Annotated in this window: 33 protein-coding genes (1 of these 33 running past the window's edge); 1 reads left to right on the forward strand and 32 read right to left on the reverse strand. The window is 50.6% G+C overall.

Annotated elements, in window-relative coordinates; all coding sequences use genetic code 11:
* The 31 genes from ASF12_RS13495 to ASF12_RS13645 form a co-directional block, all read right to left on the reverse strand.
* Positions 1-153, reverse strand: the start of a protein-coding gene (locus ASF12_RS13495) for an LLM class flavin-dependent oxidoreductase (RefSeq protein WP_056035360.1). It extends 906 nt beyond the left edge of the window; the window shows 153 of its 1,059 coding nt (coding positions 1-153); its start codon is at positions 151-153; the stop codon falls past the left edge of the window.
* 5 nt (positions 154-158) lie between these two features.
* Positions 159-425, reverse strand: a complete 267-nt coding sequence (locus ASF12_RS13500; RefSeq protein WP_056035362.1) for a phosphopantetheine-binding protein — start codon at positions 423-425, stop codon at positions 159-161.
* Complete coding sequence (locus ASF12_RS13505) at positions 412-1,707, reverse strand: UDP-glucose dehydrogenase family protein (protein WP_056035365.1); 1,296 nt, start codon at positions 1,705-1,707, stop codon at positions 412-414. Before ASF12_RS13505 ends, ASF12_RS13500 begins: the two co-directional genes overlap by 14 nt.
* Positions 1,704-2,798 (reverse strand): NAD-dependent epimerase/dehydratase family protein, encoded by a 1,095-nt coding sequence (locus ASF12_RS13510; protein ID WP_200931619.1) that lies wholly within the window; start codon positions 2,796-2,798, stop codon positions 1,704-1,706. Before ASF12_RS13510 ends, ASF12_RS13505 begins: the two co-directional genes overlap by 4 nt.
* Before the next feature lie 19 nt (positions 2,799-2,817).
* Positions 2,818-3,600 carry a glucose-1-phosphate cytidylyltransferase gene (gene rfbF / locus ASF12_RS13515; RefSeq protein WP_056035368.1) on the reverse strand — a complete coding sequence of 261 codons (783 nt, stop codon included), beginning with the start codon at positions 3,598-3,600 and terminating at the stop codon, positions 2,818-2,820.
* Between the two features lie 146 nt (positions 3,601-3,746).
* Complete coding sequence (locus ASF12_RS13520; RefSeq protein ID WP_056035370.1) at positions 3,747-4,550, reverse strand: ABC transporter permease; 804 nt, start codon at positions 4,548-4,550, stop codon at positions 3,747-3,749.
* Between the two features lie 5 nt (positions 4,551-4,555).
* Positions 4,556-5,365, reverse strand: a complete 810-nt coding sequence (locus ASF12_RS13525) for an ABC transporter permease (RefSeq protein WP_063892559.1) — start codon at positions 5,363-5,365, stop codon at positions 4,556-4,558.
* Entirely contained in the window at positions 5,352-6,344 is a 993-nt protein-coding gene (locus ASF12_RS13530) for an ABC transporter ATP-binding protein (RefSeq protein ID WP_056035376.1), read from the reverse strand. The genes ASF12_RS13525 and ASF12_RS13530 overlap by 14 nt, the downstream gene beginning before the upstream one ends.
* Positions 6,345-6,358: 14 nt before the next feature.
* Entirely contained in the window at positions 6,359-7,399 is a 1,041-nt protein-coding gene (locus ASF12_RS13535) for a Gfo/Idh/MocA family protein (RefSeq protein ID WP_056035381.1), read from the reverse strand.
* Positions 7,400-7,413: 14 nt separating this feature from the next.
* The gene (locus tag ASF12_RS13540) at positions 7,414-8,604 is read right to left on the reverse strand and encodes a radical SAM/SPASM domain-containing protein (RefSeq protein ID WP_056035384.1); all 1,191 of its coding nucleotides are present in this window, start codon (positions 8,602-8,604) and stop codon (positions 7,414-7,416) included.
* 79 nt (positions 8,605-8,683) lie between these two features.
* Positions 8,684-9,793 carry a radical SAM protein gene (locus ASF12_RS13545; RefSeq protein ID WP_235533156.1) on the reverse strand — a complete coding sequence of 370 codons (1,110 nt, stop codon included), beginning with the start codon at positions 9,791-9,793 and terminating at the stop codon, positions 8,684-8,686.
* Positions 9,794-9,828: 35 nt separating this feature from the next.
* Positions 9,829-10,959, reverse strand: coding sequence for a hypothetical protein (locus tag ASF12_RS13550; protein WP_056035387.1), 1,131 nt, complete (start codon positions 10,957-10,959; stop codon positions 9,829-9,831).
* A 30-nt stretch (positions 10,960-10,989) separates the two neighbouring features.
* Positions 10,990-12,324 carry a hypothetical protein gene (locus tag ASF12_RS13555; protein ID WP_056035390.1) on the reverse strand — a complete coding sequence of 445 codons (1,335 nt, stop codon included), beginning with the start codon at positions 12,322-12,324 and terminating at the stop codon, positions 10,990-10,992.
* Entirely contained in the window at positions 12,321-12,560 is a 240-nt protein-coding gene (locus ASF12_RS13560; protein WP_056035458.1) for an acyl carrier protein, read from the reverse strand. Before ASF12_RS13560 ends, ASF12_RS13555 begins: the two co-directional genes overlap by 4 nt.
* 2 nt (positions 12,561-12,562) lie before the next feature.
* Entirely contained in the window at positions 12,563-13,405 is an 843-nt protein-coding gene (locus tag ASF12_RS13565; RefSeq protein ID WP_235533158.1) for a class I SAM-dependent methyltransferase, read from the reverse strand.
* 196 nt (positions 13,406-13,601) lie between these two features.
* Positions 13,602-14,633, reverse strand: coding sequence for a hypothetical protein (locus ASF12_RS13570; protein ID WP_056035396.1), 1,032 nt, complete (start codon positions 14,631-14,633; stop codon positions 13,602-13,604).
* A 429-nt stretch (positions 14,634-15,062) separates the two neighbouring features.
* Positions 15,063-16,601, reverse strand: a complete 1,539-nt coding sequence (locus ASF12_RS13575) for a glycoside hydrolase family 43 protein (RefSeq protein WP_056035399.1) — start codon at positions 16,599-16,601, stop codon at positions 15,063-15,065.
* Between the two features lie 51 nt (positions 16,602-16,652).
* Positions 16,653-17,543 carry a carbohydrate ABC transporter permease gene (locus ASF12_RS13580; RefSeq protein WP_056035403.1) on the reverse strand — a complete coding sequence of 297 codons (891 nt, stop codon included), beginning with the start codon at positions 17,541-17,543 and terminating at the stop codon, positions 16,653-16,655.
* Between the two features lie 24 nt (positions 17,544-17,567).
* Positions 17,568-18,494: an ABC transporter permease gene (locus ASF12_RS13585; RefSeq protein ID WP_056035407.1), complete on the reverse strand. Its 927-nt coding sequence runs from the start codon at positions 18,492-18,494 to the stop codon at positions 17,568-17,570.
* Between the two features lie 90 nt (positions 18,495-18,584).
* On the reverse strand, positions 18,585-20,099 hold the full coding sequence (locus ASF12_RS13590; protein ID WP_056035410.1) for an ABC transporter substrate-binding protein: 1,515 nt from the start codon (positions 20,097-20,099) through the stop codon (positions 18,585-18,587).
* Between the two features lie 146 nt (positions 20,100-20,245).
* Positions 20,246-21,844, reverse strand: a complete 1,599-nt coding sequence (locus tag ASF12_RS13595) for a response regulator transcription factor (protein WP_056035413.1) — start codon at positions 21,842-21,844, stop codon at positions 20,246-20,248.
* Positions 21,844-23,631 (reverse strand): sensor histidine kinase, encoded by a 1,788-nt coding sequence (locus ASF12_RS13600; RefSeq protein ID WP_056035416.1) that lies wholly within the window; start codon positions 23,629-23,631, stop codon positions 21,844-21,846. Before ASF12_RS13600 ends, ASF12_RS13595 begins: the two co-directional genes overlap by 1 nt.
* A gap of 553 nt (positions 23,632-24,184) precedes the next feature.
* Complete coding sequence (gene sigK / locus ASF12_RS13605; RefSeq protein ID WP_056035418.1) at positions 24,185-24,883, reverse strand: RNA polymerase sporulation sigma factor SigK; 699 nt, start codon at positions 24,881-24,883, stop codon at positions 24,185-24,187.
* Positions 24,884-25,143: 260 nt separating this feature from the next.
* Positions 25,144-25,740: a hypothetical protein gene (locus tag ASF12_RS13610; RefSeq protein ID WP_056035421.1), complete on the reverse strand. Its 597-nt coding sequence runs from the start codon at positions 25,738-25,740 to the stop codon at positions 25,144-25,146.
* Positions 25,741-25,757: 17 nt separating this feature from the next.
* Positions 25,758-28,433, reverse strand: coding sequence for a YhgE/Pip domain-containing protein (locus tag ASF12_RS13615; RefSeq protein ID WP_056035425.1), 2,676 nt, complete (start codon positions 28,431-28,433; stop codon positions 25,758-25,760).
* Positions 28,434-28,975: 542 nt separating this feature from the next.
* Positions 28,976-29,269, reverse strand: coding sequence for a hypothetical protein (locus tag ASF12_RS13620; RefSeq protein ID WP_155973143.1), 294 nt, complete (start codon positions 29,267-29,269; stop codon positions 28,976-28,978).
* A gap of 131 nt (positions 29,270-29,400) precedes the next feature.
* Positions 29,401-31,020 carry a response regulator gene (locus ASF12_RS13625; RefSeq protein WP_056035431.1) on the reverse strand — a complete coding sequence of 540 codons (1,620 nt, stop codon included), beginning with the start codon at positions 31,018-31,020 and terminating at the stop codon, positions 29,401-29,403.
* Between the two features lie 2 nt (positions 31,021-31,022).
* Complete coding sequence (locus tag ASF12_RS13630) at positions 31,023-32,828, reverse strand: cache domain-containing sensor histidine kinase (RefSeq protein ID WP_056035434.1); 1,806 nt, start codon at positions 32,826-32,828, stop codon at positions 31,023-31,025.
* A gap of 39 nt (positions 32,829-32,867) precedes the next feature.
* Positions 32,868-33,710 carry a carbohydrate ABC transporter permease gene (locus ASF12_RS13635; RefSeq protein ID WP_056035437.1) on the reverse strand — a complete coding sequence of 281 codons (843 nt, stop codon included), beginning with the start codon at positions 33,708-33,710 and terminating at the stop codon, positions 32,868-32,870.
* 3 nt (positions 33,711-33,713) lie between these two features.
* Positions 33,714-34,658, reverse strand: a complete 945-nt coding sequence (locus tag ASF12_RS13640; protein ID WP_081418805.1) for a carbohydrate ABC transporter permease — start codon at positions 34,656-34,658, stop codon at positions 33,714-33,716.
* A gap of 198 nt (positions 34,659-34,856) precedes the next feature.
* Positions 34,857-36,203: an ABC transporter substrate-binding protein gene (locus tag ASF12_RS13645; protein WP_056035440.1), complete on the reverse strand. Its 1,347-nt coding sequence runs from the start codon at positions 36,201-36,203 to the stop codon at positions 34,857-34,859.
* An 829-nt stretch (positions 36,204-37,032) separates the two neighbouring features.
* On the opposite strand from ASF12_RS13645, the gene ASF12_RS13650 reads away from it, so the two are divergent.
* Positions 37,033-37,728 (forward strand): uracil-DNA glycosylase, encoded by a 696-nt coding sequence (locus tag ASF12_RS13650; RefSeq protein WP_056035443.1) that lies wholly within the window; start codon positions 37,033-37,035, stop codon positions 37,726-37,728.
* A gap of 367 nt (positions 37,729-38,095) precedes the next feature.
* On the opposite strand, the gene ASF12_RS36330 is transcribed toward ASF12_RS13650, so the two are convergent.
* Positions 38,096-42,691 (reverse strand): rhamnogalacturonan lyase family protein, encoded by a 4,596-nt coding sequence (locus ASF12_RS36330; RefSeq protein WP_063892560.1) that lies wholly within the window; start codon positions 42,689-42,691, stop codon positions 38,096-38,098.
* Positions 42,692-43,507 lie beyond the last annotated feature (816 nt).

A 43,507-nucleotide genomic window follows, 5' to 3' on the forward strand; every position in this document is an offset into this window, starting at 1 on the left:
CCGCTCGGCCAAATACGCGGCAGCAAGCCAAGGGTCCATGTATTCGTTCGCGTTGATCAACAATACGGAATCAAAGCCATACCCCTCGGCGGCTCTAGCCTGCTCCGTTATCCGCTGAAGGTCACCTTGCGGAAGCATCCAGCAAAAAGCCATTTCGCTCACTCCTTCGATGGCTGCATCTCCTTGTATTTGGAGATCAGCTCCCCGATTTTTCGCATCGTGGAGACGTTTTCCGTCAATAAATCTTCATCATCGATCATCAGGTCAAAATATTGCTCCAGCTCGACCACCAGCTCGACCACAAGAACAGAGCTTAAATACTGCTCCGTTAAATCCGCATCCTCTCCAAGCGCCACCAGCAGCTCCGGCTCTAGGTTCAGCAGCTTCGCCAAAATATTCACGATATGTTCCTTATTGTCCCGCATGAACAATCACCCCGCTTTGCGCTTCCGTATATCTGCCGTCGATGACGGGCTTGCCCGAGAGCAGATGCCTTTTCTCTTTAAATTCCTCCCAGCTAGTAATGATCGCGATAACCTCGCTCCCCGAAACCAGCTCCTCCATCGTTTGCGCATAAGAAATGGGCAGTCCATAAGCATGGTCGAACGCCTGCATCGATATCGGGTCATAGGCAGCGATGTTTAAATATCCCATCCCGAACAATTGACGAATGATTTCGAAAGAAACGGCGCCGCGTACATCGTCGCTGCCCGGCTTGAATGAAAGACCCAGAAGACCAATCTTTCGATTCTTATCGTGTCCGGCAGCAGCGGCAATCCGCTCCGCCATTCTCATCTGTGCCTTTTGGTTCACGTCAACCGCAGCCTGCAGCAGACCAGCATGTTCGCCAATAGCGGAAGCATGATGAATCATTGAAGCGATGTCCTTAGGCAAGCAATACCCTCCGTAACCGCAGCCCGGATACACGTAATCGGTCATCTTGGCCGGCGTGCCTTGCCAGCGCTTGTCCTCGTGAAGCAAATCGAACGCCTGAGGAATATCGATGTCGCCAGTCCGCTCTGCAATCATCGCCATCTCATTCGCGAAACTGATCAGCGTGGCTAGCAGCGAATTGGACATGTATTTAACAAATTCGGCGGCTGTGGCTGATACGCGGCGGACGGGAGCATCAAAGCCCAAAGCATACAGCTCCGCAAGCATCCTTCCGCCGATCGGCTCAGCTTCCCCAATGACGATCCGGTCTGGCTCCATCACATCGCGCCACGCCGAGCCTTCTCTTAGAAACTCCGGGTTTGCTGCTAGACCGACATGTTCCCCAGGGCGTAATCCGAACTGCTCGAGCAGAGGCGCAATTACGCGGGAGGTCGTACCCGGCGGTACTGTGGACTTTATGACCAGCACGCGAAACCGTCCGTCCGACAACACCTCGCGGCTTGCCTTCAGCCCATCCAGCAAAGCGTTCAGGTCCGTGCCGCCATCGGCAAGAGCGGGAGTGCCAACGCAGTAAAAAATATATTCCGCCCTGCGCAAAGCTTCTTCAAGCGTATCGCAAACGATGAATCGATTGCCCAGATAGCGGCCAAGATGCTCCTGCAGCTCCGGCTCGTGAAACGGGATCTTTCCCGCTTGGTACAGCTCCCTTTTGTTCGAATCGCAATCGTATGCGAATAGGGTACAGCCGAGACGATGGGCAAGTCCAAGCCCGGTCGTCAGACCGACGAAGCCTAGTCCGATCACCGCGATCATACGGAGATCAGCTCCTTCTGCAGAAACCTCAAGTAACGTCTGACTCCTTCGGACACTTCAATCTCGGGCCGGTAACCGAGCACACCCCGGGCTTTGGACAAATCTGGACAGCGCCTGGACGGGTTATGCAGCAAGTAATCCTTCTCCGGGGAGGCAGCGTAGTGGATATCGACCGTGTAGCCTTGCAGCTCGGAGGCAGCCTCACGGTATATGCCAGCCAACTGCTCAACGGACAGCTCGCCGCCGTCCATGCCGATATTAAAGCAGTCGAATTCGTCATGCAGCAGGACGCGGAGGTAGCCGTCAATTGCGTCGGCAATATAGCAAAACGTCCGGGTCGGCTTGCCGTCCGAATGAATCACAATCGGTTCATCCCGGAGCACAGCAAGCGCAAAGTCGGCAGGCACCCTGCGGTCCATAAGCGACATGCCGGGACCGAAATTGTTGAACGGCCGCACAATACGGACCGGCATGCCGAATGTCTGATGATAGACGTAGCACAACGTCTCGCCCATTCGTTTCGACTCATCGTAGCATGCGCGCGGTCCAATGCTCGGCACATGTCCCCAGTACGACTCAGGGGTCGGTATGAAATTCGGGTCCGGATCGCCGTATATCTCGCTGCTGGAAAAGAACAGAAGGCCCTTCAGCGGGCGATGCTTATAGAAGTCGAGCAGCCGCTGCAGTCCCATGACATTCGCTTCAATCGTTTCCACTGGAAACTGCCGATAAAACGTGGGCGAGGCGATGGAGGCCATATGAATGACGTAATCCGCGCACTCGGCACCCTGTACAAGCTCAAGGCTGTCTCTGGCAATATCGAACGTGTGCGCCTCAATATCCTGATGCTCCGCCACTAGGGAGGAAAGCCACTCCGGGATGCCGGAACGGAATGTATCGAGCAGCAGCAGCTTGTCATAGGCATAGCCCTGACGCTTCAGATGGACGAACAAGTGAGTCAGGTAAAAGCCGATAAAGCCGCCGCCGCCGGTAATCAGAATCCTCATGCCGGCGAAGCAGGCTGGGTTGACCATTTTATCTTGGATATACGCCATATCTTCCTGCATGATCGAATTATTCATCGCATCCATAGACGCTTCAGCCCCTCCCTTAATTGTCGTGCCAGCGCTTCCAGGGGGCTTCCCCAGAAGCCCAAAGGCTCTCGAGATACTGCTTGTCGCGCATCGTGTCCATGCAGTCCCAGAACCCGTCGTGTCTGTAAGCCATAAGTTGTCCTTCCTCAGCCAGTCGTGGAAGGACGTCGCTTTCAAGCACATCCGTATCGTGACCGATATATTCAAGCACGCCTGGCTCAAAAACAAAAAAGCCGCCGTTAATCCAGCCACCGGTATCGGCCTTCTCCTTGAAACAGACGACCTGATCGCCTATCAGATCCACGGTGCCAAATCGGGCGCGTGGCTTGACGAGCGTAACCGTGGCCAATTTGCCATGGGATTTGTGATAATCGAGCAAGCTCTTGACGTCGATATCGCCTACTCCATCCCCATAGGTCGTCATGAAGGTATTATCGCAAAGCTGATCCCGAAGCCTGTGCAGCCGCCCGCCCGTCATGGTGCTCAGCCCTGTATCGAGCAGATGCACCGTCCAATCCGGCTGCCTGTGCCTGACAATATCGACGGTCGCTTGGCTCATATGGATGGAGAAATCGTTTTGCAAATACATATAATTGAGAAAATATTGCTTGATCATTTCCTTCTTATAGCCTAAAGCGATAATAAACTCATTGAAGCCGCAAGCATCGTAAATGTTCATAATATGGCATAAAATCGGCATGCCTCCGATCTCTACCATCGGCTTCGGCCGCAGCACCGTTTCTTCACCCAGACGGGTACCGAAGCCGCCGGACAATAAGACGACCTTTGTTTTCTCCATCTCCGACGCTCCTCTGTTATGAACTTGTATCATGTAATGGTCATGCTTTTGGCGTCCTCGCTGCTATGGCGGTTTCTGGGCATTCGCAGCCCGTAATTGGGCATACCCCACTCGACTCGACTAGGCTCCACACCGCACCCCCACCGCTAGCTGCTCGCGCTGGAGTAATTACGGATGGCTACGTTCCACAGCTTCCGCGAGAGGAATAAAAACAGCAGCGGAGCGATCAGGAACCAGACCATATGCACCCAGGTCAGCCGGTCGAGCACGAACAGCGGCGGAAAATTAGTAATGACAAACACCGGGAACAAAAACGTGCCTGCATGCCGAACCGAGCGGCCATATATGTGCATCGGCACATGGTTCATATCCCATATGGCGGTTGACATCTGATTGACCGCCGCCGTCTGTACCGTCCAGAACGAGATCAAGGATGGCATCAGGAAGATGGCATATTTGAGCACGATGCCGAGGAAAATGAACAGCAAAAACATCACTACCCGCGAAAGTGTGACCGGAATGCCCATGCGCGACCAGGCAAGGATAATCATCCCTGCCCCAGCCACCACGTTTGTAAATGAAAATCCGAAGTCTACATTGCGAAGCGTAGCGATAAACTGCAGCGAAACCGGCTTTGTGATGAGCAGATCCAGCGTGCCGTTTCGAACATGATTGCTCAAATTCATGAAGTTCGAATAAAAGAAAAGACAATAAAAGCCCGTCATCATCGTAAAGGACCCGACAAACATCATCATCATATCCGGTGTATAGCCGTTAATGACGACCCCGACGCGGAACGCAACCATCACATAAAGCAGCTTGATGAATAAATAAGCGATTTCGATCGTGTTCGCGAACAAAAAATTGATCCGGTATTCCATCTGGGCGATAAAGCAGTTTTTGACGAAAACCTTGTAGATCAATGCGTATTTTTTTAATGTCTTTAACAAGGGACCTACCCTCCCACCGCAATATACTTCGTGAGACCCTGCCTCCACAGCAAGGTCGAGAGCGCGGCGAACACCCCAATCCAGACCAGCTGCATCATTGCCCCGGCAGCAATCTCCGGGCCGGTCAACATGCCGCTGAGCAGACGAATGGGAAAATAAATCACATAATTGAATGGCAGCGTCAGCAGAATAGCCTTGGTAACCGGGCCGTAAATATCCAGCGGGAACAAACCCCCGCCCGCAATATTGGCGAGCAGCGCAAACGTCCGAAACGCGCCATTCGCTTCCGTAAACCAGAAAGCGACGGCACTTAAGCTATAATAGATGAAGAAGTTCAGCATTAAGGCGCTGGGCACGACGCATAGAAACAGCAAAATATGGGACAGGTTGACCGGAAAGTCCAGCCACGCGTTCAGCAGCAGCATGACGATCACCGAAAGGGCGAGTACAACGAGCATTTGCACGCTTTTTTCCCCAAGAAAACAGAAAATCCGGTATGATAAATACCCTATCGGCTTGACGAGGTACTTATTCAATCCGCCGTCCTTGATGTCCCGGGCAATTTCGTACTGGAACGTGGTGCCGATCAGCTTGGACATCAAGACCGCCAGAACGGAATAAGCAATCATCTGGTTATACGAAAATCCGAATACAATTTGTTGGCCCGAGCTAGTAAACACCGCTCTCCAGTAGAAGTACTGAATTAAAATCGGAAAAACCGCGCCAAACAGATTCAGAAAAAAGTTCGTCCGGTATTCCAGCGAATTTTGCACGCCCAGTGAGAAGGTTTTCAAATACATGCTATGCAGTCTCATGCTTCTCACCGCCACTTTGGTACAGCAGGGCGATGCCCTCCTCAATCGGAATATCCTCGATGGTGAAATCAATTACGGGCAGGTGGTCAAGCACCCAGCGCGACATTTTTTTAATTTCCGACTGCTCGAACACGAACTTCACATGAGTATCCTTGAATTCCTTGACTTCTCCGACCTGATTCAGCATCCATTCTTCAACGGGCTCGGAAAGCACCAGCTTCATAATTTTTTTATGCCCAAGCCTTTCATTGACCTCACTCAGCCCTCCGTCAAATACGATTCTTCCGTGGTTGATGATAATGGAGCGATCGCACAGTTCCTCAATATCGTTCATGTAATGGCTGGTCAGGACGATGGTCGTTTTTTTGTCGCGATTGTAATATTTGAAAAACTCCCTTATTTTGCGCTGCGAAATAATATCGAGACCAATGGTCGGCTCATCTAAGAGGAGGATTCTCGGCTTATGAATGAGAGCGGCAATCAGCTCCATCTTCATCCGTTCGCCTAGCGACAATCTGCGCACCTGCACCTTCAGCAGCTCCTTCACGTCAAGCAGCTCGGTCAGCTCTCCCAGCGTCCGCGCATACTCCGCATCGTCCACCTCGTAGATGCATTTGTTCAGAAACAGCGACTCATTCGCGGGCAGATCCCACCAGAGCTGATTTTTCTGTCCCATGACGATGGAAAATTGCCGTTTAAATTCGTTTTTCCGCTCCCATGGCGTGTAGCCGAACACTTTGGCGCTGCCGCTCGTCGGATGCAATATGCCCGATAGCATCTTGAGCGTCGTCGTCTTGCCGGCACCATTGGGCCCGAGGAACCCGACGACCTCTCCCTCCTCGATGCTAAAGGAAATATCCGACACCGCATGTTTCGTTTGCTGCTCGCGGCGGAACAAATTTTGGATCGAACTTTTAAGTCCCAACTCCTTCTTATGGTAAGTGAAGGATTTGGATAAGCCGTCAACCTCAATGATCATCCCTGTTGTCTCCTTTACTTCATACGTTCCTCGACATGGCGCTTGCGGTACACAGCGGCCGCATGAATCCGCTCCTGGAGCCTGACCCGCTCCAGCGATTCACGAAGAAGCTCGAGACTTCCTTTGCCATTGCCAGTCCCAGTCAAGACGCTGTCGCGGAAATACTCCAGCTGCTTCTCGTAATAATGCTGCCGAACAAAGCTTATGCTGCCGAGCGGACGGCCGGTTCCGGGCTCCTCGATCTTAATCGTGATTTTATATCTCCCAACGTTGGCGCGAAAAAAATCGTTTACTACCAGGGCGGCATGCTCCAGCCTCAACACATGCCGCGTGCGGTAAGGTCGCTCGAAGGAAGCCGATAGTTCCGCAGCGAACCCGCTGGCATAGGCGAGCGATGCGTCGAACGTCCAGTCGCAGCCCCGCGGACCGTCAAACTCTGACTCCGCTTTCAGCTTCGTGGGCTTGGCTGCCTCAAAGCCAGGCAGCTGCTGCAGCGTTTGCAGCCAGTAGCAGCCAAGGTCGGCGAAGACGCCTCCTCCTCGGCCCGGATCGCAGCGGTAGCTCGTCAACGGCAGATCGCGCATCGGTATATGCATCTCCGTGCGCATCTGCAGCAGCTTGCCATAACGCTGCCCCTGAATCAGCTCCCGGAGGGCGCTTTGCCACGGGTGATGCTGGATCATCAGCCCCTCCAGCACGACCGCCGATTGGCCGGCTAGCCGCTCCGCAAGCTTTGCGCACTCACCCGCATTCATCGCGATCGGCTTCTCCACGAGCACGTGCTTGCCCGCCTCGACCGCGCGCAGCACCCATTCGGTATGAAGATCATTACTCAGCGCGATATACACGGCGTCCACATCCGGGCTTGCCAATACGTCCTCAAGCTGCTCAAATACGCGCGGGATGCCGAATTCGGCGGCTAGCGCCTCCGCTCGCGACCTAGTACGGTTGGCAACGCCCACCACCCTAATGCCTCCGACGAACGGTAGCGGCTGGAATACCGCCCTGCGAACGATCGACGCGCAGCCGATGATGCCTAGAGCTAAAGTTCTCATGTTGTCATCAGCTCCTATATGTGCTTTAGCGCCGAGACGCCATGCAAATAAAGCACATTGCACTTGGAGCATGCCGGGGTCAAGCCGTTATTGATGGTTTCACGAAGACGATCGTATTCCTCAGAATTCCATATTTCCTCAAGGCTTTTTTCTTTTAGATTGCCAACCGTGAACTCGGAGAAAAATTTGCAGGCCGAAATGTTTCCCGTCGGCGTTACGTCAATACGTGTAGCCAGCGCCAGACAATCGGTCGCACAGCGGCTGGTCATGACCTCGCCTGTGACGAAACGCTCAATTTCGTCAAATTCGAGCCCCGGCTGGTAGCGCAGACGGGTGTGCCAGACACGCTCGTTCATTTTGCGAAGCTGCTCCAGCAGGGAGGGAAGATGATGCGGCTCTATCCGGTATTTGAAGGCGTGCCAGCTGCTCTTCTCTCCCTCTTCAATATGGCGCAGCCAGTCAAACTGCTCGCGAAAATAATCATCCATCTGCAGCGACGTATCCTGAGCAATGTACCAGGGGAACGTCAGCAGCACGAGATCAATTCCCCGCTGCTCGAAGCTCTCCATCAAGTCGTATAAATAATAGATGTTTGCGTTATTAATGACGCAATGGACCGAAATCCGTCCATGGAACCGGCCCTCCGATCGAAGCGCCAGCAGCTGGTCGATGCCTTTCATCACCTTGCTGTAAGAGCCCTTTCCCCGGATGAGATCGTGATCCTTCTCAAACCCTTCCACGGCGATAAGCAGCTCCAGCTGTTCAGAAATACGCAGTATTTGCTCCATATATTGATCGAAGAGCAACCCGTTCGAGCAAATCGTGACCTCTCGGGGATCCTCCTCCAGCATCGTCAAAATGTCGCCGAACTGCCGGTGGAACATCGGCTCGCCGCCCCACAAATACAAGCGGGATTTCGCCTGCTTCGTATCCTCGAACAACTGTTTCACAATGGACACGTCGATATCCAAATTTTGCTCAGCCGTTTCCATCTGATGATGGTAGCCATCCTCGTTCCATTGGTAGCAATGCTTGCAGCGCAAATTGCAGCGGTTGGTCAGCTTAATGGCGACAACCTCGGGAAGCTCCGTCTTGTATTTCGGGTTTTCCCTCTTCTGCCTCATCGGGATTGCTGCGTTTCGAATCGTTCGCTTTAGAATCTCGAACGATTTCTCATCCATTCGGATATTTGTTTTAGGCTGCACGCTTACTTCCCTCCCCTTAAGCTCAGCAGAGACTTCTGCGCGGAGCGAGCCTCTACCGTCTCAACTTTGGTAAGGCCGCTCAGCGCGGCTTCTCGTTATAATACAAGCAGCAGCCCGGACAAATAGAGAACAGCTGCTTGCGCAAATAATCCCTGTACTGCTTGTATTTCGTGCCGTTCCAGATCTCCTTTAAGCTGAGCTCATTGACGTTCCCAAGCGATAGATCGTAGAAATTGTGGCAGGAGGTTACCTCGCCTCTAGCACTCACCTCCGTGCTGATCCATGGAAAAACGCAGCGCTTCTTCATATTGGTAACCTTGGACCATTCCGCATTAAAATAATGGCGGATATTTTCCTCGCTGATTACCTTCGGATACGCATTGAAGTACATGCCGTGCTCCGCACAGTGGCGCTCGATTCGCTTCAACTGCCGGCATAGCTCCGCTGCATCGACTTCCGCGAACTGCGCAGGATCAGCGATGAAGCCTCTGGCAATCGGCGCGGCGGCAATATCGAAATGCTCCCGCAGCACGCCTGCGTAGTGATCGTAGCGCTCCCGGGTGACATACTGCTGCAGCTCGACGCTAATACAATCCAGCATCGCAAGGTCTACGCTTTCAAAGTAGAATCGCTCCAAATGCCTGTAATTCGTCGGCGTGACGGTCGTACTGATGCCAATTTTCGGGTATTCGCTGCCCATCGCTTCCCTAAGCTCATAGAGCTTGCGGATGCCTTTCATTGCTTTGCGGAAGACGCCTGCTCCCCGCTGTGCGTCATTAATTTCCTCAGGACCATCAAGCGACACCCAAATGCGCTCTGGCGGAAAGGCCATAATCATCTCCGCATGCCGCTCCAGCAAAGTACCGTTTGTAGGAAAATGTGCTTTGCTCCCCGTTGTATGAATGAGCTCCAATACTTCGTCGATCCATGGGTAAAGCAGCGGCTCTCCCCCGTAAAGCTCATAATAGGGACGTGTATCCTTGCAATCCTCAATAATCCGTTTCACCACGCCGATATCGAGCTTTTTCAGCTCCGGCTTCTCCTTGTAAGAGCCGTTCTCCCCCCACTCGAAGCACATTTTGCAGCGCAAATTGCACGATTCGATCAGCTGCAGAAAAATCCACTTGGGACTGTGCAGGTCTAACGCTTGAGCCGCGGCAGGCGCGGACTCCGTTCTGATTGCCATCATCTCGCCCTCTTCCCTGAGGTTACCGTCCTTCACCCTCAAACGATTCGTTCCAAATAGTCGTCCGTATACGATCTCGTAGCCGCTCGTTTCGCGAGCAGCCGTTCATGAATCGTCGCTAGCGCCTCCTCTGCAAATCCCGCCCGCTCCCAATCCTCATAGGTAATTCCGAGTCCGTGCTCCAGCCATACTTCCAGGTTTCTCTTCTCATGCTCGCCGAACGGTTCGAGCATAATGACTGGCGTGGCCGAGGCCAGCGAATCCATCAGCGTCCCCGCACCGGGCTTGCTAATGATGCCCTTCGCCTGACGAATGACATCATAGAGACCGTGGTGGGACGGCAAATTGGAAAATGACGGTGCAGTATCCGGCCTAATCTCGCCGAACCTTGGAAATTCATGCTCCCCGGATTCTCCTTTATTCCAAGCCGTCCACTCGGGATCGTTCATGTAATAACGATTGCCAAGCTGCTGCCCCTGAGCCTCCGCCGGCTCATAAGCAACGACATCAAGGGCAAACCCCAGCTGCGCAAGCTCCGGTATTTTCCCTTGATACGTCCCCATCCCCCAGCCTCCGCCGTGAATGACATACCTCGGCGCTCTACCTGCGAAAGGCAGCGGTTCTCCGTCGCCAACACGAATTTGCAGATGAATAGACAACGTTGACGACGCATACAGCCACACCTCTCGGTAACGGTCCGGATAATCGGGCATATATTTTTTGAGGCTTTTCCAAGAAGGTGACAGATCCGAATCCACATACAGCAGATCGACCTCCAGCTCGGCGGCGGCGGCACCAAGCTTCTCTCTGTACAGCTCCAGGATGTACACCCAATGCCCAGACAAGGAAATAAACCTCCTTCGTCCCTCCGCCGCCCAGCTGTTTAGCAGGTCAAAGATTTTTTCCGGATCGAAGCTGTCCCGAATATCCTTAGGCAGCTTAGTGGCGATTTTCGCAAGTGCGAAATTGGCATGATAAGCCTTCCTGCTGTCTACGATTTTTGCTTGCTTTTCTAATTGCATGAAACTTTCGAATACCAGCACCTCGGTCAGTATGCCGCGCTGTCTCAATTGATAGTTCACAATTAAACCAGGGTTATAGAAACCAAGACCGAAGCCTGAGCAAAGAATCGTGGTAAAGTGATTGTCCCGATTAGCCCTATTGCCCATCTTATTTTCCTCCTCATTCCCTTTAGGCGCTTAATTGGTTACGGCAATACCGCGAGACTTCAGGAGGGCTCGCATGCGGGCAAGCAGCTCGCTGCAGCATTCTATCCGCCCCGCGACCGCGGACAAATAGAGCCTTCCCTTGCGCTTTAAACCGGGTGCTTGATTAATCGTGAACGTACCAGCACTAAGCGGGAGAATTCCCTCTCCCCGTTCAGGCCGGAAGAGCAGCCCTTCGCGGTCCATAGCCGCAAGCAGATCGGCGTACTCCACGATTCCAAGGCAGATGACGGACAAATAGGTAAGGTTCCCCTGAAGCGAAAATTCGGCCAAATAATCGTCCAGTCGTTTTTTGATCAGACTCATCGACTTGCGCGCGTTAATTTCTACAATAGGCACGAGACCGCCCTCCTCCAGCAGCATCGAATCGACACAGACGTGGCCGTTGTAACCGCTCTCATAAAGCAGCTCGGCCGTTTTTTGCATCAGCTTGAAATAGCCTTCGCGCTCCAGCTTCTCTATGAGCTCCACACTTGCACTGAACGTGCCCTGATAGGCAAATTCGGCGTTCAAAACCTGCTGTACGGAAATGAGCTCATAGCCGCCGTCCGCATCAATATGGAATTGGCATGAAAAATCAGCTTCCTTGTCCAGCAGTGGCTCGAGCAGAAACAAGGTTGATTTTCCCTTCTGCTCCTGGACAGCGACATACCCGGCTATACGCTCCAGCGTCGCCGTGCTTTGGATCAGCAAGTTTCCCTTGCCAGATACCCCAAACGTATCTTTAGCAAGCACGGGGCCAGCAAGCAGCATAGCTTCGGCGGCGTGCCTCAGCTCCGTATGACTCCTCACAATCCTCGTAGGCGGGCCATACCCCAAACTTTCTCTCAGCTCTGCCGAATACAGCTTGGAATTCACGTGCCGAATCGTCTCCATAGCTGGATAACGCCCATCGAGCCGATAAAGCGAGGACAGCTCCTGCAAGCCGTCCAGTACGGCAAACGGCTCTATAAAGCCGCCTGGCGGAAGCAGCTCCTTATACTTGCGCACTGCCCCTTTATTCAGCATTTGCTGGAAGGGATTTGCGTCCTGCGCTCCGCCGCTATCCTCAAGTGGCTCGTCGCTAGTCCTGAACGTCAAGCCGATGTCGCTCAAATACCGAAGCTGCGCCGGAGCCACCGGATTCCGGGTAAGCAGCACGTCCGAGCTTTTGCAAAATAAAAATAACAGCTCGTCCATGGCGCCAACTATCGCCTTCGCCTGCGGGTCAGGCAGGGCTGGCAGCTTCGCCAGCGTCTCATCCCGCCACAGCGTCTCCGCATCGAAGGCGCCGCAATGGATCGTCGTTACGCCTCCAGCCCGCCTCATGCGCTCTTGGCTTGAATAAAGTCGCAAAATATATCGATAGACTGCAGGTGCTCCATATCAAATTGGTCAAAATCGATTTCGATTTCGAATTCGTCTTCAATCCGGAGTATGAAATTAATCAGCTGGAGCGAGTCCAGCCCCGCATCGTTCAGCATGTCGGAAGCTCCCGTCAGCGTAGCTGCCAGGTCGGGCTCGTTCTTGATTTCGGAAATAATCGTAATAATTTGCGTCTGCAGCATTACTTGTTCTCCCCTTCGTTTCGTTTTCGAATAACCGCCAAAATATCGGTTTGCGGGTATTTCAAATTATAATTGGTTAAGTGCGGCTGCCGATTTTCCGTGATCGAAATGAGCTCCAATTCCCCAGGTAGTGAAGCCAGCACGTGCTCGATGAAGGCTTGCTTCGTAAAACGCCAAATGACGCCGTCAATAGACGAATTGGCCATATAACCCGCGCTCATTTGTTTGCCTGAGCCCTGCTCCTCCAAAATAACAGGATCCAGAATCCACAATTCCCCTCCTTTATTTAGTAGTCTTGCACATTCCTTAAACGCTTTTTTATGATGCCGGATGTGATGAAAGCACCTGGCGAAGACGATCTTGTCAAAGCTTTCATCCGCCTTGTCCACCTGATAAATGCCAGAATGGATGCAATTGTGCAGCCGGCCCTTCTTCATGCCGAATTGCAGATATTTTTCATTAATATCGAGATTAAAAAACTCGGCATGCCTCCATCCTTTCGCATGCTTGTTCAGAAGCCCCGTCCCGCAGCCAACCTGCAGCACTCTTCCTTGTAATTCAGGCAAAAAATGATAAACCGCTGTCGGTCTTGGAAAGTTCAGCACAAACATCGACAGCTCATACAGCCGGGGATGCTTTTCTACCAATCGCACGAGCTTGCTGACGTAGAAGGGATTTTTTTTCGTTTGCTTTTTGAAATCGCGTTTGTTCCAGAAATAATAAGGCGGGTACAGCAAGGCGTAATACATGAGGTAAATCAATCGCAGCAGCATAACGCCAAGCAGACTTGTGTGTCGACTGACCTGATGCTGAATCGGTGAGGTTGTAAGCGTTGTCTTCATTGCCAAGCGGGTGAACAACTCCTCTCATCTACAACATGGTCGATGTAGCTTCTGTGAGTCAATGGCCTTCCTCAACTTTATAGACATCGGTGTTCGCTGTGCAATAAGACTTTTTTGATGAACGGTTTCTTGCTTTGAATAAGTGTTATTTCCTTCTATTGCACTTTTTTTAAACATTTGCACTTTTTAGAAATTGTTAAGTAATAACCAATTGATTCAAGCATTTTTCCAAAAATAACGCCTCACTACGCTTTAACTGCTGCGTGCAGCGAATGGCCTTAACGATGTTGCTCGGGTCCCTTCTGACCCGCTGCTTCACACACCATTGATGAAGGATTACGGTTTGCTTAAGCACATCCTGCCCCATCGCAAACAGACCGTTATCGGAAATCAGCTTGTGAGCATGCAAGTACTCGATTCTTTTCATCATCCATTGCTTATGATTGACGAGCGTCTGAAGCGCTTTCATATGAATGATTGGCTGCTCTGATTCCAGCTCCCTTTCGAGGAATTGCTCAAGCAAATCATACACGCGCAGGCCGAACCAAAAGTGAATCCTTTGCGGATTTTTTTCAGTCAACGGCTTGGACAGCAAATACTCCTCCAATGACCTTGCGATAAAATGAACGTCAAGCTCAAAAGCTGGCGTACTTAAATCCCGGTATGGATACTGGATAATCTCTAGTGTCTGGCTGATACGCTGCCTGATGGGCCCTGCATGCCGAAGCGATTCTCGCAGCAGATCGAAGCTGACTGGTCGACCCGAGTCATAGACCGGCGGATTCGAAAAGTAGCCGGCAACATAGAACAGCTGCTGCGAAACATCGACGCCGTGAATGAGCAAATGATGCACCTGCTGCTTGGTTTGGTAAGAGGAAGTGCCGGGAATATAATATTCGTCTAGCGCGATGGCTAAATATTGATTTTTGTGCAAGCAGTCGATGAAGAAGGATAACGGGTCATGAAACCATGACCTCAATTGATCGATATGCAGCTTTGACACAAAGGTATAGGGCAGTTCGTGAAAAAAAGAATAGGATGCGAAATGAATAAAGTTGCCCTTATCAAATTCGGGAACGCCAAACAGATGGATGTAGTGGCTAAAGAGCCACGGCAGCGACAACGCTTCGTCCGTCAGCACAATTGCTTGGGAGAAAGCATGGTACGAATTGACATCAATGATCGGCTTGCGAAGCGGAAGGATATGTGCGGTGTTCACAGCTTCCAAATAGATCGCCTCTTTTCAGTGGGATAATCCCACCATAGGTTAATCTCTTTTTTCCTGCAATTGCACTTTTTTGAAATTAGGAAAAATCAAAGCGATTGGCGCTTCCGTTTCCGCTTTGCTCAGGAATGTGCAGAACTTCAAGTATTTCACCACATCGCGGTCATCGAATGATCTTAATTTACTGTGGTTATCATGCGGGGCCTCTGACTATCTGTTGTGGGTAAGCCAGAATTTCCATAATAGCTTGAACAGTATGAATATCCCGCATCATCTACGGTAAGCAATTTGGTGCAGAAGATGAAGCAGGCTTGGTTTTAAAAAAATTAACCATTATCAGTAAAGTGCGATATAAAAATAAAAAAGACCGCTAATCAATTAGCGGCCTACGTCCAATCTTGGTCGTACAGATTTGAAAATTAATCCTGAAATTTAATTAGTTCTATAATCAAAATAATCGAACTGTGCCGGTGAGTCACTTGGTATCCCATTGCCGGAAGCATACAAGCCAACGTAGACTCCTGTAAAACCGCCGGCCACTTCGCTTGACAGATAGAAACATTCTCCCCGTCCGAGCTCCGTCTCCTCCTTACCGTTCAATGTAAAGGCAAAGACATAAGTAGTCGCATCTGCTGCGATGCTTAGAAGGATGGAACCTACGGGAATGGTCTCCTCCCGCTCCACTTTCCACAAGGAGCCTATTCTCCGGCGAAACAGTACCGTCTTAACCCCGTCAATGCGAGTTACGGCAATCTCATAATGCCCCTTCTCATTCATATAAATGGTTAAGCCAGCTTCCTCTCCATCTCGAGTAGGCTCGAAATCCAGCAAGGCAGATACCTTACATTCCAAATGACGCTGCCGCTGGCCGACGAACGTCTGACGTTCGGTCCCATCAAGTCCCTGTTCCATACCGAGGAGCGTTAGCCAACCTGGCCGGCGCGTGAGCGAATACGCCTCTGGCACCGGATTGCGAAGGTAATTCCAATGCAGGTTGAGCGACTCGCTGTTAAAATCATCACGACAAATGCCTTCGCATTTACCTAGACTTCCTTCATAAAAGGATGGGCCCTCAATTTCTAATTGAGCCTTGCCATCATATCCGATAACAGGCCAACCATCATCCGACCACGTAATTTGAATTAAAAACGTTTCCCTACCTAAATGATGATAGAACGGATAACCAAGAGGACGGATACCCAGGTAGACTGCCCACCAGCTTCCATCATGCGCTTCGACGAAATCGGCATGACCCGTTGCCTGAATCGGTAAGCCGGTACTGCGGTTACTCAAGATAGGATTGCTCGGACAAGACTGGAATGGACCGTAAGGCTCCTTGCTTCTTGCAATTGTCACCATATGACCGAACTCAGTACCACCTTCCGCAATAAGCAAGTAATACCAATCGGCTATACGATACAAGTGCGGACCTTCGGGGTAGCTGCCTCCCGTTCCCTCCCAGATCAGCCTGCGCTCCGTAAGAATGGCTCCCGTATCGGGATCCATCTCCGCCTGATAGATGCCCGGAAGCTCATCTCCTCCTCCGGTACCAGTCACGTACACCTTTCCATCTTCATCGAACATGAGCGAAGGATCAATACCGCCCCACTCCAGCCAAACGGGCTCTGACCAAGGCCCTTCCGGCCGATCTGCTGTCACAATGAAGTTCCCACCATGCTGTACGTTCGTGGTGATTAAATAAAAGCGACCGCCGCGATAACGCAGAGTAGGTGCATAGATTCCCGTGAAGCTGAAGGCCCCGCCGCCGCTAGTTTTAGTCCCTAGAGGCAATTGGCTTTCCCTAGTCAGCACGTGCCCGATCTGAGTCCAATTGACCAAGTCGCTGCTGTGAAAGATCGGAATGCCGGGGTAATAGTTGAATGAGCTGTTGACTAAATAATAATCGTTTCCGACCCTGCATATGCTGGGATCGGGATAACAACCGCTCAAGACGGGATTGGAGAATTTCATTGTCTTCAACTCCTATAGTCCGAATAGCTGATAATGACGGCCCTGCCAGGTTTATTTGACAGCTCCTATCGTAATGCCCTTGACAAAATATTTCTGGAAGAACGGGTACGCAATGAGGATCGGAAGCACGCCGACCGCCGCAATCGCCATTCGCACGGAGGTGCTTGGCAGCTCAGAGATCGCTTGGCTCGCGCCCGTGCCGGCCGCGTTGCTGTTGCTCGTCAGAAACTGGATGTCCGTGATCATCTTTGTCAAAATAGTCTGTATACCGAACAGACGTGAATCGGTCAGGTAGATAAGACCGTTAAACCAATCATTCCAATAGTTAATAGCTTGGAACAGCCCGATCGTCGCCATGATGGGCAGCGACAGCGGAAGCACAATCCGATAGAACGTTTTGATCTCACCCGCGCCGTCAATGCTAGCCGCTTCGATCAAGGCAGGTGGAATGGACGTTATGAAGAATGTACGGACAAGCAGGACGTTGAAGCCGCTCATGAGCAACCCAGGCAGTAACAGTCCGAATATGGTGTTCTTGATATCGAAGAGTTGAGTGTACACCAGATAAGTCGGTACCAGCCCACCATTGAATAGCATAGTAAAGAACACGAGAAACGTCCAGAAGTTGCGCAACGGCATATCCCTGCGCGATAACGGATAGGCAAGCGCCGAGGTAATCGCAAGACTAACCGCCGTACCGACAACTGTGATGAACACGGTAATGCCGTATGCTCGGCCCAGCTCAAGATGATGTGTCCACAAGTATTCGTAAGCAGACAAACTGAATTGCTCCGGAAAGAATGTATAGCCGTTCCGAATAATGCTTGCTTCGCTGCTAAGCGATGCCATGATCAGTAGCGCGAATGGTATGATACAGGCCAACGCGAACACCGACAGCGTTACATTAGCGATCCAGTTTATAGCTTTATTTTCGATAGCCATGGTTGTTATGCTCCTCCACTCGCCCTAGAACAAGGCGTTCTCCCTGTTGATTTTCCGGACGATATAGTTCGCGCCCAATACGAGCACGAATCCAACGAGCGACTGGTAGACGCCTGCAGCGGATGCCATGCCGATGTCGCCCAGCACCATAAGACCGCGGTAAACGTAGGTGTCGATGACATTGGTCGTATCGGCGATCGCTCCAGCGTTCATTGGCACCTGATAGAATAGGCCGAAGTCGGAATAAAAGATACGTCCGATGCCAAGAAGCATCAACATCACGATGACTGGCGTAATAAGGGGGATGGTGATCGCACGGATCTGCTGCCACTTACTCGCCCCATCGAGTGTTGCCGCCTCGTAATATTCGGTATCGATGCTGATAATAGAAGCCAGATAAATGATACAAGAGAATCCTACCGACTTCCATAGATGCACGATGGTCAGAATGTATGGCCAATACTTGGGCTCTGTGTACCAAGATATTTCGTCAATGCCCAGAAGCGGCAGAATCGTCTTGTTCATGAAGCCCGTCTCCATGCTGAACGCGGCGTAAGCCAGATAGCCAACGACTACGAATGAAATGAGATGCGGCAGAACGATGACGCTCTGATAGAAGCGCGACAGTACCTTTTTCCTCACTTCATTTAGCAGAATAGCGAACGCGATGGCGAGGACCGTTCCGAGAATAATGAAAACGGCATTATACAGAATCGTATTTCTTGTAATAATAAAGGCGTCACTCGTCTTAAACAGATACTCGAAATTGCTAAAACCTACCCAGTCGCTCGCGAAAATACCCTGAGAGTAATTGATGTTCTTGAATGCAATGAACATGCCAAGCAGCGGTAAGTAGTTATTGATCAGCAGGTAAGCAAGACCCGGAAGCATGAGCAGTGTAAGCGGTAAATATTTAAAGAACGTACGGTGTCTTTTTTTTGTATAATCCATTCCTATCTCGTCCCTTTCCCGAAAGGTCTCTTCTTTAAGAAACGATCCAATCGGCTCTGACGTCCGGTTGGATCGTTGTACGTACTCATCCTATGTGCCGTTCGTAGCCGCCCACTCATTCAGTTGGCTCTGCTTCTCTGCAATAATCTTGTTGATGCCCGATTCCTCAAGCTTCTTGAGGAATTCAGGCAACACCTTGTCAACATCAACCGAGCCACTCTCAAGAACGCCTTTGTATTGTAATAAGACTGCGTTACTAGCGGCAATTTCATTCTTCACGTTGTCGCCGTTGAACGAGAAACCAAGCGCCTTGGATTTAGCAGCGTTCTGGTTGAATGCCTCCATTTTGACGTAGACGTCGGGTTCGTCACCTTCAAATACGTAGGACAGGAATTGGTTACCGTGCATCCAGCCATAGTTCTTGTACCCCACGTTATCGCCTGTTATACCATCGGGATACTTAATCATATTATCCTGGCCTTCCATCTTCACGTAATGCTTGCCTTCAATCCCCCAGTCAATCAGGTTAACAATCTCCTTGTCGGTATACATCAGATTCAGGAATTGTAGAGTCTTCGCCGGATTCGCTGACTTGGCTGCCACACCAATGGCCACGTTCGTGACCGTATCGGTCTTCGCTACAGGCTCAACCGTCTGCACCGACACCATGGGATGGCTGGTCATACGGCTTTCCTGGGCATCAAAGCCAGGCTTCATCTGGGTGAAATAACCTGCCGCTTTGCCGGACTTCACGATGGCGTGGTTTGATTCCGGATTCGTCGCGGCGTCCTTGAGAATGTAACCCGCTAAGTACCATTCACGAAGTTGACGCACCATTTTCTCGTATTCTTCCGTCGCAAACCAGTTTACGACGTTCAAGTCGGCAAGTCCGCTATTCAAAAGGACGCCAAGCTCGTTGCCCAACGGATCGTAGGTCCGGTAAGTGCCAAGTATCGTGCCACCAGCGAGATTTGTCGCACTAACCATATCAGGTTCATTCTCCTTCAACGTCTTGAACGCCTTGCCGAATTCCTCGAAGTTCTTAATCGTTCCTAACTCGATATTGTATTGGTCCACGAGATCCTTGCGCATGACGAACCCGAAATTTTGTGCCAAGTCCCGGATGCTCGGCACGCCGTAGCTAATGCCGCCGACCTTGGTCGCATTGTAATAGTCCTCACCAAGCGCGTCGATAATGCCCTGCGCGTTTTCCTCCATGATATCGCCCAGAGGATATAAAACACCGCGTGTGACTTGTGTGCTATAGTTGCCCAGCATGGCGATCATGTCCAGCTTCTCTCCGCTCGACATCATCAAGTTGATCTGGTTTGTGTAGGCGCTGTTGCTGATTGGCAGCAGCTTGACTGTGACATTAATCTTCTCTTTGGCGATCTTATTAACCTCGTCTTGGACGAGCTGAATGTCCGCAGGAACGTTGTCAAATGTTGGGTATGCGTATACGATTTCGTAAGGCTTCTCCTCGTTACTCCCTGCAGAAGTCGCTCCGTTCGAAGCGTTTCCAGCATTACTGCCGCCGCCCGAGCATGCGGACATCAGCATCGACAAGGCAACTAGCGCGCCTGTCCAACCAATCTTTTTGTTCATGTGTCATCCCCCGTATCTAGTGTCGTGGACTCTTATGTTCGCGAGCCTGATCTCATTGTACGGTCAATGGCAGAATAGCCACTACTCCGAAATCGACATGCCAGTTGACTATTATCGACTATTCGTTCATCTAGCATGGAAGCCATCTATTTGGAATTGGCAACGTATTTTTTACGGTACTCATGGGGACTGAGTCCCGCAAACCGTTTGAACCTCCGTGAGAAATGGGCAAGGTTGGAATAACCCGATTGCACCGCTATGGTGCCAACGGGAAGCTCCGTCTTGAGCAGAAGCTCCAGCGCAAGCGCCATCCGCTTGTTTATAATTAACTCTGTGACGGAATGACCCGTCTGCTTCTTCAGCAGCCTGTCCAAATAATCAGGATTTAAGAACATGTAGGCAGCAACGTCTTCCCGCGAAAGCTGCTCCGAATCCAGCCGTGCGTTCACGTATTGCTCGACCTTGTCCAGAATGGAAGGCGATTCCCTTATGCTCCGGACCTGATCCATTGACTTGCCGATTATATGCGTCATCCAGCCCACCATGTCGGGAACGGATCGGGACGCGTTGCGGAATAGGTCGGCAGACTTATCATCACCGAACAAAAGCTGCGCATCAATTCCCTCTATCTTCAAAACGTAGAACACCATTTGGAGAAAGTTATGATGGAATCGGTACAGCGAATCCACGTCCATACTCGCTGTCGCTGTCCACAGGAATGCCTTAGCCTCATCGAGTACGCGGCCTCCTTGTCCTTCCTTAAGCATAATCGACCAGGCATGCATGTCGGGAAACGTGATCGTTTCCCGCGTCTTACGAGCACTATCGTAGAGAAATACGTCCTTTGCAAGTGCGATATTTTCCTTGTCTAGCTCCCGCAGTCTTCCTACCATGCCATTCAATTCATGACCTTGAACGGCATTTCCGATATAAATAGCAATGTCGCAATAGAAGTACTCAGACGCATAATCGATTAACGGTCGTGCCTTCTCCTTGAACTGCTCCCGCAGCGGGGCCGCATCTCCTTCGATAGGAATGAGTGCCATCAATTCGCGGTCTGTAGTTGTAAACAGAAGTCCCTGACCCTCCAGCCCAAGCGTCTCCTCGCCACTGTTCTTTAGCGCATATTCCAAAACCTTCTGATCCCGGGGAGAGAAATCCTTGTGATAACGTTTCACAGAGATTAACAATGGTAACAACTGTAGCTTCTCATCGAATGGAATACCTCTCTCTCCTGCCTCCCGCTTAATGGAATCTGGATTCGAGGGGATAACATGGTGAAGCAGATCTAACCAGAATTGTTCAGCAATTAGCGGTTGCCGGCGCGACCAGAATTGCCCGATCCGACTGTATTGCTTCTCCTTGCTCTCCTTCATAATCTTCGCAACTACCTTACCTCCTACGCTCAGCAATTCGTCCGGCGGAACCGGTTTCAGCAAGTAGTCGAAGCTCCCCAGTTGCATCGCTCGCTGTGCCAGTTTGAACTCGGCATGGCAGGTCATGAAAACTGTCTCTGTGTCGGGATGATTCTCGCGCACCCAAGCTAGAAGCTCTAGTCCGCTTCCCTGAGGCATCTCGATATCACATACCATAAGATGGATTCTTTCCCGCTCGAAGATCTCTTTTGCTTGGCGCGAATTATAAGCAGTGAATACTTTATCGAATCCGAGAGAAGTCCAATCTATGTCACCTTTCAATGAATCTGTAAGCAGTTTCTCGTCATCTACGATGATCAGCGTAAGCATTAGTCCATACCTCCTGGGTCAAGCTTGTCCTTCTCTTTGTCATTTCGGGGCGAGAGAGGAATCGTCACGTCCACTACGGCGCCACACAGCTCCCCGTCTCTTAAGACAACCTGCGTCCGCTCTCCATATATCAATTGCAACCGCCTCTTCACGTTCCAAATGCCGATATGATCCCCTTCGTCGTCCACGATTCGCTCACCACGATCGATACTCTCCACCACAGTAGGGCTGAAGCCGGGACCGTTATCCCTTATTTCAATATGAAGGGCAGCTTGTGGTGTCTCGAGCATCTCAATTGTTACTGATAAGGATAACTGTTCATCCATTGTCATGGCATGTTTGATGGCATTCTCAACAAAGGTGTGCACAATCAGAGGCGGAACCGGTGTAGACAACAGAAAAGAAGGGGCTTCGATTTCGTATGTCAACTGGTCGGGATACCGTAGTTCTTGTATTCGCAAGTAATTGCGAATATGCTGCAATTCGTCTTTAAGCGCAACGAAGCTCAGATTGCTTTGGAACATGTACCTGAAGTACCTCACCAGACACAGTGACATTTCCTCCATGCGCGTAACGTCCTTCGTACGGGCTAGCATATACATCATGTTAAGGGTATTAATAAAAAAATGCGGCCTAATCTGCAACTGCAGATGCTGAAGTTCCGCTTTCTGCTTATTCAGCTGCTCTTCATACACGCTGATTCGCAAATGCTTGATCTGCTCCATCATGTTGTTGAACGTATCATTAACGACCTTGAACTCCAAAGAAGTTGGATAATCCTTGATCTGAGTGTCGAGATTGCCTTGCTGAATTCGGTTCATAACCTTGAGCAAGCGATTGAGCGGAAGTAAGAGCGTCTTCCGAAGCAAGAGCAACGCCGCTGCCAGAATCAGGACCGCGACGAACGGAAGGGAGTAGGAAATAAGCTTGTATGTGGAGAGATGCTGGAGCATCACATCCTCCGGGATAAACGCATGTAGGCTGAACTCTCCTTCGCGGGAATCTTCGCTAACTGCTAGGAATTTCTCCGTCGAGCCAGTGAGATAATAGCTTTCCGCTTGCGGCTCAATCGTAATGCCGTGTTCACTGACAAAACCTTGATTGACAATCGCGTTGCCGCGCCCGTCGCCTAGCAGCGCCGCTCCTTCTTCGCCGATGCCTAGCAGATCAAGCGGTGTCTGCAGCGACTCCGCGTTAGTCCACGCACCGACGATGGAGTCGTTGTCGAGCACAAAGAAGCGGAGAAGGTAAACGCGGTCGCCATTCTTTTGAACATACCACATCCTTTTTTGGGTGATCATCCTCATGTCAGAATTCTTACTTACGTTATCCGATATATAGGATTTAATGTACATGCGGTCGATCATGGTGGAACGGTCGCGGAAGGAGTATAAGTATTGATCATCTGAGGGTAGATAGACGAATAACCCGTCCAAAACGGGATACCGAAGGATAGAATTTGTTAAGTTCGACGCGATACGCTGCGACGCGAAAATGCGATCCTCGGGCTGCGGGGAAAAATCGATGTTCGAGAGATCCGGGTCCTGCATGAGCCCGATTAAATAATTATCTGCTTCGACAAGGCGTGCGTCCACCTGGTCACGATACAGCGTTAATAAGTCCTTGCTAGAGGCAGCCACCTGGTTGCGGACGACGTCGATTGCATAGCCATTCATATAAATCAGGAATCCAATCAGCGGCAAAACGATAAGAAACAAGCCTGCTATCATCTTCATCCTAATGGAGTGTATGCTGCCCCATCGGTCTATTTGCAAAGAACGATTCATTTCGTATATCTCCTTTCCTTACTATCCATGATTCAAATTCACAATTACTATGAGAGCTATTGTACTTCAGATCCAAGATGAATAAAACCTTTTGCATTTATCGGGAAATCTCGATATTAATACCCCGTTAATAGCATTGCAATAAAAAAAAGACCGTTAATAAATCAGCTCCTGACGTCCAATCTAGCATGCACACATGCCGGATAGGAGTGAGAGCATACTCTAGAATTGTAAGTATGCGTAAGCAAATATATAATCAAGTAATCGAAACCTAGAGGTACGGGTAAAATTCAAAAGGGCTGGAGACAAAATTCGTCCCCAGCCCTTTCGTGCATTACGTACCTTAAATTTGATTATCAAAAGCTTCTCCAGTCATTCTGCTGAGCTTCTGATACGCCATCCACATCGATCATGGGACGAAAGTAGCTATCATCCACAGCAACCGTGATAAATACTCGGTATCAGCCATGTGCGACATCCTGCAAATCGCGAGAAGTACATTTTATAATGTTGACAATCCATTACTGAATCAAAAAGCCTTCAGGTAAGGCACCTATTTCTTCACCTTATAAAACTCATGATAAAGCTTCATCAGCGCCCTTTTCTCAATCCTCGATACATAACTGCGGCTAATTCCCAACTCCTTAGCAATCTCTCGCTGAGTCCGTTCTTCCCCGCCATGCTCCAAGCCAAATCTGCCCATGATGACTTCCTTTTCACGTTCATCAAGAATGACTAAATTTTTATAAATTTTACTTTTTTCCATTTTTAGCTGCACGGTTTCCACAATTTCATTTGGATCGCTTCCCAGAATATCGACGAGCGTAATTTCATTGCCTTCTTTGTCGGTGCCGATTGGATCATGCAGCGATACGTCCTTGCGCGTTTTTTTCAAGGAACGTAGATGCATTAAAATCTCGTTTTCAATACAACGGGCAGCAAATGTCGCCAGCTTCGTGCCTTTGCCCGTCTGGAAGCTCTCAATGGCTTTGATCAGCCCGATTGTACCAATAGAAATCAAGTCCTCCAAATCTTCGCCGGTGTTATCAAATTTTTTGACGATATGTGCAACAAGGCGCAAATTATGTTCAATAAGTAAATTGCGAGAATGTGTATTGCCTTCGGCCATTAGTGCGAGATGCTTCGCTTCTTCTTCTTCGCGAAGTGGCTGTGGAAAAGCGTTATTTTTCACGTACGATACAAGTAGCGTTAACTGTTTAATAAACAAAGCGATTGCAGCAAATAATCCCATCGTCTGGCCCCCCTATGCTGTATTACCGGGCATCCTAATCAGCCTCAGCGTACACCAACATCAATTTTACATTCTATGTAGGCGGGGGCCTATATGTGCATGTACAAGGAATTAGAATAAATAAACCAGTTGGAACTCGCAATAGCTTAATATTGCTTCGTCAGCACATAGCTCTCTTTGCCTCGAAAATTGGTATGAATAAAACCAATATGGTTAGTTCCTTCAACCTTAACCGTCTGGCACTACAACCATGCCGCAGGCTACTTTGAATCCTTTTTGATAAACGGCAGCTCGCCTATTGCGATCAAAACATCATTAACCTCAGCCATAATCGGGCCAACACCGGAATCCGAAAGCAAGGGAATGCTCCAGTGCTGCTGCGCCGATATTTTAGAAATATGATTTTCGCCGCTGGCTTGAATAATCAGCTCCCATTTTATAACCGGAACGTTCGTATGGCCCATAGACTTGCGAAAAATCGTCAGCAGCTGCTGATTGATTTCATCCGTCATCGTTTGAAAATTTTCCGCTACCTCAAACTCATATTGAATATGCAGCTGCGTACAAGGCTCATCCTTCACGGTTTCGACATCGGCGCTGCGCATGACAGCGAGAATCGGCGACAGCGCCGCCTCTTCCCTTTCGCGAAGCGATTCCGCCGTAAGCACGCTGCTCCATTCAAAATACATATAGGCACTCGTCTGATACGGCTGCTGGTGAGTCCTCGGCGTACAAAAAAACGAAAACTCGCGATCCAGCGACCTTGTCTCCAGCCGGTTTTTATTTTGATAAATATGCAGCCCCGCAGCCTGCGCCGCCGCAATCATTTCTCCCACGAACTGTTCGTACGTTTTCATACGTTTCCCCTTAATCTCTATGCTATAATTTTGGTCTTCTTCGCATTGTCGGACGAGCGCTTAATGATGCCGCTAAGCGGGCGTTTGAGCACGAGGGCAATGAACAGGCTAATGGCAATAAAGCCGAGCAGGAACAGCACATCCTTCAGCACCGTTTCCCACAAAATGCCCCCAACTGATTCGCGCAGCAAGCTAATCGCATACGTAAATGGCATAAACGGGTTCAGCGCCTGGAAAAAAGGCGACGTCATGCTGATCGGAAAGGTACCGCCTGAGCTGGAAAATTGAAACACCATAAAAATAATCGCAATCCCCTTGCCCGAATTGCCGAACACAGACAACAGCGTGTACGTAATGGTGACAAATACGATGCTGACGAGCATCGCGAATAAAACAAACCACAGCTTATCTGCAACATAGGCGCCTAATATAAAAAAGTCTCCCAGCGTTACGCATAATGCCTGCAATAGCCCAATCGTTAAAAAGGTGCCGAGGCGCCCCAAATACAGCTGGTAGCCGCGATAGCTTCCATTCGGATCGTCTGCCTCTGAGCGCAGCATCGAAATGAGCAGCGTGGCGCCTACCCAAAGCGACAGCACACCGTAAAATGGCGACATCGCCGAGCCATAATTAGGAATCGCATACAGCTGGTTTTCCTTAATAAGCACGGGGCTCGCCAAAAACTCGCTTTCCTTCTCAATATCGCCGCGCAGCAGCTTCGCAAGCTCGGCAAAGCTGTTATCAGCCTTCACTTCGCGCAGTTTATCGGCCGCTTTACGAATCGCTTCCTCCAGCTGCGGCAAGTCGTCGCGAACAAGTCCGGCAACGCGCTTCACGCTGTCCGTAAGCTCCGGGAGCTGGTATTGGACGAAATCTGCCAGCTTTGCCAGCTCTTTTTCCGCCTTAGGCAAATCGTTCTGAACAAAAGCTGCGGCTGCGTCGATTTTTTTGCCGATGGCTGGCAAGTCATTGCGGATAAACGGCGCTGCCGTGTTAATCGCGTTCACGAAGGCGTCCGTCTTGCTTTGCAAAGTCGTCGCTATTTCATGCACCTTCGTGCGAATTTCCGGCAGCTCTGCCTGTATGCGGGTCAGCTCCTGCTGCCCAAACGTCAGCCCTTCACGCGCGGCCTTGAGCAGCTCGGCGATATCCGGCAGCTTGCTCTTCGCCGTTTGCAGCACATCGGACGATGCCGCTCCAAGCTGCTGCAATTTGCTCAAGCCTTCGGTGATCGCAGGCACAATATCGCTGTCGTAATGCTCCAGTACGTAGGCAAGATCGCTGCTCACCTGCTCCGTTACCGCATGCAGCCGCGCTACAATCTCCGCTGGCGGTGCGGTTCCCCGGTCCATCGCATCCTTAATGATGCCGAGCAGCTGAATTTGCGTATTCAGCTTTTCGGTGAGACCGCTCAGCCGCTGAATGGTCCCGCTTAGCTGCCCATCCGGCAGATGGCTGTTAATCGTCGACATCACCTTGGTTATGCTGCCGATTACGCCTGCTGCTGTACTGAGCCGCTCAGAGAGCGTCTGAACTTCCGCCGCGGTCGGCAGCTTGGTAAGATCAGCCTCCTGCAGCCTTGCTGTCAGCAGCTCGGCAGCATCAGCAATTTGCTTGACCAGCAGCAAATTTTGCTTCAAAGTCGGGCTAATCGCCTGAAATGCCTCCTGGCTCGACGCTAAAAATTCGTTCAGTCCATCCGCGAAAGCGATCGCGTCTCCCCCCAGCGCCTCAAGCTTCGGCAGCTGCTCCTCAGCCGTCGTCACAATGCCAAGCGCTGTATTCGTTTTGTCCAGCGCCGTGTCGACCACCTCGCTCACGCGGTCGAAATTGGCATCGACCTCCTGAATGCGCTGCGCCGCTTTCTGGATTTCAGGAAGCTTCTCCTGAATGATGAGCACCTCCGAAGCGGCATCGCTGATTTTCGGCCAATATTGCTGCAGCTTTAGCACATATTGCGCAGCTTGATTAATCTCCGGCAGCTTCTGCTGGAGCTCGATTATTTTTTGCGCCTTCTCGTTGATTTCCGGCAGCTTGCTCTCGACTTCCAGCACCTTCTGTCCAGCCGCTTCAATTTCAGGCAAATGGCTTTCCAGACTGAAAATGCCGTTCTCGACCTTGCGTATCGTCGGCAGCTCCGCTTCCACTTCTACGCCCGCTTCCTTCAGCTTCGTCAGCACCGTTTCGCTTACAGCTTCTGTGAAGCCTTCATTAATTTGCTTCGTGATGGCGGAAACGCCGGAGCCGGTTATTTTCGGCGCAATGGCATTCACCTTTTCATTGACCGTATAAACCACTTCCGGCCGCTCGATTTTGCCTTCGATAATACCGGTTATTTTGGCAGAGAAATCAGCTGGAATAAGCAGGCTTGCATAATAGGTGCCTTTTTCAACGCCATCCATCGCTTCCTGCTCACTTACAAACGTCCAGCCCAGCTTCTCGTTCGTTTGCAGGCTTGTCACTAGGTCCTCACCGATATTAACCGTCTTGCCTTGCACGCTTGCTCCCGCATCGAGGCTCGTGACTGCAATTTTAATGCCCTGTGTGTTATTGTAAGGGTCCCACACCGATTTAATATTGACCCAATCGTACAAGCCGGGAAGCAATATAATCGCTAAAATAAGAAAAATGCCGGTAGGCACACGTAAAATATGGAGCCAATCTGTTTTATAAATATGCCAAATATTGCGCATAAGTAGACCGCCTTTGCTATGTCAGAAGTTGTGGAGCGGCCTTTGCAATACCCGATTGCCGCTAATCAGACCTTAGTTTAGCATTAACAGGGAAAAGAAGAAATATCATGATGATTTTTTTCGGGGAGTATGGCTTGGAATAGCATATAAAAGGGGCAGGAAATTGTGGGGGATATTACGTACGGATTACATCCATTATTTCTTCCATTCATTGTGGAAGGTTCTTTAGCGTTATGAATGGATGCCCACTCTTTAACGTCATGTGATTGTTGCAGAAACAGACCACTGCGGCTGAGGCGACGGAGCTCGGCATGCTCACTCCTTTTTTCGAGGACTGAGATTCCGCTATTCTGGCTATTTACCCGATTTTAGGCCGTAAGCGGACAGGAAATCCGTTATTGCCCTCATCAGCTCGTCAAAATGGCTTTTTGCAGCATAAAAGCGGCTTCTGAGTCCGCCACATCTCCCTTAACCCGTAATTCGGTTGAAATAGCTGCTGCTGTGTCCGCCAAATTTCTCTTTATGCATTGTACTGCTGCTATTCATTCGTTCATCAAATCAATCGAATCATCAAAAATCCGATTAGCTTCTAGATGAATGTAACGAAGCAATGCTACTAGGTCAGCCAATCGCTTTTCATTTGAATAATAACAGCGGTCAGGACGAAGCCGCTTTATATTAATTGCCTCATAGATTAACCCATGCCACTGTTGAGGTATCACTCCACCATGTAATTGGATTAATATCAGCACCATATCCATTTGAATGAACTTGTTTATTATAGTAGGATATTCGAATGGTTCATACTTAAACAAGTGCATAAAATTCCACATCATTATCCAAATATCCTGTTGTGTAGCTGTATACAACTGCCCGTTAACCCAATGGATTAGGAAAAAAGCAAAAACAGCCCACAATAACGATGTGGGCCTTTCTGCTTTCTTTAGGCTACACGTCTCCTATCCCCTCACATCCGAAAATAATCCGAAGGGCTTTTGCCCGTGCTCATTTTGAACACTTGGCTGAAATAGGTCGGATTATTGAAGCCGACCATCTCGCTGACCTCGTACACCATATGATGGCCCGATTGCAAATAGTCGATGGCTTTATGAATGCGGTAATCGTTCAAATAATGCACAAAGTTTTGCCCTGTTACCCGCTTGAACAGCTGGCTTAAATATTTCGGGTGCACGAACAGCTCCTTGGCAATCGCCGCAAAGCTGATTTCCTGGCTGAAATTCGCCGCCACATACTGCTTCACGCTATCGACAAGCCGATTGCTTTTCCGGCCGGAAATTTCCTGTGCCGCGCTTTGCAGCCATTCCTCTACGAGCTCATTCATCCAGCGTGCCAAGTCGCCAAGCGTCAAATGCTGCTGGATGCCCTGCAAAAATTGCGACAGCGTACGCGGCAGCTGATGCTGGGCGAACGCCTCATTCCAGAAAAAAGTCAGCGAGCTGAACAAGCCGACGCAAATCGTCTGAATATCCGTGAGCGAGCCGCTCGCTTCCTTTTGCAGCTGATTATAAATCGCTTCCCACTGCTGGGCTGCCCGCTCCAAATCCTTGTCTGACAGCGCCTCATTCCACTGCTTGAGCAGCGGTGCATATTGGTCATACGTCGTATCCAGCTGTGCCCATTCCGCATAAGGATACACCTGGCTCGTCCCTTGAAATTCCGCTGCCTCCAGCGCCACGCGGCTTTCCAAATACGAATCGATCAGCTCATGCAAGCTGCTGCGTACTGAACCGATGCCTGCGGTAGCCTCCAGCTTGAGCAGCGCCGTTATTTTCTCCGTTACGCTGTAAGCAAGCTCCTCACATGCCTGGTACAGCTCGCCCTCCTGCGCCTGCTCCGACAGCAGAACGAGCACGAACAGCCGGTCGGAATAATCAATCGCGTAGCCGTAGATGGGCGAGCCGCCCATTTTGCCTGCCAGCATTTCGCGAATGATGTTGTTCGCGCCGAATTTAAGCAGCTGCCAGTCTCGCTCCTTCAGCTTCGTAAGCAGCGCAGGGCGCGTCATTTGCAAGCTTACCGCCGCCACGTGCTTTGGCGAAGGAATGTTCAAATAAGCGAGCCGCTCCTCATGCAGCTCATGCGGCTGATAGCGCGTCGTCAGCAGCTCGGTGAATAATCGCTCGCGCAAATACGGCAGCAGCCGGTCGAGCTCCAACTTGTAATGCTCCTCCAGCCGCAGCTTCTCCGCCTGCAAATCGAGCTCGCCTATAATTTCAGCGAGCACGCCTTCAATTTCCGCTACAGCAGCCGGCTTCAGCAAAAAATGATGAACGCCCCAGCGCATCGCCTGCCGCGCATTTTCAAACTCATCGAAGCCGCTCAAAATAACGATCGGCAGGCCCGCATCCTCCTGCCGCAGCGCTTCGACAAGCGCAAGTCCGTTCATCTGCGGCATATTCACATCGGTAATAACCAGATCCGGTTGAAGCTCGCGGTAGCTCGCCAGCGCCTGCACGCCATTCGCGGCCGTTCCTGCAATGCGCAGCCCCAGCTTCTCCCAGCCCACATGCCGCGTCAGCGCCGCAATAATATGCGGCTCATCGTCTACAAGAAGCACTGATTTCATCCTTATTCACCGTCCAGCAACCGTTTTAATTGGGCTTCCGTTTCAATAATCGGCAGCTTTACTGTCACCTTCACGCCTCCCTGCTCGCTATTTGCGAGCTGTAAGCCATACCATGGCCCGCAATAAAGCTGTAAGCGCGTATGCACATTGCGAATGCCGATTCCTGTCGCCTTGTCCATATGCCAATCATCTGGTAAGCCCCGCCCATTGTCGGTCAGGCTAATCTCCAAATAAGGCGCTTGCCCCGGCACATGCTGCTCGCGAATATCCAGTGCCAGCGCCAGCTTCGACGAGCTGTCCGCTGGGCTGCCATGAATGACCGCGTTCTCAATTAGCGGCTGCAAAATAATTTTCGGAATATAATAGCCGCGCATTTGCGGGTCCATCACCTGCTCGGTATAAGCGATCGGAAATGTCATCCGCTCCTTCTGAATGCTTAGGTAGCAGCGGGCATGCTCCAGCTCATCGCGCACGCGGATGAACAGCTTGCCGCCGCTCAGGCCAATTCGCAGCAGCTTGCCGAGCTGGGTAATCATAAAGCTGATATCCTCAGCTTTATAATCGAGCGCCCGCCAATGAATCATATCGAGCGTGTTATACAGAAAATGCGGCTTAATCTGCGCTTCCAGCAAGCTTGTCTGCGCATCTCGCTTCGCCTTGCTCTCTGTCTTCACGTCGTCCATCGACTCCTTCAGTCGCGACACCATATGGTTGAAGCTGTAGGAAAGCTGCACATATTCCTCGGTAAAGGCGCTTGTCGCTTTCGCCTGAAAGTCGCCGCGTTCCAGACGCTTCATCTCCGCCATCAATCGGCGCAGCGGCTTAATGATGCTTTTCACAAACCAATAGGTCAATATAGCGGAAAGCAATAAGCTCAATATTCCGATGCCTAGCACATACCAGCCAGCCTGATAGGTCGCCTTCAGCAGCGTCCTGGTCGGGATCGTCTGTACGAGCCGCCACTGCACCGAGCTAGGCTTGGAGAACACGACCAAATATGATTGATCATCCCTGCGCAGCAGCTCATATCCGTCACTGAGCGTTTTCGAACGGTCACTCAGCCATTCGGCATCAAGGATGACCTCCTCGCCCTCCACCTGCGAGTCGTTCACCTTCACAATAATGTTGCCCGCCGTATCCACAACGAGCACTTGCCCCTCCAGCACCATCGGCACATCGGCAAAATTACGCAATACATCCTGCTGCGACATGCTGATGACCAGATAGCCCATCGTCCGTCCTTTGCTGTCGAACATATGCTGGGCATACCCGATCAACGATTTCGAGGAAGCGTTTTCTTCTTCAGGAATCCAAATAGCGTCCGCCTTCTCTAAGGCTGAAAACCAGTTTTGATCAGCGATTTTGCTGACGGGAAACACTAAATCGGTTGAGCTATACGGAACATCATTAAATTTATCCGTGTAAATTTCAATCGAGCTGATGCCGGAATTGACGACCAGCGTATGATGCAGCAAATCCGAAATGGCCCGCCGTTTGACGAGCATATCGTATTTGGATATGGCGCCAGCCTCCAGCATTTCCTTCACATCCTTGTTGCTGACGACGGAATAGGCCGTATTCGTCATATCGGTCATGAAATCGAAGCCGCGATTCGTGCTTTCATTAAGCAAAGCCAGCCGCGCCTTGCTAATTTCGCTAAAGGTCACATCCGAGAAGGAACGGTAGGACAGCCAAATAATCACAAGTAAAAACAATAGGTTCAACAGCACGAAGCAAGCGACCATCAAAGTGGACAGCTTGCTTCTTCGCAAAATCGATTGCCGTAATGAAAAATCTATCGTACGCATCGTAATGTCATCACCCTGACCGTTTGGAGTAAATGAAGCTTACCCTTTAATGCCGGAGGTCGCAATACCTTCAACAAAGTATTTTTGACAGATGATGAAAATGATAAAGCAAGGCAGCAGCGACAGCACCGACATCGCAAACATGGGACCCCAGTCAGATTGCGAGCTGGAATCAAGGAACAGCCTCAGGCCGAGCGGAACCGTGAACTTCGTCACATCGCTCAAATAAATCAATTGGCTGAAAAAGTCATCCCACGTCCAAAGGAAGGTGAAAATGGTCGTCGTAATGAGCGCCGGTACTGCGAGCGGCAGCACAATGCGCCAATAAATTTGAATGAGCCCGCAGCCGTCAATCGTCGCCGCTTCATCCAGCTCCTTCGGCAAGCCGCGAATAAATTGCACTGTCAGAAAAATAAAGAAGCCATCGGTCGCCAGCCATTTTGGCGCAATCAGCGGCAGGAAGCTGTTGACCCAGCCAAGCTGATTAAACAAAATATATTGCGGAATGAGCGTCACATGATGCGGCAGCATAATGGTCAGCAGCATCAGCCCGAAAGCGGCCGCCTTAAATCGGAAGCTTAGGCGGGCGAACGCATAGGCCGCCATCGAGCAGGACAGGACATTTCCAAGAACCGCCCCGATTGAGACGATCATCGAGTTGCCGAGAAAGCGCGAGAATGGATTGCCCTGAATGCCGCTCCAGCCCGCTAAATAATTGCTCCATTGCCACTGCTGAGGCCAAATGCCGATTTCCGTGAAAATCACATTATTGGGCTTAAACGAGCTGCCGACCATCCATAATACCGGATATAACATGACGAAGGCGATCAGCATAATCGCCAAATGCTTGAGCCATACCGTTTTGCGCAGCGTCTCTGCCATCGCTTATTTCCCCCCGTCCTCGTAATGCACCCAGCCTCTGCTGGAGCGAAATATAATGAAGGTGAAGCAGCCGATAATGAGCAGCAGCACCCAGGCCATCGCCGATGCGTAGCCCATTTGGAAAAAAGCGAAGCCTTTTTTGTACAAATAGAGCGAATACATGAGCGTCGAATTCAGCGGGCCGCCAGAGCCGTTGCTGATGACGAATGCCTGCGTAAACGATTGAAACGACGTAATAATTTGCATGACCAAATTGAAGAAAATAACCGGCGTCAAAATGGGCAGCGTAATGCTCCAAAACTGGCGGATTTTTCCCGCTCCATCGACCGAGGAAGCCTCGTAATAATCGGTTGGAATTTGCTTAAGTCCCGATAGAAAAATAATCATCGAGGAGCCAAACTGCCATACCGAGAGCAACACGATGGAATAAAGCGCATATTTCGGGTTCGCGACCCAATCCGGTGCGTGAATGCCTACCTTAAGCAGCACCTGATTCACCAGGCCGTCGCCGCCAAGCATTTTCCGCCATAACATGGAAATCGCAATGCTGCCCCCCAGCAAGGACGGGATATAATAGATGGTCCGGTAGATGCCCAAACCTTTGATTCCTTTGTTAAGCAGCAGCGCCACGCCGAGTGCGAAAATCAGCTTAATCGGCACCGATGCGAATACATATGTGAAAGTAACCTTGAGCGACGTTCCAAACAGCTTATCAGTCGTAAGCATTTCCGTATAATTGCTGAGTCCCACCCAATTGGGGCTTGCTAGAATGCTGTAATCCGTCAGTGAAAAATAGAGCGACGCCAGCACAGGGCCGAGCGTAAGACAAATGAGGCCGATCAGCCATGGCGCGAGAAAAAATAAGGCGGCGCGGTTATTTTGGCTGGCTGCCGATTTTTTAGCTCGTTTGCTGCGTTTTTGCAGCTTCGTCATCGATGTTGCTGTCATCGCGTTTCCCCTCTTCCCTTGCTTCATGCGTAAACGGCTATCGCCATCGTTGGGCGGCAAACACACGTTTCGCGGTGAAAGATACGCCGATTATCGGGCATGAAGCCTATAATGGCTTTTATATCCAAGGAAAGGCCGCCTCTTTTGCGGGCGGCCTCCTTGGCTGCTGCTATTTTGCGTTATCGCTTCATTTACTTGTTATTTAGCTTTGCTGAGCACCGCATTGGAGCTGGTCATAAACTCGTCGATGTTGCTGCTGAGCTCGCCTTGGCCGAAGGCAATCTGTTCGCTAAGCGTTCTAAAGCTTTTATCTACTTCCGAGAAGCCTTGCGGATAAGGCGGGTCAATGTCGCTTTTATCTTTTGCTACCGTATCGACGAAGTTGAAAATCATTTGGTCGGTTTCCGACAGCGTGGACGCCATCTGTGTCCGAATATCCGAGTTGACAGGAACGCCGCGCTCCGAGCCAAGAATAGCCGTCGCTTCTGGATCATTCACCAGGAAATCAATAACCATAGCTACCTCTTTCGGGTGCTGGGTTTTGGAGTAACCGGACATAAACTGTCCTGGCTTGAGGTATTCTCCGCTTTTCACCTCGCCCTTCAAATGGGGCAGCACTTGAATTTTCAACACATCATCCGCATCCTTCATCGCTTTCTGGAACGCGATTAACTGATTTGACCATGTAAAATCCATTGCCCCCGTGCCAAGTGCCAGCGGCCGCGTCTCCAAAGCCGTCGTCATGGTTGCCGTTGCTTCCGGTGAAGTAATAGCCCCGCCCGCCCGCAAATCGTTCCATAGCTGGAACCAGCTTGTGAAATCCTCCTTCGTCGCGCCGAACTTGCCGTCTTCAAACAAAGCGCGTCCGTTCTGGCGAACCATAATTTGAAAAATATTAAAAGTGCCGGAATTGTCAGCCGCCCCGACGTAACCGTCGCCCTTGGCATCTTTAATTTGCTGTGCGATTTTCGCGAAGTCCTCCCACGTCCAGCTTGTATCCGGGTCTGCAATATTCAGTTCCTTGAAAACCTTTGAGCTATATACGACACCTGGCGCATTCACCCCAAGCGTGATCGCGTAAAGCTTGTCATTTACCGTACCGGCTGTAATCATGCTCGGATCATGCTTGTCAATTTTCAGGTCTCCGCTTTGCGTATACGTATCCAAATCAAGAAGCGCATCGCGGTTCGCATAATCAGTCAGGAAAGCGTAATCCATTTGAATGAGATCAGGCGCGTTCGCTCCAGCCACCTGCGTGGACAGCTTGTCAAAATACCCATCCCATCCGGAATACTCCGGCTTAATGACGATATCAGGATGCTTTTGCTGGAACAGCTCGAGCGCTTTGATGGTCAAATCATGACGGGTTTGCGAGCCCCACCAGGTCATTCTCAGCTCGACCTTCTTCGAGTTGCTGCTGCTTCCGCTTCCATTATCTGTGCTGGCCTGGACCCCCGGCTGTTCCTTGCTGCCTTGTGCCGAGCATCCCCCAAAGATTAGCGACAGGGAAAGGACCATTACGATACCAAACTTGTTTTTAATCATGCTTGACCTCCTGTAACCATTCTTTTTGTAAGTGCTTACAAAAACCATTGTAGACGATTTTTCCGCAACAAAGAATTAACTATGGTAATCTAAATCATCAAAAAGGTAATGCCCCTTTTCTAGATGCCCTACTAAGACGTGTCTGCAAATGTTAGGGAGCCAGCTGCTGATCCAGTTCCAGTTCCAGTTCCTGATCGATGCCAGCGTCAAACGGATTTCCTCTACTCCCGGGAATGTCATCCCACATGAATGTGAACCTACATCCCGAAAGGCAGCTTCATGCTCTTCGTTCACGCTCTTCGTTCATGCTCTTCGTTCCAGAAGTATACTCACCACACACAGAAAGATTTGCTGGACTCAGGAGACGCTATTTTAACGAAATCACGGGTTAAGGGAGGGGTGGCGGACTCAGGAGACGCTAATGCGCTACCAAAAGCCATTTTGACGAGATAAAGAGGGCAATAACGGATTTCCTGTCCGCGTAAGACCCGAAATCGGATCAAAAGCCAGAATAGCGGAATCTCAGTCCGTCAAAAAAGGACGAGGGAACGTGCCGAGCTGCGTGATTTCAGCAGCAGTGATCTCTGCAACAGCGGTCTCACCAGCAGCGGTCTCACCAGCAGCAATCTCTGCAACAATGATCCCAGCAACAACCGCATGCTGCGGTTCCCAAGTCTTGAATCGTCAGATGAGACTGTCCTCAAATTAGTACTAAGCAAGGCGCATCAGGCAGACTCTGGTTTACATACACACTCTTCAATCGCTATTTTTATGCACTTATTCATTTATGCTAGAATAAGAATCATACGCAATTAAGGAGGATTTTACCATGGCGGCTATTTTTCATAATGATTGGGCGGAGCTGCTGAACGCCGAGCTTGCGGAGCCCTATTACCGGGAAATGCGCTCACAGCTCGCCCAGCAATACCGTACCACTACCATTTATCCTAATATGCATCATATTTATAATGCCCTTCATTATACTTCTTTTGAAAATACGCGGGTCGTCATTTTAGGACAGGACCCTTATCATGGCGCTAACCAGGCGCATGGCCTCAGCTTCTCCGTCCAACCCGGCGTGCGCATTCCCCCATCGCTGCAAAATATTTATGAGGAGCTGGCAAATGATCTCGGCTGCACGCCTCCCGCCCACGGCTATCTCGCCTCATGGGCCAAGCAGGGTGTACTGCTGCTTAACGCCGTGCTCACCGTAAGAGCCGGCAGCGCGGGCTCACATCAAGGCATGGGCTGGGAGCGATTTACCGACCGAATCATTGAGGTGCTGAACGAGCGGGAGCAGCCCATCGTATTTATACTGTGGGGCAAGCATGCTCAAGATAAAGCATCCCGTATTGACCGTTCCCGGCATCACCTCATCGCTTCTCCCCATCCAAGCCCTTATTCGGCGGAGCGTGGATTTTTCGGGAGCAAGCCCTTTTCCCGCGCCAACGCCTTCCTTCGCAGCATCGGCAGCGAGGAAATTGACTGGCAGCTGCCCATGACGGCGGAGCAGCTGGAGGGATAGGCTTTTCGCCAGCACAACGAACAGCTTCAACAACAACATGCCTAAAAAACATAAAGCAGGCGCTCGTCCGGCCGTACAGCCAGATGGAGCGTCTGCTTTGTGTTTACATTACTATTGCTGCTTATCATGAATAACCGCACACCGCCTTCATATAGACAGCACAAGCAGCAGCGCAGCAAAAATAACCAGCACCATCAACAGCTGGGTTCCGCATCCTACGCTCATCTCCCCATCCCCTCTCCTTCAATCGATTTAAGCTATTTTGCAAATAAAGGGAAAAGGCTGCGCATCGCTGCGCCGCCTCTTCCCCTTTTCTACTTTCTACCATCCATATCCTGTTTCCTGTTATTCCCTGTCCGCAGTCTGCTTAATTGTTCGCCCCAAGTAGCTGGTTAATGATAACCGCCGCTTGCGCCCTCGTTGCATGGCTCTTCGGCTCGAAGCTGCCATTGCCTGTTCCTTTAATGATGCCTGCGCTTTGCATCGCATCTACTGCCTGCTTCGCATAGCTGGAAATCGCCGAACTGTCTTTGAATTCACTTAGCTGACCTTGTGCATTCAGCTTCAGCTCAAGCTTCTGAATGACGCGGTGGGCCATAACGGCCATATCCTCACGCGTAATCTCATCATTAAAGCCAAAGGTGCCATTGGCTTTGCCTTCAACAATTCCGAGCGCCTGGGCGCTTGCCACGGAGCTGTAATACCAGCTGCCTGGCTGCACATCGCTAAACGTGCTCGCTGCATCCACCTGCTCCAAATCGAACGTTTGCAGCAGCATTTTCAGAAATTGCGCACGCGTTACTTGCTGATCCGGCTTAAAGGCCTGATTGCCCATGCCATCAATAATGCCTCTGGCAGCAAGCGATTCAATGCTGTCCTTTGCCCATGCTACACGGTCAATATCTTTAAATTGAATGTTGACGTGCGCTGCTGCATATTTGCTGAAATGCTCGGGTCTAAAGGTGACGAGGCCTGCCGATGCATCATATTTGCTATTTTTCACAATTTGCAATTCGCCATTAGCATCCATGTAATAGACGACCACTTTAATCGGACTTTCTCCTGCTTTCAGGCTGTAGTCCAAAGCCACTTTAACATGGCCCCCGAAAGAAGAAATCGCTTTGCCATCAATCGTCAACGTCAAATCATACACTTTTGCATTCCCGAGCTGAGCTTTCGCTTCGGAGGAAAGATTGCTGATATCGGCCTCAGCGGCGGATATTTCCAGCTTCCCTGCACCAGCCCCTATTTGTCCGGAAAGCCAAGCTGTATCCAGCACAAAACTCGCTAGCCCTAGATTCACTTCTAATTGGCTCACTTGTTTGCCGGAAGCCGCTTTCAGCGCCTGCGCTGGAAGCGTTACTTGAATGGAGCTTGCTTCACCAGTTGGCACAGCGGTAATCGCAAGTTTTTTGCCTGCTGCTTCGTCCAGTCCTTTCGTCAGCTCAGCCGAAGTCACTTCTGCCGATGCTTTGCCGCCAGCATCTACCGTTACGACAGGCTTAAGCTCAACATGGGCAGGAGCCGGAGCTAACGTCGGTGGAGTCGTTGTCCCCGTTCCACCCGATCCAGAGCCTGATCCAGGGTTCACCGTTCCAGCCGCCTTTATCGTTACAACGAGCTCGCCGCTCACTGCTGAGCCGTCATTTGCGGTCGCCGTCACCTTCACTTTGCCTGCCGCCACTGCCGACAGCAAACCATTTGTATGAATCGTTGCAAGCGTTGTGGCTGAGCCATCTTCATTTGCAACGGCCCACGTTACCGACTTGTTCGTCGCTCCGCTAGGCGAGAATACCGGGCTAAGCTGCATCTGTTGTCCTGCCGTTACCTCCTGCGAAGGAGCGGAAATACTAAGGCCGGTTGCTGCAATCGCGTTCGTACGAATATTCGGTCTTGCTGGCATCTCCATATCTGTGCCTAGATAGAAGCTTGTATGCGGCGGCTGGTTGTAGCCCGTATTTTGCCAGGCGATGCCGAGTCTGTACACCGGATCATGCATAAGCGTATGAATCCGATGCTCCGTTACAGCAGTCGTGGTATAAATGCGCAGCGCGCTGCTGTCTTCCGTCCGCACCACCACCTCCTCGCGCCAGTCTCCAAGTAGATCAGCCTGCAGGTTCGGATTGCCTTTCGTATCATTATTGGAATAAGTGCCTGTAAATGTTTCTAAGTTAACGAGTGTCTCGTTCTCATAATCCCACTTGTCGATTTTTGGCACGCCTACACGAGGATCGCCGAGCCAATTATGATCAAGCAGCTCGCGGCTGAGGTCGCCATCCCACCAAATCGCAAAGTTGGACGTTGGAATGCTCGCGGACAGCTTTTCCCCTTTCGCATTAAACAGGCCACCTGTCGAGCTGTTCCATGCGCCGTCGATTGCCCATGATTCCGCGCCTTTATGCCTTGGGTCAATGTCGGCTGACAAACCGCGGCCAGCATCTATGCCGAGCTGCAGCTGTCCCCATAATACACGGCCTGTTCGCGCATCCTTCATATCGTAGGAATATTTAACAGCGGTATCCTCTTGCACCGCAAACAATTCAAGTCCCAGTCGATCCGGATTAAGATTGCTCAGATGCATCGCATCGCCATGGCCGAGCTTGGAGCTCCACAGCCCCTTTCCATTATCGTCAATAGCTGCCGCGCCTGTAATAATTTCATCCCGTCCATCATTATCCACATCAGCAACGCTTAGCTGGTGATTGCCTTGGCCGTAATAATCTTCATTGCCTGGCGTTTTGGAATCGAACGTCCATACCTTCGTCAGCTCGCCATCGCGATAGTTGTACGCGACAAGCACCATGCGCGTGTAATAACCGCGCTGCATGACGATGCTTGGACGCTCGCCATCGAGATAGGCAATCGCCGCTAGGAAACGGTCAACGCGATTGCCGTAAGCATCGCCCCAATCCGCGACATTGCCCCGCTCCGGCTCATAAGCATCCGTTGCCAGCGCTTTGCCTGTCGCGCCTTCAAACACCGTATGGAACTCCGGTCCGGTCAAAATATATCCGCTGGCGTTGCGGTGATCCGCATTGGCATCGCCAATGACAACGCCGCTTCCGTCAATCGTGCCATCCGCTGTGCGGAACGTCACCTCGGCTTTGCCGTCACCATCCAGATCGTAGACCATTATGTCGAGATAGTGGGCGCCTGCGCGCATATTTTTGCCTAAATCCATTCGCCACAGACGTGTGCCGTCAAGCTTATAAGCATCAACATACACATTGCCTGTATAGCCAGCCTGTGAATTGTCCTTCGCATTGCTAGGCATCCAGCTCATAATAATTTCGTATTGCCCGTCTCCGTCCAAATCGCCAACGGAAGCATCATTCGCCGAATACGTATAAGCTACGCCATCTGGGGTTACGCCGCCTTCCGGCTTCTCAAGCGGAATATTCAAATAATTCGTATCCCATACGTCAACCGATTCCGATTGCGGCTGCTCCACTCCACCTGTAATGGCCCGCACATAATACGTTGAGCTGCTGCTTCCGCTCGCATCCGCGTAGTTCGTGCTGCCTGTAATTGGCGTGCTGTTCAGCTTCGCGCCATCACGGTACAGGTTGAAGGCAATATCCTCTGCATCGGTGCCCAGCAGGCGCCAGCCTACATACACATGATCGGTTTCCTTTACAGCAACGAGGCCGCGGTCGAGCGCTTCCATTTGGCGAGGTGCCAGCTTGATTGGCGTTTCGCTTATTTCCACGCCGCTTGCCTCGCTAACCGCTTCACCCGCATATTCATAAGCGCCTTTGACCACGAATGAATAGGTCGTTCCATTCGATAGCCCCGCTATAGTCGAAATGTATTTGCCCGCTGGCACCGTATCGGCCAGTGTCAAGGAACCGTCTTCATTTTTCAAATAAACGCGAGTTTCCTTAAAAGCAGGGTCCTGAGGCTGTTCCCAGCCGATTTTGACTGTTTGATCATGTGCTTCGGTGACGACATACGTCACATTAGGTGACTTTTCCAGCTTATTGACTTTCACCTTGTACGTACGGCTAATGTCTGTAAAAGCAGACGAGCCTACCGAAATGCCAAACTCCGTCTCGTCGCCTGTCAAAGGTATGGTGCTCTGCTGTCCGCTGGCTATCGAATTGGCATCCAATTTCAGTCCAACAAATCCAGCGTTGCTTGCCGTTGGTGTTACATCCAGCGAAGTCGCCGAATACGGCACCTCTACCGAATAATCGTACACGCCTGGATCAAATGGCGGATTAAGCACAGGTGCAAAGTCGCCTGAGCCAAGCACTAGGCTAGCGAGCTTCACGTCAAGCGCGGTTACACGCACATTCGTCACATTGATTTGACCGCCATTCGGGTTGACATAGAAGCCAAAGCTGCTGATCCGCTCCCGATTGCTGTAAAAAGCGGATGGCCAATTCACCGTCTCGTCCGTCGTCAAATCGGTAACGCTTACATGATATTGCTTGCTTGGCACATTAAATACCATTTTGAAACGGTACCAATGCGTCACATCATAAGCAATCTGCTTATCCGCAGCTGCGTTATGCTGCTTGATAACGCCAGCATCCAGCTGGTAGCGAGCAGCGGCTGCATTGGTTGCATTCACCTTGCCATCCATTACCCATAGCGAGCCGCCTTTACCCGTTGGCAGATTGACATCAAACTCGACGATTAAACCGCCGCTTTCTCCGGCAAAACGTTGGCCAATATAAGAGGAGCCAGTCGATTCATTCGTAACCGCCCCATAAGTAGAACCTGTAACGGAATCCTGCTTAACTATAAAAGCTGGCGCAGCGCCTTCCTTCGTCCAAGTGTTACCGCTTCCAATTGTTAAATCGCCAAGCGCATAGCTGCTGAAATCATCGGCTACAAGCACCGAATCAGCTGCTGCGGCAGGCATAGAAAAGGCTGGTACTAAGAGAGTAAGTGCTAAAAGACATGACAGGAACTTCGACATCGCTGCGGTTCCTTTCCCCTTCTTGCGCATGAGCATTACCGTTATGACCTCCCTGAAATTAGGTTTGTATTCCGCCTTTCTCCAGCAGGGCTGCTATCTCCCACGCGGAAATAAAACGCTTTCCAAAATAGGCAAACCTGCCAAGCGTAAACGGCTTTCGCCGTCATCTGGCGGCAAAGCTACCCACCATTGCCTGTCTGGAGAATACTTCTCCAATTATAGGGAATTTCCCGAAATAAACCACGCCAAAAAACAGAGCTGTTTGATTAAAAACTAGACATTTTATCCAATTGCATTTAAATTTTTATCTGGATTGTACCGATTCCAACTCCGTCCTAGGGCGTGTATGCAAACGTAAGCGAGTCCGCGCCCGAACCTGAACCCGATAGATGCCTGCGTCAAACATTCTCCTTCTACTACCGGGAATGTCACAACTTATGAATCTAAAACTATCTACCGAAGGTCTGCTTCATGCACTTCGTTCAATGGTTCGCTCCCTGCACCTAGGACACAAAAACAGAAAGACACAAAACACAAAGACGAAGACCAAGACGAAAGGTAGACTTCGTGGACACAATTCGGCGGACACAGCAGCCGCTATTTCAACAGAATCGAGGGTTTTGCACAGGCTGCGGACTCAGGAGCCGCTAATGTGCTGAAAGTCGTCATTTTGAAGGGATTACGAAGGCAATAGCGGATCTCCTGTCCGCTTAAGGCCCAAAATCGAAGCAAAAGCCAAAATAGCGGAATCTCTGTAACTAGAATAAAAAGTGGACACAGCGTTAAGGAACGCCTAATAATAGACGTAACGAAAAAGAAGAGGTGTCCGCGAGTGGGAGAACAACGGCAACG

It is taken from the genome of Paenibacillus sp. Leaf72, from assembly GCF_001422685.1.
In the GTDB taxonomy this organism is placed as follows: Bacteria; Bacillota; Bacilli; order Paenibacillales; family Paenibacillaceae; genus Pristimantibacillus.

Bases quoted from the DNA above. Each gene is read 5' to 3' on its own strand.
- ASF12_RS13555 (WP_056035390.1), bottom strand. From the start codon at position 12,324: ATGAGGCGGGCTGGAGGCGTAACGACGATCCATTGCGGCGCCTTCGAT.
- ASF12_RS13525 (WP_063892559.1), bottom strand. From the start codon at position 5,365: ATGAGACTGCATAGCATGTATTTGAAAACCTTCTCACTGGGCGTGCAA.
- sigK (WP_056035418.1), bottom strand. From the start codon at position 24,883: ATGGGATTATTTGCTGCAATCGCTTTGTTTATTAAACAGTTAACGCTA.
- ASF12_RS13630 (WP_056035434.1), bottom strand. From the start codon at position 32,828: ATGCGTACGATAGATTTTTCATTACGGCAATCGATTTTGCGAAGAAGC.
- ASF12_RS13505 (WP_056035365.1), bottom strand. From the start codon at position 1,707: ATGATCGCGGTGATCGGACTAGGCTTCGTCGGTCTGACGACCGGGCTT.
- ASF12_RS13650 (WP_056035443.1), top strand. From the start codon at position 37,033: ATGGCGGCTATTTTTCATAATGATTGGGCGGAGCTGCTGAACGCCGAG.
- ASF12_RS13530 (WP_056035376.1), bottom strand. From the start codon at position 6,344: ATGATCATTGAGGTTGACGGCTTATCCAAATCCTTCACTTACCATAAG.
- ASF12_RS13635 (WP_056035437.1), bottom strand. From the start codon at position 33,710: ATGGCAGAGACGCTGCGCAAAACGGTATGGCTCAAGCATTTGGCGATT.
- ASF12_RS13595 (WP_056035413.1), bottom strand. From the start codon at position 21,844: ATGCTTACGCTGATCATCGTAGATGACGAGAAACTGCTTACAGATTCA.
- ASF12_RS13620 (WP_155973143.1), bottom strand. From the start codon at position 29,269: ATGATGTGGAATTTTATGCACTTGTTTAAGTATGAACCATTCGAATAT.
- ASF12_RS13550 (WP_056035387.1), bottom strand. From the start codon at position 10,959: ATGGGCAATAGGGCTAATCGGGACAATCACTTTACCACGATTCTTTGC.
- rfbF (WP_056035368.1), bottom strand. From the start codon at position 3,600: ATGGAGAAAACAAAGGTCGTCTTATTGTCCGGCGGCTTCGGTACCCGT.
- ASF12_RS13610 (WP_056035421.1), bottom strand. From the start codon at position 25,740: ATGAAAACGTACGAACAGTTCGTGGGAGAAATGATTGCGGCGGCGCAG.
- ASF12_RS13590 (WP_056035410.1), bottom strand. From the start codon at position 20,099: ATGAACAAAAAGATTGGTTGGACAGGCGCGCTAGTTGCCTTGTCGATG.
- ASF12_RS13585 (WP_056035407.1), bottom strand. From the start codon at position 18,494: ATGGATTATACAAAAAAAAGACACCGTACGTTCTTTAAATATTTACCG.
- ASF12_RS13600 (WP_056035416.1), bottom strand. From the start codon at position 23,631: ATGAATCGTTCTTTGCAAATAGACCGATGGGGCAGCATACACTCCATT.
- ASF12_RS13645 (WP_056035440.1), bottom strand. From the start codon at position 36,203: ATGATTAAAAACAAGTTTGGTATCGTAATGGTCCTTTCCCTGTCGCTA.
- ASF12_RS13615 (WP_056035425.1), bottom strand. From the start codon at position 28,433: ATGCGCAATATTTGGCATATTTATAAAACAGATTGGCTCCATATTTTA.
- ASF12_RS36330 (WP_063892560.1), bottom strand. From the start codon at position 42,691: ATGCTCATGCGCAAGAAGGGGAAAGGAACCGCAGCGATGTCGAAGTTC.
- ASF12_RS13500 (WP_056035362.1), bottom strand. From the start codon at position 425: ATGCGGGACAATAAGGAACATATCGTGAATATTTTGGCGAAGCTGCTG.
- ASF12_RS13565 (WP_235533158.1), bottom strand. From the start codon at position 13,405: ATGAAGACAACGCTTACAACCTCACCGATTCAGCATCAGGTCAGTCGA.
- ASF12_RS13625 (WP_056035431.1), bottom strand. From the start codon at position 31,020: ATGAAATCAGTGCTTCTTGTAGACGATGAGCCGCATATTATTGCGGCG.
- ASF12_RS13640 (WP_081418805.1), bottom strand. From the start codon at position 34,658: ATGACAGCAACATCGATGACGAAGCTGCAAAAACGCAGCAAACGAGCT.
- ASF12_RS13575 (WP_056035399.1), bottom strand. From the start codon at position 16,601: ATGAAATTCTCCAATCCCGTCTTGAGCGGTTGTTATCCCGATCCCAGC.
- ASF12_RS13545 (WP_235533156.1), bottom strand. From the start codon at position 9,793: ATGATGGCAATCAGAACGGAGTCCGCGCCTGCCGCGGCTCAAGCGTTA.
- ASF12_RS13510 (WP_200931619.1), bottom strand. From the start codon at position 2,798: ATGGATGCGATGAATAATTCGATCATGCAGGAAGATATGGCGTATATC.
- ASF12_RS13580 (WP_056035403.1), bottom strand. From the start codon at position 17,543: ATGGCTATCGAAAATAAAGCTATAAACTGGATCGCTAATGTAACGCTG.
- ASF12_RS13535 (WP_056035381.1), bottom strand. From the start codon at position 7,399: ATGAGAACTTTAGCTCTAGGCATCATCGGCTGCGCGTCGATCGTTCGC.